This is a genomic window from Acidaminococcus sp. AM05-11, assembly GCF_003472805.1.
In the GTDB taxonomy this organism is placed as follows: Bacteria; Bacillota; Negativicutes; order Acidaminococcales; family Acidaminococcaceae; genus Acidaminococcus; species Acidaminococcus hominis.
Genome location: NZ_QRMX01000001.1, coordinates 115344 through 173014, shown reverse-complemented (window position 1 = coordinate 173014; position 57671 = coordinate 115344). Strand labels below are relative to the sequence as shown.

Annotated in this window: 52 protein-coding genes and 1 pseudogene (2 of these 53 cut by a window edge); 24 read left to right on the top strand and 29 right to left on the bottom strand. The window is 56.2% G+C overall.

Translation table 11 applies throughout. The features are described 5' to 3' along the window. The 4 genes from DW089_RS00795 to DW089_RS00780 all read right to left on the bottom strand — a co-directional run. Positions 1-77: the 5' portion of an ATP-grasp domain-containing protein gene (locus tag DW089_RS00795; protein WP_118286653.1), read on the bottom strand. 700 nt of this gene lie to the left of the window's left edge; only the first 77 of its 777 coding nucleotides appear in the window; it begins with the start codon at positions 75-77; its stop codon lies beyond the left edge, outside the window. Between the two features lie 78 nt (positions 78-155). Then, positions 156-554 carry a DUF190 domain-containing protein gene (locus DW089_RS00790; protein WP_118286652.1) on the bottom strand — a complete coding sequence of 133 codons (399 nt, stop codon included), beginning with the start codon at positions 552-554 and terminating at the stop codon, positions 156-158. Positions 555-705: 151 nt separating this feature from the next. Continuing rightward, a complete protein-coding gene (locus DW089_RS00785) occupies positions 706-1674 on the bottom strand; it encodes a hypothetical protein (protein WP_199614405.1) in 969 nt (322 codons plus the stop codon). Then, entirely contained in the window at positions 1671-3167 is a 1497-nt protein-coding gene (locus tag DW089_RS00780) for a class I adenylate-forming enzyme family protein (protein ID WP_105326749.1), read from the bottom strand. The genes DW089_RS00785 and DW089_RS00780 overlap by 4 nt, the downstream gene beginning before the upstream one ends. A 110-nt stretch (positions 3168-3277) precedes the next feature. Between DW089_RS00780 and DW089_RS00775 the strand changes: the two genes are divergently transcribed. Beyond that, on the top strand, positions 3278-3673 hold the full coding sequence (locus DW089_RS00775) for a thioesterase family protein (protein WP_105326748.1): 396 nt from the start codon (positions 3278-3280) through the stop codon (positions 3671-3673). Positions 3674-3677: 4 nt separating this feature from the next. Here the strand turns inward: DW089_RS00775 and DW089_RS00770 are convergent, their stop codons facing one another. From DW089_RS00770 to DW089_RS00740, 7 genes are all read right to left on the bottom strand, one after another. Continuing rightward, positions 3678-4499, bottom strand: coding sequence for a bifunctional 5,10-methylenetetrahydrofolate dehydrogenase/5,10-methenyltetrahydrofolate cyclohydrolase (locus DW089_RS00770; protein WP_105326747.1), 822 nt, complete (start codon positions 4497-4499; stop codon positions 3678-3680). Between the two features lie 216 nt (positions 4500-4715). Next, on the bottom strand, positions 4716-6836 hold the full coding sequence (locus DW089_RS00765) for a penicillin-binding transpeptidase domain-containing protein (protein WP_105326746.1): 2121 nt from the start codon (positions 6834-6836) through the stop codon (positions 4716-4718). Next, positions 6833-8038, bottom strand: coding sequence for an FtsW/RodA/SpoVE family cell cycle protein (locus tag DW089_RS00760; protein WP_118286651.1), 1206 nt, complete (start codon positions 8036-8038; stop codon positions 6833-6835). Before DW089_RS00760 ends, DW089_RS00765 begins: the two co-directional genes overlap by 4 nt. 15 nt (positions 8039-8053) lie before the next feature. Then, entirely contained in the window at positions 8054-8692 is a 639-nt protein-coding gene (trmB, locus tag DW089_RS00755; protein ID WP_105326744.1) for a tRNA (guanosine(46)-N7)-methyltransferase TrmB, read from the bottom strand. Between the two features lie 117 nt (positions 8693-8809). Continuing rightward, positions 8810-10690 (bottom strand): sigma-54-dependent Fis family transcriptional regulator, encoded by a 1881-nt coding sequence (locus tag DW089_RS00750; RefSeq protein WP_105326743.1) that lies wholly within the window; start codon positions 10688-10690, stop codon positions 8810-8812. A 22-nt stretch (positions 10691-10712) separates the two neighbouring features. Then, complete coding sequence (locus DW089_RS00745; RefSeq protein ID WP_231085765.1) at positions 10713-11417, bottom strand: C40 family peptidase; 705 nt, start codon at positions 11415-11417, stop codon at positions 10713-10715. A gap of 40 nt (positions 11418-11457) precedes the next feature. Further along, positions 11458-12366: a radical SAM protein gene (locus DW089_RS00740; RefSeq protein WP_199614403.1), complete on the bottom strand. Its 909-nt coding sequence runs from the start codon at positions 12364-12366 to the stop codon at positions 11458-11460. Positions 12367-12648: 282 nt separating this feature from the next. Between DW089_RS00740 and rsxC the strand changes: the two genes are divergently transcribed. From rsxC to DW089_RS00655, 17 genes are all read left to right on the top strand, one after another. Then, positions 12649-14013 (top strand): electron transport complex subunit RsxC, encoded by a 1365-nt coding sequence (gene rsxC / locus DW089_RS00735; protein WP_199614401.1) that lies wholly within the window; start codon positions 12649-12651, stop codon positions 14011-14013. A gap of 25 nt (positions 14014-14038) precedes the next feature. Beyond that, positions 14039-15073 carry an RnfABCDGE type electron transport complex subunit D gene (locus DW089_RS00730; RefSeq protein WP_105326741.1) on the top strand — a complete coding sequence of 345 codons (1035 nt, stop codon included), beginning with the start codon at positions 14039-14041 and terminating at the stop codon, positions 15071-15073. Then, on the top strand, positions 15070-15639 hold the full coding sequence (locus DW089_RS00725; RefSeq protein ID WP_105326740.1) for an RnfABCDGE type electron transport complex subunit G: 570 nt from the start codon (positions 15070-15072) through the stop codon (positions 15637-15639). Before DW089_RS00730 ends, DW089_RS00725 begins: the two co-directional genes overlap by 4 nt. Before the next feature lie 5 nt (positions 15640-15644). Further along, on the top strand, positions 15645-16244 hold the full coding sequence (locus DW089_RS00720) for an RnfABCDGE type electron transport complex subunit E (RefSeq protein WP_105326739.1): 600 nt from the start codon (positions 15645-15647) through the stop codon (positions 16242-16244). Continuing rightward, positions 16237-16812, top strand: a complete 576-nt coding sequence (locus tag DW089_RS00715; RefSeq protein WP_105326738.1) for an electron transport complex protein RnfA — start codon at positions 16237-16239, stop codon at positions 16810-16812. The genes DW089_RS00720 and DW089_RS00715 overlap by 8 nt, the downstream gene beginning before the upstream one ends. A gap of 18 nt (positions 16813-16830) precedes the next feature. Continuing rightward, positions 16831-17751, top strand: a complete 921-nt coding sequence (locus DW089_RS00710) for an RnfABCDGE type electron transport complex subunit B (RefSeq protein WP_105326737.1) — start codon at positions 16831-16833, stop codon at positions 17749-17751. 89 nt (positions 17752-17840) lie between these two features. Next, the gene (locus DW089_RS00705) at positions 17841-18749 is read left to right on the top strand and encodes an FAD:protein FMN transferase (protein ID WP_231085761.1); all 909 of its coding nucleotides are present in this window, start codon (positions 17841-17843) and stop codon (positions 18747-18749) included. A gap of 9 nt (positions 18750-18758) precedes the next feature. After that, the gene (locus DW089_RS00700) at positions 18759-19136 is read left to right on the top strand and encodes a NusG domain II-containing protein (protein WP_105326735.1); all 378 of its coding nucleotides are present in this window, start codon (positions 18759-18761) and stop codon (positions 19134-19136) included. Further along, positions 19117-19641, top strand: a complete 525-nt coding sequence (locus DW089_RS00695; protein ID WP_105326734.1) for a Gx transporter family protein — start codon at positions 19117-19119, stop codon at positions 19639-19641. Before DW089_RS00700 ends, DW089_RS00695 begins: the two co-directional genes overlap by 20 nt. A gap of 17 nt (positions 19642-19658) precedes the next feature. Beyond that, positions 19659-20306 carry a uracil-DNA glycosylase family protein gene (locus tag DW089_RS00690; RefSeq protein WP_105326733.1) on the top strand — a complete coding sequence of 216 codons (648 nt, stop codon included), beginning with the start codon at positions 19659-19661 and terminating at the stop codon, positions 20304-20306. A 368-nt stretch (positions 20307-20674) separates the two neighbouring features. After that, positions 20675-22072, top strand: a complete 1398-nt coding sequence (gene amrA / locus DW089_RS00685; RefSeq protein WP_105326732.1) for an AmmeMemoRadiSam system protein A — start codon at positions 20675-20677, stop codon at positions 22070-22072. Then, positions 22069-22911, top strand: coding sequence for an AmmeMemoRadiSam system radical SAM enzyme (gene amrS / locus DW089_RS00680; protein ID WP_105326731.1), 843 nt, complete (start codon positions 22069-22071; stop codon positions 22909-22911). Before amrA ends, amrS begins: the two co-directional genes overlap by 4 nt. Before the next feature lie 576 nt (positions 22912-23487). Further along, positions 23488-24162: a response regulator transcription factor gene (locus tag DW089_RS00675; RefSeq protein ID WP_105326730.1), complete on the top strand. Its 675-nt coding sequence runs from the start codon at positions 23488-23490 to the stop codon at positions 24160-24162. Then, on the top strand, positions 24146-25534 hold the full coding sequence (locus tag DW089_RS00670; protein WP_231085757.1) for a HAMP domain-containing sensor histidine kinase: 1389 nt from the start codon (positions 24146-24148) through the stop codon (positions 25532-25534). Before DW089_RS00675 ends, DW089_RS00670 begins: the two co-directional genes overlap by 17 nt. 100 nt (positions 25535-25634) lie before the next feature. After that, entirely contained in the window at positions 25635-26369 is a 735-nt protein-coding gene (locus tag DW089_RS00665; RefSeq protein WP_147351149.1) for a hypothetical protein, read from the top strand. Between the two features lie 91 nt (positions 26370-26460). Next, on the top strand, positions 26461-26943 hold the full coding sequence (locus tag DW089_RS00660) for a hypothetical protein (protein WP_118286649.1): 483 nt from the start codon (positions 26461-26463) through the stop codon (positions 26941-26943). A gap of 144 nt (positions 26944-27087) precedes the next feature. After that, positions 27088-27477 (top strand): hypothetical protein, encoded by a 390-nt coding sequence (locus tag DW089_RS00655; RefSeq protein WP_105326727.1) that lies wholly within the window; start codon positions 27088-27090, stop codon positions 27475-27477. A 65-nt stretch (positions 27478-27542) separates the two neighbouring features. On the opposite strand, the gene DW089_RS00650 is transcribed toward DW089_RS00655, so the two are convergent. From DW089_RS00650 to DW089_RS00640, 3 genes are all read right to left on the bottom strand, one after another. Continuing rightward, a complete protein-coding gene (locus DW089_RS00650; protein WP_118286648.1) occupies positions 27543-28403 on the bottom strand; it encodes a DUF6282 family protein in 861 nt (286 codons plus the stop codon). A gap of 114 nt (positions 28404-28517) precedes the next feature. Continuing rightward, positions 28518-29456 (bottom strand): LysR family transcriptional regulator, encoded by a 939-nt coding sequence (locus DW089_RS00645; RefSeq protein WP_105326725.1) that lies wholly within the window; start codon positions 29454-29456, stop codon positions 28518-28520. A gap of 49 nt (positions 29457-29505) precedes the next feature. Next, complete coding sequence (locus tag DW089_RS00640) at positions 29506-30903, bottom strand: MmgE/PrpD family protein (RefSeq protein ID WP_105326724.1); 1398 nt, start codon at positions 30901-30903, stop codon at positions 29506-29508. A 266-nt stretch (positions 30904-31169) separates the two neighbouring features. Between DW089_RS00640 and DW089_RS00635 the strand changes: the two genes are divergently transcribed. Further along, positions 31170-32450, top strand: a complete 1281-nt coding sequence (locus tag DW089_RS00635) for an SLC13 family permease (RefSeq protein ID WP_158572290.1) — start codon at positions 31170-31172, stop codon at positions 32448-32450. 124 nt (positions 32451-32574) lie between these two features. Here DW089_RS00635 and DW089_RS00630 read toward each other — a convergent pair whose 3' ends face one another. Then, a complete protein-coding gene (locus DW089_RS00630; protein WP_105326722.1) occupies positions 32575-34860 on the bottom strand; it encodes a hydratase in 2286 nt (761 codons plus the stop codon). A gap of 163 nt (positions 34861-35023) precedes the next feature. On the opposite strand from DW089_RS00630, the gene DW089_RS00625 reads away from it, so the two are divergent. Further along, on the top strand, positions 35024-35899 hold the full coding sequence (locus DW089_RS00625) for a LysR family transcriptional regulator (protein ID WP_105326721.1): 876 nt from the start codon (positions 35024-35026) through the stop codon (positions 35897-35899). Positions 35900-35986: 87 nt separating this feature from the next. On the opposite strand, the gene DW089_RS00620 is transcribed toward DW089_RS00625, so the two are convergent. Then, on the bottom strand, positions 35987-37300 hold the full coding sequence (locus tag DW089_RS00620; RefSeq protein ID WP_105326720.1) for an SLC13 family permease: 1314 nt from the start codon (positions 37298-37300) through the stop codon (positions 35987-35989). Between the two features lie 64 nt (positions 37301-37364). Further along, positions 37365-38255 (bottom strand): DUF6282 family protein, encoded by an 891-nt coding sequence (locus tag DW089_RS00615; protein WP_105326719.1) that lies wholly within the window; start codon positions 38253-38255, stop codon positions 37365-37367. 212 nt (positions 38256-38467) lie between these two features. Between DW089_RS00615 and DW089_RS00610 the strand changes: the two are divergent. Then, positions 38468-39364, top strand: a pseudogene (locus DW089_RS00610) (LysR family transcriptional regulator); the annotation flags it as partial. A 136-nt stretch (positions 39365-39500) separates the two neighbouring features. On the opposite strand, the gene DW089_RS11540 reads toward DW089_RS00610, so the two are convergent. The 3 genes from DW089_RS11540 to DW089_RS00595 are packed head-to-tail and all read right to left on the bottom strand — an operon-like array spanning position 39501 to position 44384. Then, the gene (locus tag DW089_RS11540) at positions 39501-40913 is read right to left on the bottom strand and encodes an MmgE/PrpD family protein (protein ID WP_105326717.1); all 1413 of its coding nucleotides are present in this window, start codon (positions 40911-40913) and stop codon (positions 39501-39503) included. A gap of 8 nt (positions 40914-40921) precedes the next feature. Next, positions 40922-43222 carry a hydratase gene (locus DW089_RS00600; protein WP_105326716.1) on the bottom strand — a complete coding sequence of 767 codons (2301 nt, stop codon included), beginning with the start codon at positions 43220-43222 and terminating at the stop codon, positions 40922-40924. Between the two features lie 37 nt (positions 43223-43259). Then, complete coding sequence (locus DW089_RS00595) at positions 43260-44384, bottom strand: 2-methylaconitate cis-trans isomerase PrpF family protein (RefSeq protein WP_105326715.1); 1125 nt, start codon at positions 44382-44384, stop codon at positions 43260-43262. Positions 44385-44522: 138 nt separating this feature from the next. Between DW089_RS00595 and DW089_RS00590 the strand changes: the two genes are divergently transcribed. Beyond that, entirely contained in the window at positions 44523-45380 is an 858-nt protein-coding gene (locus DW089_RS00590) for a LysR family transcriptional regulator (RefSeq protein ID WP_105326714.1), read from the top strand. Between the two features lie 366 nt (positions 45381-45746). On the opposite strand, the gene DW089_RS00585 is transcribed toward DW089_RS00590, so the two are convergent. From DW089_RS00585 to DW089_RS00575, 3 genes are read right to left on the bottom strand one after another with little or no spacing between them, the layout of a single operon-like run. Continuing rightward, positions 45747-47006, bottom strand: coding sequence for an SLC13 family permease (locus DW089_RS00585; RefSeq protein WP_105326713.1), 1260 nt, complete (start codon positions 47004-47006; stop codon positions 45747-45749). A gap of 12 nt (positions 47007-47018) precedes the next feature. Beyond that, positions 47019-48083, bottom strand: a complete 1065-nt coding sequence (locus tag DW089_RS00580) for a lactonase family protein (RefSeq protein ID WP_105326712.1) — start codon at positions 48081-48083, stop codon at positions 47019-47021. Between the two features lie 18 nt (positions 48084-48101). Then, on the bottom strand, positions 48102-50051 hold the full coding sequence (locus DW089_RS00575; RefSeq protein ID WP_105326711.1) for an aconitate hydratase: 1950 nt from the start codon (positions 50049-50051) through the stop codon (positions 48102-48104). Positions 50052-50203: 152 nt separating this feature from the next. Between DW089_RS00575 and DW089_RS00570 the strand changes: the two genes are divergently transcribed. Then, positions 50204-51154: a LysR family transcriptional regulator gene (locus DW089_RS00570; protein WP_105326710.1), complete on the top strand. Its 951-nt coding sequence runs from the start codon at positions 50204-50206 to the stop codon at positions 51152-51154. 45 nt (positions 51155-51199) lie between these two features. Here DW089_RS00570 and DW089_RS00565 read toward each other — a convergent pair whose 3' ends face one another. After that, positions 51200-52426, bottom strand: a complete 1227-nt coding sequence (locus tag DW089_RS00565; RefSeq protein WP_158572288.1) for an MFS transporter — start codon at positions 52424-52426, stop codon at positions 51200-51202. Positions 52427-52569: 143 nt separating this feature from the next. Between DW089_RS00565 and DW089_RS00560 the strand changes: the two genes are divergently transcribed. Beyond that, positions 52570-52908, top strand: coding sequence for a helix-turn-helix domain-containing protein (locus DW089_RS00560; protein ID WP_105326708.1), 339 nt, complete (start codon positions 52570-52572; stop codon positions 52906-52908). A gap of 55 nt (positions 52909-52963) precedes the next feature. Here the strand turns inward: DW089_RS00560 and DW089_RS00555 are convergent, their stop codons facing one another. The 5 genes from DW089_RS00555 to DW089_RS00535 all read right to left on the bottom strand — a co-directional run. Next, positions 52964-53503: a nitroreductase family protein gene (locus tag DW089_RS00555; RefSeq protein ID WP_105326707.1), complete on the bottom strand. Its 540-nt coding sequence runs from the start codon at positions 53501-53503 to the stop codon at positions 52964-52966. A gap of 10 nt (positions 53504-53513) precedes the next feature. Continuing rightward, the gene (locus DW089_RS00550; RefSeq protein ID WP_118286646.1) at positions 53514-54650 is read right to left on the bottom strand and encodes a cell wall metabolism sensor histidine kinase WalK; all 1137 of its coding nucleotides are present in this window, start codon (positions 54648-54650) and stop codon (positions 53514-53516) included. Then, positions 54643-55383, bottom strand: a complete 741-nt coding sequence (locus DW089_RS00545; RefSeq protein WP_105326705.1) for a response regulator transcription factor — start codon at positions 55381-55383, stop codon at positions 54643-54645. The genes DW089_RS00550 and DW089_RS00545 overlap by 8 nt, the downstream gene beginning before the upstream one ends. 390 nt (positions 55384-55773) lie before the next feature. Further along, complete coding sequence (locus DW089_RS11405; protein ID WP_199614397.1) at positions 55774-56562, bottom strand: DUF6803 family protein; 789 nt, start codon at positions 56560-56562, stop codon at positions 55774-55776. 127 nt (positions 56563-56689) lie between these two features. Further along, positions 56690-57671: the 3' portion of a Zn-dependent hydrolase gene (locus tag DW089_RS00535; RefSeq protein ID WP_105326704.1), read on the bottom strand. Its footprint extends 215 nt past the window's final position; 982 of the gene's 1197 nt are visible here — the last part of the coding sequence; the start codon falls outside the window, past its right edge; its stop codon occupies positions 56690-56692.

The window sequence follows — 57671 nt, the reverse complement described above, 5'->3', positions numbered from 1 at the left end:
TTGGCAAAATTCCAGCTGTGAGGGAGCTCAATTCCCATACCCCGGTCAAATTTCATCTTGCAAAATACTCTCCCCATGGTATGCTTCCTTTCTGCCACAACAAAGGGCATAGCCCCAAACGGCTATGCCCGGCGAATTTCTTTTGTTTTTCTGTATTACCCTTGGGGAGCGGGATTCGGCCGCTTGGCAATGGACTTTTCGTATTCGTTCTTCACAAAGTCCGTCATCAGCATATCCACTTCTTCCACCGTTGCCACACCATGGGTCAGGTTTTCCTTCAGGAACGGGAAGAGCCGTTCAATTTGTTCCTTGGTATCAATCATGGTAATGATCACCGGCAGGTTGATGGCTTCGGAAACACTGATAAACAGCCGCCGTTCCTTGCCCCGGATGCGGCTGCCGTAGCCCTGGGTTCCCCGGTACACAGTACAGCCGGCAATTTTGTATTGATTGGCTATATCAAATATTGCTTTATAAAAGGGTCTGTCTTTGTAAAAGAAATCCTCGCCAACATAGATGTTCAATTTGGTCAGTCTCAAAAAATCGTCTGCCATACAATTCCCTCCCATTCTAGCTCTATTTTTATTGTAACATAAATTCAAGCTTGGTGTAATAGTAAAACTTGCTTGAAGTACAAAAAATTGACTGATTGGTCAAAAAGCCTGGAGAAAAAACCGTTTCCCAAAAGGGAAACGGAAATTTTCTTTAGGATTTCTCCGGATGCTCCGGCTTGTCCTCCGTTGGGGACGTCTCTGGGGTTTCTTCTTCAGGCACCGCCTTGGCCTTCAGTTCCTGTTCCAGCTTCTTGTCAGGAGCGGAGGTCTGAACCTGATCTTCCGGCAGGGGGATGATCCTGGCGCTGGCTTCCTGCCGGGCCGTCCATTCCCGCATGGCCTTCTGCCGGCGGATTTTCCGCACGTAGGCTAAGGCTACGCCGCCTAACACAATAATCACCATAACCCAGCCCGCAGCCTTCACCGGGTTCAGGTAGGTAACAGAAGCATCCAGGGGCACTTCTTCCCCCAAAGGAAGCTTCCAGGTAAGCACCCGTTTGTCGTCGCTGACCTGGGGTGCGTTGGTGCTGTCCACGCCGGTGGGCAGAATCAGGGTAAACTGGAGGTCAATCTGCTTCATGACATTTTCCAGTACCGCCTGAGCGTCCTTGTTTTTCAGTTTTTCATTGGTGCCCATGTTTACGCCGGTGTGGACGCTGATGGTATCAAACAGCAGTCCGCCCTTCAAGGTCACAATGGGCTTTTTCTCCGCTTTGTCCGGTGCCGGGGCTGCCGGGGCAGCCGGCGTGCTGCCAGCCTGTTTTTGGGCGTCGGGCTTTTGGCCATTTTGGTCCACCGCCGTTTGGGCCGCGTTTTCCCAGGTCTTGAAGTCAAAGGTCTTCAGTACCTTGGAGTCCTTGATGTCCTTCAGCTGGTTATAGTGCTTTTGGGCCGTGAACCCGCTGTAGTCCCCTTCCTTGACCGTTTCAATATGATAGCCGTCCTTTTGGAAATCCTCCTGGAAGGAATCCACGGTGGGTTTCAGCATGGGCACTGCCGTCAGCTTGCAGGTCAGATCTGCGGCTCCCAGCCGGGTTACCTGGAGGGTAATATGACCCTTGGCACAGCCCCCCAGCAGAAAGGTCAGCAGAATGCAGAGCCCAATCAGGATTTTTCTCATAAAGACCTCCCGGACATGCGCCGCTGCTGAAGAATTTCTTCTGCCTGCTGGCGCAGAATATTTTTCCGCACTTTGCCCAAACTGGTTTTGGGCAATTCCTGGATGATAAAGTATTCCCGGGGCACCTTATAGGGGGCAATCCGCCCCAACAGGTACCGGCGCAGCTCCTTGGGATTGCACTGGGCCCCTTCCTGGAGCACCAAAAAGGCCGTAATGGCCTGGCCCCGAAGCCGGTCGGCTACGCCTACCACGGAGGCTTCCCGAATACCGGGATATTGGGTAATGGCTTCTTCCACTTCCCGGGGGTAGACATTTTCCCCGCTAGAAATAATCATATCCTTTAGGCGGTCCACCAGGAAAATAAACCCGTCTTCATCGGCATAGCCCACATCTCCTGTGTGGAGCCAGCCTCCCGCCAGGGTTTCCTTGGTGGCTTCCAGCCGGTTCAGGTACCCCAGCATCACGTTGGGACCCCGGACCACCACTTCGCCGGCTTCGCCCTGGGGCACTTCCCGGCCCTGGGGATTCAAGATGCGGACTTCTTCTTCCACCAGGGGCAGGCCAATGGAGCCAAACTTCACGTTCCCCGGCCGGTTTACGGACACCACAGGCGCCGCTTCGGACAGGCCGTAGCCTTCCAGCACCGGATGGCCAAACTTATCCGCAAACTTCTGCCCCAATACCTTGCCCAGGGAAGCTCCGCCGCAAATAAATTCCCGTACCGTGGAAAGCTCGGAGGGCTCGGCCCCTTCCAGCAGCAGCTCCATCACCGCAGGCACCCCGGTAAACAGGGTAACCCCATGGCGCTGTACCAGCCGGATGGCAGTCTTGAAATTGTAGTTGGCCTGGATCACCAGCTGGGCCCCCAAAAGCAAGCTCAGGCTGACGCAGACGCTCCAGGCGTAGCAGTGGTACATGGGCAGCAGGCAGAGGATAACATCTTCCGGCCGGGCATGGATGGCGTCCTGGAAATCCCAGGCGTTGGCTACCAGATTCTTATGGCTGAGCATAGCCCCTTTGGGCCGGCCCGTAGTTCCGGAGGTATAAATGATGGTGCAGTTGTCGTCCTCCGTCCGGGGGACCTCCTGCAAACTGCCGCTTACCGGAGCGTCCAGTTCCCCAAAGGTCAGCTGCCGCACCGGGGCGCAGCCCAGCTCTGCCAGCGGCCCGTCCAGTTCCAATTTGGCCTGGGTCAGGAACAGATGAATCTCCGCATCCTTGATCATGTAGGCCACTTCCCGGGGCACCAGCTGGAAATTAATGGGAACAATCACGCCCCCAGCCCGGATTACCGCCATATAGGCCGCTACGTATTCCGCACAGTTCCGGGAAAACAGGCCCACCCGTTCCCCCTTTTTCAGTCCGGCTTCCTGTAAAAAGGCGGCCCACCGGTCCACCTGCTCCCGCAGCTCACCATAGGTAATGACCCGGTCCTGGTCAAGCAAAGCCGGCCGATCCGCAGGATGGCTGGCAATCAACTGATAATAAAACATGCGTCCTCCTCCAATTGCAAATATAACAGTCTGCCTTCTGCCCTTGCCTTTCCGGCAGAAAGCGAGTAAGATGAATTCGTTCAACAATAATTCCAGAAAGAAGTGAGAGTATGAAAGAATTTCGCATTGGTTCTGTAGGCGAAGCCTCCGAAACCGTTCTTCACACCAACACGGCTAAAGCCATGGGCAGCGGGTCCCTGGATGTTTATGCCACCCCGGCCATGCTGGCCCTGATGGAAAAAGCCGCCTGTGAAATCGTCAATCCCTGCCTGGACGACGCTACCACCAGCGTGGGCATCAGCGTGAACCTGTCCCACGATGCCGCTACCCTGGTAGGCAAAACCGTCAACGCCAAAGCCGTTCTGGTGGGCGTAGATGGCCGCAAGCTGACCTTCAAGATTACGGTCTCCGATGATTACGGCACCATCGGCCAAGGCACCCACGAACGCTTCCTGGTCAACAAGGAAAAATTCCTGGGCAAACTGGCCGCCAAGGATCAAAAATAAAAACTTACAAATTGCGGGTCAAGGTTTCCATTACCATCAGGTTGCTGACCACGCCCACCCCTCCGGGGACCGGCGTGTAGGCGGAAGCCTTGGCCTTTTTTACGTCTTCCGGCACATCTCCCACCAGTTTCCCCTCCAGGGAATTGATGCCGATGTCCACAATCACAGCGCCGTCCTTGACCATGTCTTCGGTGATCAGGTTGGGTTTGCCCACGGCGCAGAGAATCACGTCTGCCTGCCGGGTAATGGCCGGCAGATTTTTGGTAGTGGAGCGGCAGACGGTTACCGTAGCCCGCTCTCCCAAAAGCATCAGGGTAAGCGGCCGGCCCACTACACTGCCGTAGCCCACCATAACCACATTTTTCCCTACCAGGGGCACCTGGTAATAGTCCAAAATGGCCATGCAGGCTCGGGGCGTACAAGGAGCCCAAGGACTGGTGCCCACATAAAAATTGCCGCTGTTCAGCGGATGGATGCAGTCCATATCCTTATCCGGATCCATATGGGCCAAAAGGGCAATCCGGTCAATCTGATGGGGCAGAGGAACCAGCAGCAGGATTCCCGTAACGGAAGGGTCCGCACTCAGCTGGTCCATGGCCCGGTTGGCCTCTTCCTGGGTGGTTTCCTGGGGAAGCACCACCTCCCGGGTTTGGATGCCCAGGCTGGCGGCGGTTTTCAGCAGGCTGCGCTTATAAACCTGGGCCGCCGCATCATTGCCCACCAGAAAGGTGGCCAGGGTCACCTTCCGGCCCTGGAACTTTTCCTGGAGTTCCCGGCGGATTTTGGCAGCCACTGGCTGGCCGGCCATGATGATAGGTTCACTCATACAAATTTCTCCTTATTCCATAGAAAGAGGGCGTGTACTGGTTACACGCCCTCTGTTTTGCTGCAAGACCGGAAAGCCCCGTTCGGCGACCTATCCTGACGGCAAGCGTCAGCGCAGGCTGCCTTAATCTGGAACTTCCAGCAATACCGCCCCAAGGCGGTACTGGCATGATAAAGCTATTTTACACCATGCCAGGCCTTGTGACAAATCATTCTTTTAGTGAAAATAGACTGTTACGGTATTTCCCGGCTGAAGTACCGTTCCCGGAGCCGGATCCTGCTTCCAGCTGGTGCCGCTGCCAATGGGAATCAGGGACAGATTGCCCCCTTCCAGGGCGGCAGCCACTTCCCGCATGGAATAACCCGCCAGATTGGTGAGCTTCACGGAGCCGTCCTCCTGGGGTACCAGGGGGGCCAGTTCCTTCTGCTCTCCGCCGCCGGAAATCAGGGATTCCACCGTAGGCAGACCTTCGGAGTCGCTGGGCTGAATGCCCTTGGCTACCAGGATCTGCTGCAGGGTATCCCGGAAAATAGGCGCGGACACCTGGGAGCCGTAGAAGGCGCCCTTGGGAGAGTCCAGCATGATGATCATGGCGTACTTGGGCTTGTCACTGGGCACAAAGCCCACGAAGGAAGCAATATACACCCCGGGAATGTAGCCGCCCTTGGGGGAGAGTTTTTCAGCAGTACCGGTCTTGCCGGCAATCTTGTAGCCCTTGATCTGTGCCGTCTTGCCGCCGCCTTCGGAAACCACTTTCTCCATCATGCCCCGCATTTCCTCAGCCACTTCCGGGGTAATTACCTGGCGTACCACTTCCCGCTTGCCCTCTCGCAGCACCTTGCCGTCGGGAGCAATGACCCGTTTCACAATATAGGGTTTCAGCAGCGTACCTCCGTTGGCAATGGCGCAGATGCCCCGCAGCATCTGCAGGGGCGTTACCGCAATCCCCTGGCCGATGGCCATGGTAGCCACATCGGAGGGAACCATGTTTTCCGGATTGTACAGGATGCCCGCTTCTTCCCCGGGCACATCACTGCCGGTTACGGAACCAAAGCCAAAGAGCTTGGCGTATTCCGTTTCCTTCTCGCCTCCCAGCTTCAGGCCCAGGTCGGCCATGCCGGTGTTCAGGGAGAATTTGATGATGTCCGTAAAGGTCACGTGCCCCATCCCCTTGCCGTCCCAGTTCCGGATCCGCCGGCCCCCTACATCAATGGAACCCTGGTCGTTAAAGGGCGTATTGGGGGTAATGATGCCTTCCATCAGACCGGCAGAGCCGATAATGGGCTTAAAGACAGAGCCGGGCTCGTACACAATGCCCACGCCCCGGTTCATATACTCTTGCTGGGTGCCCTTGTAGAACACGTTGGGATCAAAGGTGGGCCGGCTGGCCATACCCAGGATTTCCCCGGTATTGGGATCCATCAGAATGGCTGCAGCGCTGGCCGCATGGGTTTTGGCAATGGCCTCGTCCAGGCTTTTTTCCAAGATGAACTGCATCTGGGCATCAATGGTCAGCTCCACCGTATTCATCCGGCGGGCCTGGGTCTGAAGCTGGGAACCCTGCTGGGCCACCCGGTTGCCGTGGGCGTCAAAGTAGCTGCTGCGCTTTTCATCCACGCTTTTCAGCTCCTTGTTCATGGAGGCTTCGATACCCTCCAGGCCCACATCATCGGTGCCCACAAAACCCAGCACCTGGGCTGCCAGTTTGTTTTTCGTGTAAAAGCGCTTGCTTTCTTCCTGGAAATGGAAACCCGGCAGCTTCTGGTCCTTGAGAATTGCTTCCACCTTGTCCGTCACATGGGGGTCCAGGGTCCGTTTGACCCAAATAAACTGCTTATCGGTATCGGAGAACTCCTGGTACAGGTCGTCCGCATTGAGTCCCAGTACAGGGGCCAGCTGGTCCGCTGCCACCCGGCGGGGATCCCGCTGGGGCATCTTTCCCGCCGGCCACCGGGCCGGGTCATCCTTCATTTCCTGGGGATTCACGTACAGGGATTTGCTGATAACGCTGACCGCCAGCTCTTCCCCGTTCCGGTCCACAATACTGCCCCGGGGCGTAACTTCCGTATGTTCCCCGGTAATCTGGTCCATGGCGTTCCGGGCATTTTGGGCCCCATCCACCAGCTGCAGATAGCCAATCCGGACGATAATCAATACCACCATAATGCCTACCAGGCGGCCTATCCACACGGCCCGGGTTTTGCCCTGCTTCAAGATGCTCTGCTTGTCCGCATCCAGATGGAGCACCCGTTCCCTATGGGGAGGGATGGGGAACCTGGTTTTCCGCTCTTCCGGCTGACTGCGGCGGGAAGGCTTGGGAATCTTAGGAAACTTCATGGCCGCCACCTCCTAGCCCCAGGCCGAGTGCCAAAACGGGGTCTTTGGGTACTCCGGGGCATATCCGGAGCCAGTTTTCCCCGCTCCCGCTGGACTTCCGCCCGGTACACACTGAGCACCAGACCAATGCCCATCAGACTGGCAACCAGGCTGGTGCCCCCGTAGCTGATAAAGGTCAGGGGAACGCCAATAACCGGCAAAAGGCCGCAGACCATGGCCATATTGGCAAAGGCCTGGCCCACCACCAGGAAGTTCACCCCAGTGACCAGCAGAAAACCGGCCCGGTCCTGGGTATGCTGGCCCACCCGGTACAGGGCAAACGCCAGCAGGATAAAGATGAAAATCAGGAACAGTGCCCCCAAAAAGCCCCATTCCTGACAGAAAATGGCAAAGGCAAAGTCCGTATGGGCTTCCGGCAGATAGAAGAACTTGCCAAAGCCCATGCCAAAATGGCTGCCAATGAGCCGGCCGCTGCCAATGGCCACAAAAGACTGTACAGCCTGGTAGCCGTTGCCCTGGGGGTCCAGATAGGGATCAATCCAGAGCCGCACCCGGTTCATCCGGTAGGGTGCCTGGAGAATGGCGGCAATGGATACGACCAGTCCTGCGCCGCCCAAAATCCCGATTTCCCGCAGGTCCAGCCCTGCCACAATATACAAAACAGTAATCAGGGCCATAATAATGGCCGCCGTACCCATATCCGGCTGCAGCAGCACCAAAGCGGCCAAAACCGCCGTAGCCCAAAAAGCCAGGTTGCTGCCCAAATCCATCAGACGGGGCTTTTTCCCCTTGACCATCAAATGGCCCAAATAGCCGGCTCCCATAATAATCACCGCCAGCTTGACAAATTCCGAAGGCTGGAAGGAAATGGACCCCATAGTGACCCAGCGCTGGGCCCCCTTGGTGGTCTTCCCAAAAACATCCACCCCAATCAGAATGGCCAAAAAGATGGCATAGATCTGGGAATTGTAGTTAAAGAAATTATGATAGTCGGTTTTCCAGCCCAGCCAATACATGAAGGCCAGTCCCACCGCCCCGTAGGCAGCGTACCGGATCAGGTAGTGATAGCCGTTGCCAAACATATCGGCCGCTGTCACAAAGCTGGCACTGAATACATTGACGCAGCCCAGCAGCATGAGAAACAGTACCAGGGAAACAATGGCGTCCCTGGGATTTTCCCAAATCAAAAACCGTTTTTGCATAACCCTCCTGCTCCTTTAGAAAACCACTTCACAGAAATTGATGTTTTTCCCTTTCCCGCTGAATTTTTCCTCATATTCGGTCTGGGCCTCATTGAGAATATCCGTATGGTGCAGGTCATGGCTCAGTTCCAGGATGGTCAGGCCAAAGGCCTGAAATTCTTCCACGGAAAAGGCAAACAGGTCATCATTGTCCGTTTTGAAGCGGAGATGGCCCCCGGGTTTCAGAATGGTCTTGTAGGTGGCCAAAAAGCCCCGGTAGGTCAGCCGCCGTTTGGCGTGCCGGGCCTTGGGCCAGGGATCGCTGAAGTTAAGATACAGCTGCTCCACTTCCCCCGGCGCAAACCAATCCAGCAGGTGCTCCGCATTGGCCCGGAGAATCCGTTCGTTGGGAAGCTCCAGTTCCCGGATTTTCTTCACGGCATGGTAGCAGATGTCCCGCTGGGTTTCCATGCCCAAATACCCGATTTCCGGATGCAGCTGACTCATTTCTGCCAGGAACTTTCCTTTGCCGCAGCCGATTTCCATATGGACCGGCCGGTCTCCCAGCAGCTTGGACCAATTGCCCCGGTATTCTTCCAAATGATCTTCCAGCAGTTCTTTTCCCGTATAGTCTTCCAAGGCCCTGGCAATCCAAGGTTTCTTTCGTAAACGCATTCTGCGACCTCCACAAAAAAAATCAGGGTGATGGATAAGTTTTCAGCACCTATGCACCACCCCTTGATGCAATTTCTCCGGGATTTTTCCCAAAGGAGTCATTGTTTTGGCCCAGGCTTATTTGCTTGGCCCCAAATCATATTTCTTCAAATACCGGTACAGCGTTACCCGGCTTACATCCAGCATGAGAGCCAGCTTGCTGATATTGCCGCCGGCCTGTTTCCAGGCTGCCACAAAGGCATCCTTGTCGTGCTTCCAGGACTTTTCAATCCGATGTTCTCCCGGCAGCTTGATATGGGACGCTTCAATGACGCTGCCGGCCGTATGGAAGAAAGCCTGCTCAATCACGCCCTGGAGCTGTTTGATATTCCCCGGCCACTGACAGCTGTTAAGCATATGCAGGGCTTCCTTGGAGAGGGTCTTGCTGGGCATATTGTGCCGGGCAGCCATTTCCGTCAGAATGTGGTTGGCAATAACTTCCACATCCTCCACCCGTTCCCGCAGGGGCGGAACCCGGATGACGGTGCCAATCACCAGTTCGTACAGGCTTCTGGAAAACAGTCCCTTGTCCGTCAGCCGCTTCAGGTTGGAATCGCAGGCGGCAATCACCCGGACATTGAATTTCCGGCGGGTGCCGGTTTCCCGGTTCAGCACCCCGTTGCGCAGGGCATCGGCCAGCACATCTTCCAGCCGGACAGGGAATTTCTCAATCTCGTCCAGGAACAACGTGCCGCCGTTGGCCAGTTCCAGGCTGCCTGCGCTGACATGGCCGGCCCCGTCGTCGGAGCCAAAGAACTCGGCTTCCAGCTGGCTTTCCGGACCTTCGTGGCCCCGTACCGTAATCAGCGGTGCCGCCGCCCGGGGACTGGCCTGATGAATACCATGAGCCAGGCGCTGTTTGCCCGTACCCGGTTCCCCCTGGAGCAGCAGATTGTTGTCGCCCCGGGCAACCCGGGCAGCCTTGTGCTGCAGCGCCAGGAATTCGTTGGAATTGCCCACCATGCTGTACAGGCTGTAGCGGGAGCTGTAGCCGGTAGCATGGGCAATGGTGGTTTTCAGATCTTCAATGGCCATGGAGATGATGATGACACTTTCCACCCGGCCGGCAAGCTTCACCGGCAGGACGCTGGTCACATCTTCGTAGGTCCGGTCCTGGGTAATCCAGGTAATTTCCTTGCGGATGGTGCTCTTGCCCCCTAGACCTTTCTGGATGGGAATATGCTCGTAGTTCAGGAAGACCTGATCCAGGCGGTCCTTCCCTTCCAGCCGCTTTCTCCCGTTGCTGTTGGCAAAACGCAGGGACCCGTCCTTATTGACCCAGTATACAGAAGCAGGGATTTCTTCCGAAATCAGCCCGCAAGCCTGCCAGAATTCCTGCATATCCAGGAATTTTTCCAAAGAATACCGCATGGTCATCAAAAGGCTCAGCAGAATATCGTAGGGCAGGTCGTTCTGGTCCAGGGAGAAAATGGCCATGATGTACCGGCTTTGCCCGGCTACAATCACAGGCGTGGAGCAGGCGTCCCCGGAATGGCTTTCCCGAATCCACATTTCCGGCCCAAACATCAAAAACGGCGCATTATGGCTGCGGGCCACAGAAATACTGGACGTACCCACGTCCTCCTCCAGCACCCGCATGCCCTGGATATCTTCAATGCTTCTCTGGAAGAAAGGCATGGCGTAGTTTTTCAGTACGTAGCCGTCTTTATCCACCAGCAGCATACTCAGATTATGGCTGTTGAAATATTGCTGGTTCTGTTCAAACAAGCCGTCCACATACTCGATTACATCCTTCTGCAGCTCCAGCTGGTGCTGCAGCTCGCTGGGAGACAGGCGCACCCCATCCACCGGCATGGTTTCATGGTTCAGTTTCCGGGCTTCGCACCGGCGCCAGGATTCGGCCACCCAGGGATGCACGTTGGGATCCAGAATCCCTTCGTTGATAAATTTGTTGTAGTAGCTGGTCAGCTTATCTTTATTGCGTCTTTCTCTAATCATCTAGTCATAACCCCCCGATTGATCAGCGGTACGAGCGCTGCCCGGAATCCGGTACCAGAACTCGCTTGGCGCCATAATACCGCGTACGCCAATAATTTTCACGCAAACTGCATAAACGCACCCCGCCGGAAGACGTGGCACTCCAGAACATTCCCTGGCCGGCATAAATGCCTACATGGGAAGCCCCCGGTTCATAGGTGGTAAAGAAAACCAGGTCCCCCGGCAGCAGCTGCCGCTGGGTAACAAACATGCCCTTTTCATACTGGAGATCCGCCGTTCTGGGCAGCGCTGCCTTGTGCTGCCGGAAGACGTACTGGACATACCCGGAGCAGTCAAAAGCCCGGGGTGTCGTTCCCCCAAAGCTGTAGGGAACCCCCTTGTAGCGGGAAGCGGTACGGACAATGTCCCGGCCGCTGACCCCGTGGATACCCTCTTTCTCAAAGGCAGATTCGGTAATCCGGTAATAGGTATTGTCATCCACCTGGCCGGTGACCTTCAGCCGGTTTTTCCGCTGAAAATCCCGTACCTGTTCTGCCAGGTCCTTGGTATATTTCCCGGTTTCCGGCGTCTTTACCCCAATGGCATTGAGTTTCATCTGAACGGATTTGACCTTCCAGCCCTTATCCCCTACGGTCAAGGGAGCGGCCTTTTTTGCAGCTGCACCTGCAGGCAGGGGCAGTACCAGCATGGAAAGCAGCAATGCTGCAAGAAGTTTATGCAGTCTCATAATGGGTGCCTCTTTTCCTTATATTTCAAATGATACAACCTTAATACTCCATATTAGTATAAACTTCCCAATCCGTCAATTTGGAAAGCTTCGTCATGGACTCTTCCAGTTCCCGGAGCAGCCGCTCCTTATCCTGGGGCAGGGTGCCCTTCAGCATAATGTAATTGGAAATATGGTTGCTGCGGAACAGCGTATGGCGCTCTGGACTGATAAAGGTGTGCTCCAGCATGGTGTGCACCTCCTGGGCCAGGCCCGCCGGGGAGAGCAGCTCAAATTCCCCGTTCTGGAACTGCTCCAGCATTTCAGTTCCTTTATATAGCCGCAGGGTCAGTACGCTGAGCATATTGGGCTCAATGGCCGAAATGGCTTTGCCTGTTTCTATGGCGTGCCGCTCACTGCCCTCCTTGCCGCCCAGCCCTGCAATCACCATCATGGACAGCTTCATGCCGCTGCGGATGACCTTTTGCCCGGCAGCAATGGCCTCTTCCGCCGTAACGCCCTTCTTGATCCGCCGGAGGAGCTCCGTATCCCCGGTTTCCAGGCCCAGATACAGCATCTTGAGCCCCGCTTCCCGGAGCTGGGCCATTTCCTCGTCGCTTTTGCGCAGGATGTCCCGGGGCCCTGCATAGGAGGTTACCCGCTGCAGGTTGGGGAAGGTTTCATACAGCACATGTAAAATTTTGATCAGCTTGGCGGTGGGCAGCACCAAAGCGTCCCCGTCCGCCAGGAAAATCCGCTTCACCTGGTCCTTGGCATACTTGGCAGCCATGCCGATCTGCTTGGCAATCTCCTCATCGCTGCAGACGCAGAACTGCACCTCCTTGTACATGGCGCAGAACGTACAGGCATTGTGGGCACAGCCCCGGGTTACGCGCAGGATAAAGCTGAACGCTTCACTGGGGGGCCGGAACACCGGCGTTTCATAATCATCAAAATACAAACCAAACATCCCATCAGCCTCCGTAAGTACTCTTTCTTCCTATATATAGACAGTTTTTTCATAAGATTCTACAAATTCACATATTATACACAACTGCACCTGTCGTGTTAATTATTATAAACTATTTTACAGTTTTTTACATTATCTTTTGTAAACTTTTTGAAAAGAAATAAAAACCTCGTTTTTATTTTGCCCATTCTCAGCTCATTTTCCTCTCCCCTTGTTTTTTGCCATTTGACAATATATAATTTTTAGTTGAAGTTGACACATGAAAGGTTAGAGGTGAACTGAATGTCTGCACAAGAAGCAAGTTTCATGGGTGGTGTCGCTGTACCCCCCAGCAAGTCCTTGACCGACAAATTGGCCATCGAAAGATGCCCGGCCCCGGACATGGTGTACATTCCTCTTTCCCAGCACATTGGTGCTCCGGCAAAACCGGTGGTTAAACCAGGGGATAAAGTCACGATCGGACAAGTGATCGGTGAAGCAGGAGGCTTTGTAAGCACAAATGTCCATGCCAGCGTCAGCGGTACCGTCATCAAGATTGAAAGCCGCTACATGGTCCATGGGATGCTTGCCCAATGCATCGTTATCAAAAACGATGGGCAGGATACCCTCTGCGAGGATATCAAACCCCGCAGCGAAGAAGAGATCACGCCGGAACTGATCCGTCAGGTACTGCGTGATAAAGGCATCGCCGGTATGGGCGGCGCCATGTTCCCCACCGCAGTGAAGTATGCTCCCCCCAAAGAAGGAGCCCGTCCCATCGATACCATCGTCCTGAACGGCATCGAATGCGAACCCTTCATTACGGCCGACCATCGGACCCTGCTGGAATGCTCCGATGAAATCATCCAAGGTTTGAAGTATTTCCTCATGGCTTCCGGTGCCTCCCAAGGCATCATCGGCATTGAAGACAACAAACCCGATGCCATTGCCCTGATGGAAAAGAAAGTTGCTTCCGAACCGAATATCCGGGTTCAGGTCTGCGCTGAAAAGTACCCCCAGGGTTCTGAAAAGCATCTGATCTACGCTACCACGGGCCGTACGGTTCCTGACCGGGGTCTGCCTGCTGATGTGGGCGTTATCGTGGATAACGTGGGCACTGCAGTAGCTGCCTGCCGGGCTATCAAAAACAACATTCCTCTGTACGAGAGAGTGGTTACGGTCAGCGGCGACGGCGTCAAGAAACCGGGCAACTACATCCTGCGCCTGGGCACCCTGTTCACCGATGCAGTAAAAGCTGCCGGCGGCCTGGAAGGGGATCCCGGCAAGATCGTAGCCGGCGGTATGATGATGGGCTTTGCCGTAAACTCCCTGGATTACCCCATTATCAAAGGGTCCACCGGTGTGCTGGTCTTCAATTCCAAATCTCCTTTCGCCCAATATGTTGAACCCAGTCCTTGCGTACATTGCGGCCGCTGCGTCGATGTATGCCCCATGAAGCTGGAACCCACCGAGATTGTTCAAGCCGTAAAACGGCAGAACTGGGAAGCAGCAGAAAAATTCTACTGCCACGCCTGCATCGAATGCGGTTCCTGTGCCTTCGTCTGCCCCGCTTATATTCCTTTGGTCCAATACATCCGTATGGGCAAGCAGTTCATCAAAGGGAACAGCAGCGGCGGCCACAACCCCTTCTACAAATTAAATAAATAACTCGTGAAAGGACTGGATATTGATTATGGAACCTATTAAAGAACCTAAGCCTTTGGTTCTCCTTTCCTCTTCTCCCCATATGCACTGTGATCTGACGATCAGCAAGTCCATGAGGGAAGTAATGCTGGCCCTGGTGCCTGCCGTACTGGCTTCTGTGTATTATTTCCGCGTGGATGCCGTCATCGTCATCGCCTGCACCATGATTTCTGCCGTCATTTTTGAAATGCTCAGCAACAAGGTGATGGGAAAGAAGAACACCACCAGCGACGGCTCCGCCGCCCTGACCGGTCTTTTGTTGGCCCTGTGCCTGCCCGCCAGCCTGCCGCCTTACATGGCAGTCCTGGGCGGTATGTTCGCCATTGTTGTAGGCAAAGCCGTATTCGGCGGTCTGGGCCGCAACATCTTTAACCCGGCCCATATCGGCCGTGCCATCCTCTTGGCATCCTTCCCCCAGCAGATGACCACCTGGGTCATTCCTGCCACCAAAGCCATGGCTACCACCGCTGCTACCGCTTCCGCTGATGCCATGACCGCTGCCACTCCCCTGGCTGTCATGAGAGCCACGGAAAAAATCTGGCAGGCTGGCGGCGCTGCTGCTGCAGCCCAGCTGCCTCCCCTGTCCGACCTGTTCATCGGCAATGTGGGCGGTTCCCTGGGTGAAACCTGTGTACCGGCCCTGGTTCTGGGCGGCCTGTACCTGATCTACAAGAAGCTGATTGACTGGCGGATTCCCGTTTTCTATCTGCTGACCGTAGCCATCGTAACCGGCATTTATGGCACAGTTATGGGCTACCCTGCAGCTTTTCCCCTGTACCATCTGTTTGCCGGCGGCCTGATGATCGGTGCTTTCTTCATGGCCACTGACTGGGTAACTTCTCCTATCACCAAAAAAGGCCGGATCATTTACGCCATTGGCCTGGGGCTTCTGACCTCCCTGATCCGTCTGCGGGGCAGCTACACCGAAGGCGTCTGCTACTCCATCCTGATGATGAACATGGTAGTTCCCATGATTGACCGCTTCGTCCGGAACGTATCCTTTGGAGGAGGCCTGAAGAAATGAAAAACATCTTTGTGAAATTTACAGGAATCCTGGCTCTCACCTGCGGCATTTCCGTTGCCTTTGTGGCGGGCGCCAACGAAGTTACCAAGGGCATCATTGCTGCCAAACAGGAAGCTGATGTAAAAGCAGCCTATCGGGACGTTCTGCCCCAGCTGGGCGACCTGACCAAGGAAAAGTCTCCTGGCGGCCTGATTGCCGATATTGAGCAGTCCAAAAAGGACGGCAAAGTCAACGGCTACATCTACACCGTAGAACCCACCGGGTACGGCGGCAAGGTCACCTTCATGGTGGGCTTCTCCACCCCGGACAACAAGATTACCGGCATCAAAGTCCTGAGCCACAGCGAAACCCCCGGTCTGGGCGCCAGAAGCACCGAACCGGAATGGCAGCAGCAATTCAAGGGCAAACCTCTGAAAGACGCCCTGGTTGTTACGAAACAGACTCCCAGCAAAGACAATGAAATCCGTGCCATCACCGCAGCTACCATCACTTCCAGAGCGGTAGTCACCGGGATCAACGAAGCACGGGAGCACTACATGAAAAATTATGCTAACGGAAAGGACTGATTCGTATGCTGCATGAGCTGACTAAAGGCATCATCAAGGAAAACCCCTTGTTCGTCCAGTTGTTGGGTGTTTGTCCTTCTCTGGCCACCAGTAACTCCCTGGACAACGCCATCGGTATGGGCTGTGCCTTCACCTTCGTTTTGTTTTTCTCCAACATCATCATTTCCGCCATCCGGAAATTGATTCCTGATCAGATTCATATCCCCTGCTACATCGTCGTTATCGCTTCCCTGGTAACCCTGCTGCAGATGCTGATGCAGGCTTATGTACCTGCCCTGTACGCATCCCTGGGCGTATTCGTTCCTCTGATCGTAGTAAACTGCATCGTACTGGGCCGTGCTGAAGCCTTTGCCTGCGACCACGGCATCATCGATTCCGCCCTGGACGCCATCGGCATGGGCATTGGCTACACTTTCGCCCTGTTCCTGATTGCCACCTTCCGTGAACTGATCGGTTCCGGCAAACTGTTTGGCCATCTGGTGCTGGGAACCGCTTACCAGCCTGTGCTGATCTTCATCCTGCCGGCCGGCGCCTTCCTGACCATGGGCTTTGTCTTTGCTGCTGTAAACTACTTCAGAGAGAGAGGAGTGGCTCATAATGGGTAGTACATTCGGCATTATCTTTGGTGCCATTTTCGTTTCCAACATCATTTTGTCCCAGTTCCTGGGCATGTGCTCCTTCTTGGGGGTATCCAAGAACTTCAACAACTCTGTAGGTATGAGTGCTGCCGTATCCTTCGTAATGCTGCTGGCCACTATCCTTTCCTACGGGATTTATTACCTGCTGCTGGTTCCCTACCATCTGGAATACCTGAACACCCTGGTGTTCATTCTGGCCATTGCCACCCTGGTACAGCTGGTTGAAATGTTCATGAAAAAGGCTATGCCCGCCCTGCACAAGGCCATGGGTATCTACCTGCCTCTGATCACCACCAACTGCGCCATCCTGGGTATTGCTTTGATCAACGTAACGAAGAACTACGACTTCATCGATTCCGTAGCCAACTCCATCGGTACCTCCCTGGGCTACACCATGGCCATCCTGCTGTTCTCCTGCATTCGGGAACGTTTGGATGAAGATGCCCTGCCCAAATGCCTGCGGAGCCTGCCCATTGCTTTGATCACTGCCAGCTGTATGTCCATTTCCATGATGGGAATGAGCGGCATCCATTAAGTTAGGAGCTGAACAATTATGACAACTGCTATAATTCTGGTTGCGGTCTTGGGCGGCATTTTCGGTCTTGTCCTGGCAACTGCCGGCAAGAAGTTTGCCGTTGAAGAAGATCCGCGCATCAACGAAGTCACCAACCTGCTGCCCGGCGCCAACTGCGGCGGCTGCGGCTACGCAGGCTGCGCTGCCCTGGCCAACGCCATTGTAGCCGGAGAGGCTGACGCCAACAAATGCGTTGTAGCCAACTCCGACAGCAAAAAAGCCATCGGCGCTGTGATGGGTGTGGAAGACACCGGCGATGACGAGAACGCCATCCGCTACATTCCCCGCCTGCACTGCAACGGCTGCACTGCCAACCGGACCCGTATTTCCAACTACGAAGGTGTCCACAACTGCTACCTGAGAGCCCAGCAGACCGGCGGCCCCGGCCAATGCAACTACGGCTGCTTCGGAGACGGCGCCTGCGTGGACGCCTGCAACTTCGGTGCCCTGAAAATCGGTGCCAACGGCCTGCCCGAATTCGACTACAACAAATGTGTCGGCTGCGAAGCCTGCGCCAAAGCCTGCCCGCAGCTGCTGATTGAAATGATTGATGCTTCCAAGAACGTCCTGGTGGAATGCAACAATCGTGAAAAAGGCAAAGCTGCCATGACTGACTGCAAGGTATCCTGCATCAGCTGCGGCATGTGCGCCAAGAACTGCCCGCAGCACTGCATCACCATGGAAGACGGTGTCAACGGCAGCATTCCTGTAATCGACTACACCAAGTGCGATGGCTGCGGCATCTGCGTAGAAAAATGCCCCCGGAAGTGCCTGGTTTACGTTACGCCGGTTACCGGCTCCCCTGAAGCCCCTGCCAAAGAACAACCTACCGGCTGCGCCTGCTGCGCCATGGCCGCCAATTGTCCTTCTGCTCAGGCTCAGGCCCAAGCCAGAAAATGAAAAAACTTCTTGCGTTAACTTTGTTTTTCAGCAGCCTGATTTTATCGGGCTGCTTTTTTCAACCGGCAAAACATGAGGATACCCGGTTTATGATGGATACCATTGTCACCATTACCACCACCGGTGACAGCAAAACGCAGCTTCAGGACGCTACCGCCAGGGCCTTTACCCTGTTCCAAACCATTGCCAACGAAACAGACCCCTACACGGCCCAGGGGCCCCAGGACCTGTACGCCATCAACCAGGCAGCGGGCAAGGGACCCCAAAAGGCTTCCCCCTACCTGCTGGATATCCTCCAGCAGATTGCCCCTCTGCATAACGCTCCTTTGGACGTAACCCTGGGGCCCGTCATCCAGGTCTGGAACCAGCACCGGGACAGCAAAACCGTGCCCACCGCAGAAGAAATTCATCAGGCTCTGGCCAAATGCGGTCCGGACAAGTATACTGTATCCCAGGAGAACGGTACCATCACTTTGGCAAATGGTGCCCAGCTGGATCTGGGAGCGGTAGCCAAAGGCTACGCCGTTGAGCAGACCGCCAACCAGCTGGCCAAGGAGCCAGGCATCCAAACGGCCCTGGTAAACGCTGGGGGCAACATCAAGATTATCGGCAATAAGCCCGACGGAAAGCCTTGGAAAATCGGCATCCAGGATCCCCGGAACGCCCAAAAGGTGCTGGGTACCTTGCTGGTGCCCGCCGGCACAGCCATTGCCACCAGCGGGGACTACCAGCGCTACTACGAAGTGGACGGGGTCCGCTATCACCACATTCTGGACCCGGGCACCGGCTGGCCTTCCCGCTTCTGCCGCTCCGTAACGGTGGTTACCCATTCCGCCTTCTGGGCGGACTACTACTCCACCCTGCTCTTTGGGCTGCCCTGGCAGCAGGCCCTGGACCTGGTAGAAAAGGATCCGGAACTGGAAATGGTCTACGTGGATAGTGAAGGTACCCTTCATGTATCCTCGGGCCTTGCCAAAATATTTACCCCTGGAAAGTAAGGAGACGTTATGCGTAAAAATGATTTTTGGCTGATTTTGGTGCTGGCCCTGGCCGGCCTAGTCAGCTACTTCCTGTTTCGGGCGGATCCCTCCGCCCAGAATAAAGTTTTGGTGGTGCGCCGGGACCAGCAGGTCCTCCAGCGGATCGAACTGAAAAATGTCACTTCAGAAACCAAACTGATCGTCCCGGTCCAAGACGGTGAAATGGTCATCGCCTACGACAAGGACGGCGGAAGGGTCATTTCGTCCCCCTGCCCGGACAAGGTCTGCGTCCACCAGGGCAAAATCACCCAATCCGGCCAGACCGTGGCCTGCGTGCCGGAAAAGGTACTGGTCACCCTGACCACTGCTGCAAAGGAGAATGATCATGACGCCATCCTCCGGTAAACTGACCACCCGTGACCTGACCCAGCTGGGTATCCTCTTGGCCGCCGCCATTGCCCTGCGCCTGGCGGAAACCAGCGTAGCCTACCTGCTGCCCCTGCCCGGCGCCCATTTGGGCCTGGGCAACAGTGTCACCATGATTGTGCTGTACCTGTACGGAACCACCAAAGGCGCCCTGTTCCTCACCACCCGGCTGCTTTTAACGGGGCTGCTTTTCACCGGCCTTTTCACCCCGGGCTTCATGATTGGGCTGGGAGGCGCCGTACTCAGCTTTCTCTGCATGGCCCTGGCCGTAAAAAAACAATGGTTCTCCCCTGTCGGGGTGGGCCTTTTGGGGGCCTTTTGCCACAACTGCGGCCAGATTTTTGCGGCCGTTCTCTTGATGCAGACCACGGCCCTGTTTTCCTATCTGCCCGTCCTGATTGCCATTGGCATTCCCACCGGTCTCTTTACCGGTTTTTTGGCCGGCTTTTTCCTGGACCGGGTGGAAAAACAACTGCACCTGTAAGGGAGGAAACGTAAAGCATGGAAGAAGAATCGGCCTGGCGCCAATTGGAAAATGAACTGGAAGACTGCTCCGCCTGCCCCCTGCGCGGGGACTGCAAAGCCCCTGTGGGCTGGTTTGGCGACCCGAAAAGCCCCCTGCTGCTGGTAGGGGAAGGCCCTGGGGGCGTGGAGGATGAGTACGGCTGTCCCCTGATTGGTCCCAGCGGCCAGCTGCTGGACAAGGCCCTGTGGTCTGTAAAAATCACCCGGGACCACGTGCTTACCACCAACGTCATCAAATGCCGGCCCAAAGGCAACCGGACCCCCACCCCGGAAGAAGGCAGCTTCTGCGGTAAACGTTTCCTAGAGCGCGAAATTTCCCTTCTCAAGCCCCGAGTCATTGTGGCCCTAGGCAGTGTAGCCCTGCGCTATTTTAAGGGACCACAGGCCAGAATTACCCGGGAAAGGGGCACCTTCTTTAGAACCTCCCAAGGCATCGACTGCATTGCCACCTTCCATCCGTCCTACCTGCTCCGGCTTACGGGAAAGGCCCAGATTGCCGCCAAATGGGATGTGTTCCACGATTTGGAAGCCGCCCGGGCAAAGGCGCTGGAGGCGGACCCCCAGTACCCCCTGTGCAGCGTGCGCCCCATAAACCTGTTTTCCCTTTTCACCAAACGTTCCTGATACCGCTTTGCGTACGGCCTGTGTTGTTCCTCTTTTGAGAAATAGCGCAGGCCGTTTTTGCGGCCAGCACTTTTTGGAGCGCTAAATTGCCTTTCTCAAGTCCCGGGGCATTGCAGTCTTACCCAGTGTAGCCCCTGGCTATTTTAAGGGTTCACAGGGCAAAATCAGGCCAGCTGAAGGCATTTTCGTTAGGAGCTGCTCTCTGCTTCACTCCCTTGCCGCATTTTTTCCTGCCGCCCTTGACTTACGGCACCTTTTCCAAATTTTAGTTTACGGCCTGCCCGTTCTTTCGCAAGAATTGGGCGGGCCGTTTCTGCGTTCTGCCCCGGCATATGGTACAATAGAGGCAGTAAAGCGAGGTGTTTTTTATGCCCATCTTGGCTGCGTTCGCAGTACCCCATCCGCCCATTATCCTGCCGGAAGTGGGCCGGGGAGAAGAAAAGAAAATCCAAAAGACCATTGATGCCTATGAAACCGTCATGGCCCAGGCTGCCCAGCTCCAGCCGGACACCCTGATTATCACCAGTCCCCATGCGGAGCTCTACCTGGATTATTTCCACATCACCCCGGACGCCACAGGCTCCGGCAATTTTGCGGCCTTCCGGGCCCCGCAGGTGACGGTGCAGGTAACCTATGACCAGCAGCTTGCCAAGGAAATCGGCCGGCAGGCAGAAGCCCGGGGCGTCCCCGCAGGACCCCTGGGGGCCCGTCAGGCGGAACTGGACCACGGCACCCTGATTCCCCTGTACTTTTACCGCCAGCACGGCTCCCTGGACCAGGTAAAAATTGTCCGGATTGGTCTGTCCGGTCTGCCAGCCAAGGCCCACTATGCCCTGGGCCAGGCCATTGCAGCCGCCGTCAACCACCTGGGCCGCCGGGCCGTATACATTGCCAGCGGCGACCTGTCCCACAAGCTTTTGGCCGAAGGCCCCTACGGCTTTGCCCAGGAAGGCCCCGTTTTTGACCAAAGCTGTACGGAAGCCCTGGGCAAGGGAGATTTCCTTACCCTATTGAGCCTAGACCACCACCTTTGTGAGCGGGCAGCAGAATGCGGCCTCCGTTCCTTCTGGATCATGGCCGGGGCCCTGGACGGCCTGGCGGTAAAAAGCCAGCTGCTGTCCCACGAGGGTCCCTTTGGGGTGGGCTACGGGGTAGCCTCCTTCTTCCCTCAGGGAAAGGACAAAAGCCGGGAATTTCTACCCCAGCTGCTCCAGGAAGAAGCGGCGGCCCGGCTGCTCCGCCAGTCCCAGGAAGACCCCTACGTGAAACTGGCCCGGCGCAGCGTAGAAACCTTTGTGAAGGAGCACCAGCCGGCTTCCCTGCCGGAGGGACTGCCTCCGGAAATGCTGAACCAACGGGCCGGGGTCTTCGTCACCCTCCACAAGGACAATCAGCTCCGAGGCTGCATCGGCACCATTTCCCCGGTCCAGGAAAATATTGCCCGGGAAATCCTCTCCAACGGCATTTCCGCCGCCAGCCGGGATCCCCGTTTCACCCCGGTCCGGCCCGAGGAACTGCCGGATCTGGAGTACAGTGTGGACGTCCTGGGGGAAAAAGAGCCCATCCCGGATACGTCCTATTTGGACCCCAGCACCTACGGGGTCATTGTGGGCAGCGCCCTGGATGAACGCCGAGGGCTGCTGTTGCCGGATCTGGACGGCGTGGATACCCCGGAAAAACAGGTAGCCATTGCCCGGCAAAAAGGACAGATTGGTGCCAGCGAGCCCATTAAGCTCTGGCGCTTCAAGGTGGTGAGACATTTATGAAGCGCCACCCTGGAAACGTCCTGTGTACCCTGTGCCCCCGGCGCTGCACCCTGCCCCCGGACGTAACCGGCTTCTGCCGGGCCCGGATCAACCTGGATGGACACCTGCTTTCCAAAAGCTACGGCAAGCTCACGTCCATTGCCCTGGATCCCATTGAAAAGAAACCCCTGGCCCAGTTCTACCCTGGTTCCTTAATCCTGTCCGTGGGCACCTTTGGCTGCAACCTGCGCTGCCCCTTCTGCCAGAACGCCTCCATTTCCCAGGCCGGGGAAGAAGCCGCCCGAATGACCCTGTCCCCGGCAGAGCTGGTCCAAATGGCCCTGGACTACCAGGAACGGGCCGGCAATATTGGCGTGGCCTTTACCTACAACGAACCCCTAGTGGGCTACGAATACGTCCGGGACTGTGCCAAATTGCTAAAAGAAAAGAACCTGAAAACGGTCCTGGTAACTAACGGCTATATTTCTCCCGGTCCCTGGAAAGCCCTGCTGCCGCTGATTGACGCAGCCAATATCGACCTGAAGGGCTTTACCCCAGAATACTACGCCTGGCTGGGCGGAGATCTGGAAGTGGTCAAGGAAAATATCCGCACCGCCCACCTCCTGGGCTGCCACGTGGAAATCACCACCCTGCTGATACCGGGAAAAAACGACCAGGAAGACGTCCTGGAACAGGAAGTGGCCTGGCTGGCCAGCCTTTCTCCGGAAATTCCCCTCCACCTGACCCGGTACTTCCCCCGCTGGCAGTGCAACATTCCTGCCACGGACCCGGAACAGGTCAGGAAACTGGCGGAACTAGCCCGGAAATCCCTGCACCACGTCTATACCGGCAACTGTTAGCCGGAAATACAAAAACAGCGGCAGAGTTGCGCTCTCTGCCGCTGTTTTTGTTTGAAGGTTGACAACAATTGGTTAGGGAGAAACAGGAGGAGTTCTGTTTCCATATGATAAGCATTCGCCAGTACACAGTTCTCACGAGGAAGGCAGATTGTGTTGGTGCCCTAAGGGCATCTGCTTTCCAGCTGCCTCCTGGCAGCTTGTCCGGCACAGCAGGGGCACACAACCCGCCGCCGGTCAAACTAAAGGCTAATAAACAAGGGGAGTGGTGAGGTTAGTTTTCGCTAACCTCACCTGAAAAAAATAAAGACAATGCGGTTAGTCTTTACTTACAGGAATGATTCTAGCATACAAGCCGCATTTAGGCAATACCCTTTTAGAAAAAATTTTATATTTTTTTCAGCAGGTCGTTTTTTTGTTTCCCTATTTCTGCTGCAAAGCCAGTTAATATCAGGCTTTACGGGATTTTTTAAGATTTTTTGGCATATTAGTCTTTGCTAACCTTAAAGTTTTCATTTTCGCTTCACATTCTGGCAGTATCCTGTACAATAAGGAAAGAAGTATCCGGAGGTGGAAAGCATGAAAATACTCATTGTGGAAGACGAACCTTCCCTGAACAAAATAATCGCCAAACGGCTGAAAATCGAAGCCTACTCCGTAGACTCCGCCTTTAACGGCAAGGAGGCCCTGGCCTACCTGGACGCCGCCGACTATGACCTTTTGATTGTGGACATCATGATGCCGGAAATGGACGGGCTGACCCTGGTCAAAACCCTGCGCAGCCGGGGCAGTCAGGTGCCGGTGCTGTTTCTTACCGCCCGGGACAGTCTCCAGGACAAGGTGTCCGGGCTGGACTGCGGCGGGGACGACTACCTGGTAAAACCCTTCGAGTTTGAAGAACTGCTGGCCCGGATCCGTTCCCTGCTGCGCCGGAGCAACCCCCAGCAGACCGCCAGCCCCCAGCTGGTTTTGGCGGATCTGGTACTGGACACCCGGACCCACCAGGTCACCCGGGGCGGCACCGAAATCAGCCTGACCCCCAAGGAATTTGCCATTTTGGACTACCTGCTGCGGAACCAGGGCACAGTCCTGTCCCGGGAGCAGATTCTGGAGCACGCCTGGGATTTTTCCTACGAAGGGGCCTCCAATATGGTGGACGTGTACATCAAAACCCTGCGGAAGAAAATCGACAAGGATTTTGAGCCCAAGCTGCTCCACACCGTGAGAGGTACCGGCTATGTCCTTAAAGAATAGGCTTTCCTTACTTTGGCATAAACTGGTGCATTTTTTCACCAAGCTCCCGGTTTCCATCCGGGTAACCCTGTGGTACACCCTATTTCTGGCACTGGTGCTGGCCGTCTTTACCGGGGCCGTGCTGGAAATGGCCGAGGACCACGAGCGCCGGGACGCCGGCAAGGACCTGATCAAGGCCGTGGATAAGGCCTCCCAGGACCCGGAGCATTTCCGGCCCTACGACAAGAATGTCTATCTGTCCCTCCGGGACCCCCAGGGAAAGCTGCTCTCCGGCATGGAACCGGAAGGGATGCCCGCCCTGCCGCCCCGTTTCAACCGGGGGCCCCAGAAAATCGTGATTGACGGCCAAAGCTACCACTACGTGGATCAGCCCATCCGCCCTGCCCTCCGGCAGCCGGGAACCGTCCTCTCCCCACAGCCCCTGCCCTGGATCCGGGGCATTCTTCCCGATGAAATCTACGCCCGGCGCTACCAGGTAATCCTGCTTACGGCGCTCATCAGCCTGCCCCTGTTTCTCCTTCTCATTGCCCTGGGCGGCTACCGGATTATCCGGCACAGCTTTGCCCCCGTCCAGGCCATCAGTGAAGCAGCCCGGGCCATTGGGGAAACCGGGGACCTGTCCCAGCGGATTCCCCTGGGGGACGGCAAGGACGAAATCCACCAGATGGGCCATACCTTCAACTGGATGCTGGCCCAACTGGAAGAACAGCTGGAACGGGAAAAGCATTTTACTTCCGATGTCTCCCATGAGCTGCGCACCCCCACGGCCGTCATCATGGCTGAAAGTGAATACGGCAAGGACTATACGGAAACCGTGGCCGAGGCCAAGGAAGAATTTCAGCATATCTTTCAGCAGTCCCGGCGCATGAGCCGCCTGATCAACCAGCTGCTGGAGCTGTCCCGGCTGGACAGCCGGAAAGACCTGGTACTGGGACCGGTCAAGCTGTCCCAGCTGGTCACGGAAACCCTGGAAGATTACCAGAAGCTGCCGGCCGCCCAGAACTTCGCCTGGAAGCTCCAGGTAAAACCGGACCTTACCGTTACCGGAAACGACCAGCTGCTTGCCCGGATTCTGGGCAACTACCTGGATAACGCCCTGAAATTTGCCAAGCATACCATCCAGGTTTCCCTGTGCCAGGAAAAGGGCCGGGTGGTGCTGGCCGTTTCTGATGACGGGCCGGGCATTCCCCCCGAAGACCTGCCCCGGATCTGGAACCGGCTCTACCAGGCAGATCCCTCCCGGAACAAGAAGCAGAACCTGGGACTGGGCCTGGGGCTGTCCTTTGTGGCAGCTGCCGCCAAACTGCAAAAGGCCCAGGCCGGCGTCACCAGTACCCTGGGAAAGGGCAGTACGTTTACCCTGAAATTCTAAAAAAATATTGGCATTCATTTCCCTTTCATGTTCCGGCCCTACACTGTAGCCAATACAACAAAGGCAGACCCCTTGAGGAACTGCCCAAAGGGAGGAATCCATGATGGACACCAATAAAACTGAACAACAAGCAAAAGAAGTACTGCAAAAAACCGCTTCCTGGGGCAGAAAAACCTTTACTGCCCGCCGGCTGAAAAAAGGTGCCGGCTGCGTCCTGGCCCTGGCCGTGCTGTGCGGGGCAGGCAAAATCGCCGCCCATAAGGCACGGGCCAACGCCCGGCTCCAGGAAGGGGAAGCCGTTGCCAACACCCTGGGGACGGATCCTTCTTCCGTTACCTTCCGAAGCGTCCAGCTGGAAGACAAGCTGCCCAACCCGGACGGCCGCTTCCAAAAAGACAAGAAGCAAGCCAAGGACAGTAAGCACGACAAACGGGACCAGAAGGAAAAGCAGCAGGGAGAAAAATTCCAGCGGGGACCCCAGGAAGGCCAGCCCTTCGCCGGGAAAGCACCCCAAGGCCCCAAAGCCCCGGAAAAAGCGCCGGGCACCCAACCCCAGGCACCGGTGCCGAATACTGAGCAGCAGCTTCCTGAAAGCACAGACGCCCAAGCCCAAAACCAGACGGCTTCCCCTGCCGCAAAGGCTCCTGCAGCCCCTCAGCCGGGCATGCCCAGCGGCGTAAGACCCCAAGGGACCTTCAAAGGAATGCCCCTGTTCTACCTGGCGGACTGCGAAAAGGATGGCATGGATTACCACTTCATCGTCAACGCCCAAAACGGCCAGGTAATCCGGGCTCAGGTCCACAAGACCAACCCGCTGCTGGACCTGCTGCACTAACGCAAAAAACACAAAGTTGTCAAGCTCCATTCATGTTCTTTTCATAATCCGCAGGTAGAATAGGGCCAGAAAAACAAGGGAGGTCATTTTTATGACACAAGTAAAAGCAAGTGAAAAATCCTATACAGAAACGGCCCTGCTCAGCCGAATGGAGAGCAGCAGCTGGAAAGAAATAAAGAAAAGTGCCGGTCGGTTCTTGGTAGCGGCTGCCCTGGTCTGCGGCTTCAGCAGTGCCGCTGCTGGCAATGTGGCCCACGCCGCTGCCCCGGAAGCAGGAAACCGCTCCCAGTACATTCTGGTGAGAGGAGAAAATGGCCTCCAGTCCCAGGCTTCCCTGAAAGACCAAAAGAACAAGCCTGAACAAAGAGAAGACAAGACCTCCCAAAAAGACCGGAAAGAAAACACCAAAGAGCAGCAAAAGGAACAAAAGCAAGAAAAGAAGCAGCTGAAAAAAGACCAAAAGCAGCAAAAGAAATTTACCAAGGAACAAAAACAGCAGCAAAAAGAGCAGAAACAGCGCCCGGAACTCCAAAACCGCCAGACTCCCGCTCCTGAAGGAACGTATCGGAAATAAAATACAAAAAAGGAAGTGCCCCGGCACTTCCTTTTTTGCGTCTTCCCCACTTTGCCCATTTGCTTATTTTCTGCCCAGGATTTTCATAGTTCTTTCATGTTTCTGCCCTATACTAAGACCATCAAGAAAAGGGAGGTCCTTCTCATGACTTTGCAAAAACAGATCCTGCAAAAAAACGCTGTAGGTACGGCCGCTCTGGCCTGCCCCAGCCCCTATAAAACAGCCTGGCAGCGGCTGAAAAAACAGCTGACCGTGCCCCTGCTGGCCGCCCTTCTGGTCTGCGGCTACAATCTCCTGCTAGGCACCCCCAAGGCCCAGGCCGCAGAGCACAAAGAGCCCCTCAGCCAGATTGTGGTGGTGCTGGGGGATTCCCACCCGGCACCCCTGTCCCACTGGGATGACCAGAAGGATCATCCGGAATGGAGAAACCGGAAGCCGCCCAAAAGAGCACCCCAAAGAGCCCACAACAGAGCGCACCAGCCGGCCCCCCAGAGCCAGCATCGGAACGACTTCCCGCCCCAGGGCAACAACTAAATAGCGTACAGCACCTCTCAAAAAGGCCGCAGCCAGATACCCTGGCTGCGGCCTTTTCCGTTCATTCATTCAATTCCCAGCATTTCCTCCGGCACCTGGGTCACCATGGTCCGGATGGCAGCTTGGGAAATCCCCTCATCCAGCAGACTTTGGATAAATTGGAGCATCCCCTCCACCGGGGTTTCCCGGCCGTTCTGCCCCCGGTCCGTGGTCAAAAAGCAGTGCTCCGGCCCTATGAGCCGGATATGTTCCGCCATTTCCGCCGGAGTGCATTCCCCTTCTGCCACATTGTACCAGCATTTCTCAATGTAGACCCCGCTTTGGGCCAGTTCAGCCTGGTCCTGGGGCCGGATCCGGGTATGGGCCCATTCCGGGTGGGTCAGGACCATTCTTACCCCTTCTTTTCTGCCTTCTCGGCACAGGAGCAGGGCTTCTTCCGGGCTGATATGGCCGGTGGCCAAAAGCGCCCCCTTAACCTTCACCACCTGGAAAATGGCACGAACTTCCTGCCGCAGATTCCCGTCAGGATCCGTAATCCGGATGCCCGGCCGGGGCAGTACGTCCCCGGGCAGATTGCGCAGGGGGAAATTGGCCGCATCCACCGTGGGCATAAAGATGATGCGTGCCCCCAGGGCCAGAGCCGTTTGCACCGCCAGGGGATTGAGGCCCCCCAGGGACCAGTTCAGCACCGCCGCCCCGTAGGCCTTTACCTTTGCCAGGGGCAGGTACCGGTTCAGCAGCCAGGCCCGGCTGCCCGTAGGCTCTCCGTGGTTCTTCAACAAGATGCCGGCCATTTCCGCCCGGTCCGCTTCCTTGAACACCTGGATATCGTCCAGTTGCCGATCCAAAGCGGAGGGCAGGGAATGAATATGGAGGTCATACCCGCCCTTTAGCAGCCCGTAGGCGGCCAGTGAAATGGATTCCATAACGCTTCCCCCTCTATTTTTGCAAAATGCCTATCTATCTGTACGATAGCCTCCAAAAACAAGTTTGTCAACAAAAAACACCGGCCTTGGCAGCCGGTGTTTTTTTGCGTTATTTTAGGCCAGATAGCTGGGGAAGGTGCACCCCTCCTGGCAGATCAGCTTGTACAGTTCCCGGGAAGGCCGGGTCAAATGCCCCAGCTCCCCGTTGTAGATGACCGCCCATTCCCAATAGGGCTCATATTTTTCTTCAATTTGGTAATAGTTGATGTTATCCCCGGTCACGTAGCTTTTGGTGTAGATGGAAGGCACCAGGGAAATCCCCATGCCCCCTGCCACCAGCCGGATGACCGTTTCGATGTTCTGCGACTCCATAAAAATCTTCACGTCTTTGGCAAAGGGCTTCAGAATCCGGTCCGCCGCCACCCGGGTTTTCTTGAAGGGCTTGGTCAGGATAAATTCCTGGTCCAGGACGTCCTCCAGGTGGATATAGGGCATCTTTTCCCCTTCCTGGTAATAGGCAAACCGGTTGGCCGGGCTGCTTTTAGGCAGGGCCAGGAACAACGGTCCCCGGTAGAACACCTTATAGCTGAGATTCTCATTGCGCAGAGGCAGGCAGACAATGGCCAAATCCAAAGCCCCCATCAGCACCTGTTCCTCCAGCAGCACGCTATTTTCTTCCACAATGTCGATTTTGATATTGGGATATCGCTCGCTGAAGGATTTCAGCAGATTGGGCAGCAGCAGGGCGCCAATCCGTTCCGCAGAGCCCAGTTTCAGCAGGCCCTTCTGCATCTGGTTCAGTTCGCAGAATTCCACCCGGGTATCCTCGTACAGCTTGAGAATCTGGTAGGCCTTGGTCACCAGGTATTTTCCCGCTTCCGTAGGAATCAGCCCATTGCTGCTCCGGGTAAACAGGACCTCCCCCAGTTCTGCTTCCACCTTGGCCAGGCTTTTGCTCAGGGCCGGCTGGGTGATAAACAATTTTTGGGCCGCTTTGGCCATACTGCCTTCTTCGGCAATGGTCACAATTTTCGTCAAGTCGTTTTCCGTCATGGTGTATCCCTGCTTTCTGACCGCCCCTTCAGAATCCCCGCAAGCGGTCCTACTCTTTAGTATATACCAGGGAGGGAAGCTTGCTCAAGGTTTCCAACTGCAAAAGGTCTCCCATAAGCTGTTCCAGCCACGGGCCCTGGTATTTTTGGCAGCAGGCCCGGACTTTGTCCTGAAGCTGGGCATCGGTGAGAGGAGAACCTACGCTGCCGGAAGCATCCTTCACCACGGTTTCCACTTGTGTTCCGTTTTGCAGGGTGATGGTGACCTTGCAGCCCCAATGCTCCGGGTACCGGGCGGTAAATTCCGGGTCTTCCGCCACGGTTACTTTCCGCAGCAAAGCCTGCACCTGGGGCCGAAGAATCTGGTCCGGGGCAAAATCCTGAAGCTCTACACGGCCCTGAAGCAGGGCACAGGCTGCCACATAGGGCGTGGAAAATTTGGCCTGGGTGGGCAGCTGGGGCACCTTACAGGTATCCGTCAGGCCGCACTGCTTCAGCCCTACCAGATAGGTTCCCACCTGAATGGAGACCACGTCTTCTGCCTGGAGCTGGTACTGCCGGCGCAAGTTCAGCACCCCATCAATAACGCAGTGGGTACTCCGGCAGCAGGGGTAGGGCTTCTTGTCCACCTGGAGAATTTCGTATACCTTGCCCAGATCCTTGTCCACCAGGGAATAGTCATAGGCGTCACTCATCATGGGGAAAATGCCCCCATCCTTGGCATCCAGGATATGGGCGGAGCCGCGCATCCCGCCCAGTACCAAAAGGCAGGCCTCCAAGCCGCTGGCTGCTGCTCGGGCCGGATGCAGTACCTTATTGGTGGCCCCGTCCGACAAGAATGCCCAGGTGCCGCAGGATTGGGTGCCTGCCAGGCCCAGGGCTGCCAGGACCTGCTCCGGGGTAAAGTCCAACAGTTTGGCACAGGCCGCAGCTGCCCCAAAGGTGCCCGCCGTGCTGGTTACATGCCAACCCTTGTTCCGGTGGCTGGAAACCCCAAAGCCCATGCCAATCCGGCTCATCACCTCGTAGCCGCAGATTACTGCCTCCAGCAGTTTATCCCCGGACTTGTGAAGCACTTCTGCCAGGCCCCAGGCCGCAGGCACTACCACTGTGCCAATATGGGTTTTGGAACGGATATGCACATCATCCAGTTCCAGGGTATGCCCCTGCATGGCGTTAAAGAATACGGCGGTGCGCAGGTTGGTCCGTTCCGGGCTGCCCCAAATGGATGCCAGCTGGGCGCTGCTGCCTTCCTGCACCAAGGCCTGTTGGTTGTCCGCCTGCAAATACACCTTTTTGATCTGTTGGAACATGGGGTTATCAGAAGCCCCCATGGCCAGCCCCACCACATCTAAAATACACTTTTTGGCACTTGCTTTTACATTCTCATCTGCTTTTTCTAGAGAGAAAGCTGCTACAAATTCAGAAACTCTTTTTAACTCATCCATTTTTTTACCTCCGACGGCTGAATTGGAATTGAGTTTATTATATTTTCAGAGTTTTGATTTGCCCAATGATAAATAGTTCTTGTATCAATAACCAAAAATTCATTAACCAAAAGGTTATTTCTCCAACAACTTAATACCATTGGTTTTTTCAGAATATTTGATGTACTGTATGGGCATAGTGAAATACATTATTGCAGTCGGCTTCCCCGGATTCTGGTGCGCACCCCCAGGAAGTTTCTGCCACGGAGGAGAACATTATGTTTGGTTTGAGCGTTGCAACATTGGTTATTGGCATTATCCTGATTGCCTTTATCCTATTTATGACGGAATTGATTCCCCTGGCCGCCACGGCCATAAGCGTTGCCGTCGGCTTCTATCTCATTGGCGCCATTGACGCCAACACCGCCCTGAAATCCTTTTCCAGTCCCACCACCATGATCATTGCGTCCATGGCCGTTATTGGGGAAGCCGTGTTTAAAACCGGCGGGGCAGAAAAAATCGGTCATATACTCACCCGCTTTTCCAAAAGCGAACGGCAGTTGGTTTTCGCCACGGTTCTGCTTTCCGGCATTATGAGCGGCTTTTTGTCCAATACCGGTGCTGCCGCCCTGCTGATTGCCCTGATTTTAGGCGTCAGCAATTCCACCGGCATGAAGCGTTCCAAATTGATTTACCCGGTTATCGTAGGCTGCTGCTTTGGCGGTGGCATCACCATCGTAGGCACCACCTCCGGTCCCTTCCTGAAAGAAACCCTGGAAGGCCTGGGCATTGGCCAAACCATGGGCTTCTTCGAATTTGCCCCTCTGTCCCTGCTGCTCTTAGTGATTTCCGCTTTCTATATGGCCACCATTGGCTATAACCTGCTGCCGGACGAACCCCAAAACCAGGACGATGATTATTCTGCTGCCTCCCTGACGGTAGATTATTCCAAGGTTCCCGCCTGGAAACGGATTCTCTCCCTGGCCGTGATGGTAGGCGCTTTCCTGGGCATGATTTTCTCTGATGAAGTAGGTATTCCCCTGCACTTTATCGGCCTGATTGGGGCCATTCTGGTGGTGGCCTTCCGCTGCATCAGCATGAAGGAGGCCTCCCGTTCCGTACCCATCAGCGGCATCATCATTTACGCCGCCATGGTGCCTGTGGCCGCTGCCATGAAGAATTCCGGCGCCGCCCAGATGATTGCCGACGGTACCCTGAATTTCCTGGGCAGCATCAGCAGCCCCATGATCATCCTGTTCTGCATTTTCCTGATCATTACCCCCATTACCAACTTTATGTCCAACGCAGCCACCATTATCCTGTTCACCCCCATCGCCCTGGTTATTGCCAGCACCCTGGGAATTGGCCCCAAAGCCATGCTGGTGGCCGTCCGGTTCGCTGCTTCCATTGCCATTGCCACCCCTGTAGCCATGCCCGCCAACTCCATGGCCGTAGAACCCGGGGGCTACCGGTTCATCGATTTCGTAAAGCCGGGCCTGCCCCTGACCTTTATCAGTGTCATTGTTTCCCTGGTGTATGTGGCCCTGTTCTATCCCCTGTCCTACTAAAACTCCCTGCAAAAAAGCCTGGCCAAAGGTTTCTGCCTTTGGCCAGGCTTTTTTTATGCGCCCTAACAAGAAGGTAAAAAATTACCGAACACCCGACGGTGTTCGGTAATTTTTTGCTGCTATATTATTTTCTTTGCTGTGCGTAGTAGTTGATCAGGCAGCCGGCTGCCAGGATCTGCTTCTGGGCCGGTTCCACGTCCCCCAGGTGCAGGGAAAGGGGCACCGCCTTGCCGTCCTGGAACACGTAGGCGGTATAGGCGTCTGTATCGCCCAGCAGGGTTTCCCGGACCTTGGGCAGGTAGATCCAGGCTCCCAGGGCCAATTTGGTCTTCTCCTCCGGGTCCATAAGGAAGGGCAGCATCCCCCAGTTCATCACATTGCTCCGGTAGCGCTTGGTAGCGTATTCCAGGGCCAGGTTGGCAGCGCCCCCCAGCACCCGCTGGCAGGAAGCCGCCTGTTCCCGGGCAGAGCCGTCCCCGGGCTTGTTGGCGTAGATGACGCTGCCCAGGGAAGTATCCTTGGCCAGTGCTTCCACACTTTCTGTCAGCTTCAGGGTTTCCTTTAAGGCTGCATACACCGCCGTCAGTTCCGGGGTCAGCTGGCCTGCTTGTCTTGCCTTTTCCAGGGCCTGGACGGCTTTGGCCCGGCCCACATATTCCGGAGCTTTTTGGCTCAGGGCAAATTCCGCCAGGGCATAGGGGTCCGACCGGTGGGAAGACGTTTCGCCGCCGGAGGGAATCAAATCGTCCGTAGAGGTTACCGGGTCATCCAGGTAGGCAGCCACCTGCACCAGCAGGTTCTGGTTCAGGGGCTGGATGGACGGCCAGGGCTTAATGGCCGGGCCATAAACCAGGGAAACCTCCGGCTGGCCCTTTTGGTAGCAGTCCACCACCTTATGGTCATAGGGCAGGGAATCAAAATGGTAGGCCGGCACCTGGTCATCGTACTCCACTTCCGTAGCCGGGGTCAGGGCGCCGCCCTGGGCAGCGGTGGCCGCAATGCTCCGGGCGTCCATGAGGGCCACCGAAGCCAATTGGCCGCTGCCGGGCTTGGAGCCTTCCCGGGTGGGGAAGTTCCGGGTGGTGTGCCGGATACTGAAGCCGTGGTTGTTGGGGGTATCGCAGGCCCCAAAGCAGGGTCCGCAGAAGGCGGAGCGGACAATGGTCCCTGCGTCCATCAAATCCAGCAGGGCTCCCTTGCGCATCAGGTCCACGTAAATAGGCTGGCTGGAGGGATAGACGGAGAAGGTAAACCGTTCCGGTCCAATATTTTTGCCCTTGAGAATCCGGGCAGCCGCCATAATATTCTCATACAGGCCGCCGGAGCAGCCGGCAATCACCCCGGTATCGCAGTGCATTTTCCCGTCGTAGTACTGGTCCGCCAGGTGCAGGGACAAATCCTTCCGTTCCAGGCTCTTTAAGGCTTCCTGCTCAATTTCCTGGAGCAGTTCCCGGCCTCCGGCGTTTAATTCCTTGAGGGTATAGACATGGCTGGGATGGAAGGGCATGGCGATCATGGACTCCACCTGGCCCAGGTCTACCACAACGGCCCCATCGTAATAGGCCATATCCCCAGGGTTCATTTCCTTATAGGCTTCCGGCCGCTGATGCTCCGTCAGGTACTGGCGCACCACCCCATCCGTACACCAGATGGTGCTCAGGCAGGTGGTTTCCGTGGTCATTACGTCGATGCCATTGCGAAAATCCATGGAAAGCCCGGTAATCCCCGGTCCCACAAATTCCAGTACCTTGTTTTTCACAAAGCCTTTTTTGTAAACGGCTTTTTCAATGGCAAGGGCCACGTCCTGGGGACCGATGCCGTGCCGGGGTGCTCCCTTTAGGTACACGGCCACCACCTGGGGCAGCGGGATATCGTAGGTGTGGCCCAGGAGCTGCTTTACCAGTTCCGGACCCCCTTCCCCTACGCCCATGGTGCCAAAGGCTCCGTAGCGGGTGTGGCTGTCAGAGCCCAAAATCATCCGGCCGCCGCCCGTCATGCGCTCCCGCATATATTGGTGGATGACCGCCATATGGGGCGGCACGTAGATGCCCCCAAACTTTTTGGCAGCGGACAGGCCAAAGACATGGTCGTCCTCGTTGACCGTGCCCCCTACGGCCGCCAGAGTATTATGACAATTTGTCATCACATAAGGCAGGGGAAAATGGTCCAGGCCGCTGGCTACCGCCGTTTGGACAATGCCCATGTACCCAATGTCCGGAGAAGTCAGGGAATCAAAATGGATATGGAGCCCCCCGTCCTGCCCGTCACTATGCTGGGTCAGTACCTGATAGGCCAGGGTCTTTTTCCGCCCTTCTGCAGCCTGGGGCTTCCACCCCCGGGCGGCTGCTTCCCCTTCCTGCCAAAGCTTGCCTTCATGCCAATATACGCCTTCCGAAATCAACTGTACCACTTGCTTCACGCTCCTTTGTGGGACTTGCATTTTATACTGCTTTTATGATACCCTGTTTATAATCATAGAACAAATATATCTTTCTTTCCGCTTCCCATCACATATATTTATTTCTATTTGTACTTTTCTTGCCGTTTGTCCTTTCGCCAAAGGAGATGTTCCTATGAACAGCAGTGATATCGATCTGTTCAAGACACTGTATGAAGAAAAGAATATTACCCATACCGCCAAGCGCCTGTTTATTTCCCAGCCGGCCCTGAGCCACCGGCTGCGCAACCTGGAAAAGGAATTTGACTGCACCCTGGTGCTCCGCCAGCCCCGGGGCATTACCTTCACCCCGGAAGGCGAGCGGCTCTACGCCTACTGCCTCCAGCAGGAAAAGGACTACCAGGCCATCCGGGCGGAGCTTTCCTCCTTCCAGTCCCGGCCGGCAGGCTCCATATCCATCGCCTGCTCCAACGTATTCAGCAAATACCATATGCCCAAGCTGCTGAGCCAGTTCAAGGCCGTCTATCCCCAGGTGGAAATTCACCTGCGCAGCGGCTTCAGCCAGCACCTGTACCGGGATTTTCGGGAAGGGAAATTCCAACTGTGCATCGTCCGGGGGGACCGGAACTGGGAAGAAGAAAAACGCTTTTTGTGGCAGGACCCCATCTGTGCCTTCAGCAAGGGACCCCTGGACCTGACAAAGCTGCCCAGTTTCCCCTACATCCACTACACCACGGACCCAGCCATGCAGGACCTTTTGGACGACTGGTGGTACGCCCATTTTTCCCAGCCCCCGATGACCACCATCGAGACCGATGCCATGGATACCAGCCTGAAAATGGTCCAGCAGGGCCTGGGCTTTACCTTCCTGACCCAAAGCTGCGGCCAGGATACTCCGGGCCTCCAGGCCCAAATTCTCACCGATTCCAAGGGCAATCCCCTGATCCGGGAAACCTGGCTGTACTACCGGAAGGACTACACCAAACTCTCCGGGCTGAAAGCCTTTATCGATTTTATTACCCAGGCCTATCCCCTGGCGGAAGACAAGTAAGCCCCCAAACAAAATAGACACAAAAAACGGTATTTCTGCATCCAACAGAAATACCGTTTTTTTATGGAATTACAGGAAAATCGATTCTTACAGCATCAGGGCTACCACAAAGTTGTAGGCAGCGCAGACTACAATGCTGACGGGCACGGCCACCAGCAGCAGCCGGCTGAACAGGGTATTCCGCTCTTCTTCCTTAGGAGCAGAACCCAGAATCAGGGAACCGCCGGAGGAAAAGGGGCTGATGGCACTGGACTGGGCCCCCAGCACCGTGCAGGCAAACAGCACCGGTGCGGAAATGCTGGCCGTATCGGCCAGTTCCGGAATCAGCGGGAACAGGGCCGGGGTAACCACGCCCGTGGTGGAGCTGAAGAAGCTCATGATGGCGGCAATGATGGAGAAGGCAATGGGAATCAGCGGTTTTGGTACATTGCTGCCCACCCAGGTGCTAAGCATCTTGATGGTACCTGCGTGTACGGCAACGGCAATGAGCATGCCTGCCCCGGCAATCATGATGATAGTATTCCAGGGAATCTTGGCAATGGCTTCCTTCTGGGGAGCCAGGCCCATCAGGAGACCGATGACGGCAAAGATAATGGCCACCAGACCTACGTCAACCAGGTTGGCAAAGTATTTGATGGTAGGATCCGTGGGCAGGAAAATCTTCAGCAGCGGGAAAATCAGTACCACCACCATCATGACCACCATTAAGGTCAGGGTGGATTTCTGTTTGCCGGTAAAGGGTTCCGGCTTCTTAAATGTCACACCTTGGCCGATATTCCGGTTGGCTTTCAGGCCATAGCGGAACAGGGCAATCAAGATAATGGAAAAGACCACGGAGAACAGGAAAATCTGCATTTCCAGGTTGAAGGAATCCGGACCCACCAGGCCCGGGCTGTTTTCATAAGCCGTATCCGCCAGGCCCCGGAAGATAACCCCCAGGTTGGAGGTAGGAAAGTCCCCGCCGCACAGGGCGCCGCAGTTGATGGCCACAGCCCCGGTCAGCTTGTCCATCCGGGATTCATCGCAGATGACCAGCGTAATGGGTGCCAGGAAAGCCAGTACCGTGAAATAGGTGGCGCCCATCACGGACAGGATAACGGCTACGGCAAACAGGGCAAACGGCAGCATTCCCGGGAACTTCCGGCAGGCATACAGCAGGGACCCAGACATTTTTTCCAGGGTTCCATTAATGGCAGCAATGTTATAAAACAGGGATACGGACAGAATTACGAACATGGTGCTGATGGGCCAGAAGGCGATGACGTTTTTCGGCTTCAGCCCCATAACCAGACAGCCAATGATATAGGCAAAGACAATACAAAAGAGACCGGTGTTCAGCTGGGTTTTGTACCCCAGGTAAATGGCCACAGCAATGGATAAGATAATAAAAGCACTCAGCATGATGATTTTTCTCCTTTTCAGCTAGTCTGCTTCAGAAGCCCCCGCTCCCTGAAGCTTGGGAAAATCAATCTTGGGCGGCTCCCACCGGTTCGTCGGTGATGCCCAGCAGGCGGTAAGGGATGGTCTTGGTCATGTAGTAGATCTGTTCTTCAGGAATCCCGTATTCCACAAGGTAGTGCATATACTCGTAGATTTCGGTTTCCCAATCCGGGTTTTCCACCTGACCCCCGTCCGTATCCACCATCACGTGCTGATAGCCAACGGTTTGGATCAGTTCCGCATTTTCTTTCAGGTTCAAATGGTACTTTTTACCCTTGCCCATATTTTGGGCGTAGCACCGTTCCAAAATCACATCGTAATCCTTGACCAAACGGATCTGGTCTTCCAGGCTGTAGTCGCAGACCCACCATTCCGGATGGGTGATGACGATTTTCTCCACCCCGGCCTTCCGGGCAGCTTCCACCACCACAAAGGCTTCTTCCGGGGATACATGGGCCGTGGCCAGCACCGCCTTGTAGTCCCGGACCAGGCCAAACACCGTTTCCAGTTCCGGAATCACCTTGCCGTCCCGGACCAGCTCAATGCCCAAAGCAGGGTCCTGCCCCAGCTTTTCCATATGGCGCTTGGCGGACTGGGTGGGCAGCCAAATCACCTTGGCCCCCAGTTTCAGGCCTTTTTCCACGGCTTCCGGGTTTACCCCGCCGATGATCTTGTTCATGACCACCCCGCCGTACATGGTAAAGCCCGTGTTCTTGCCGTACACCTTTTCTACATAGGCGTTGGCAATGGCCGCCCGGTTTACCGTAAAGCCCAGATGGGATTTGATCACAATGGCTCTGGCCCCCACCCGTACGGCGGCGTCCGCCAACTGCAAATCGTTGTAGGCCCGCAGCCGCAGATCCGGATTGGTGTGGACGTGCATGTCACAAATGCCCTGTAAGGATACTCTGCTCATTTCTGTCTCCCCTTTTCTAAAATTCTGAATTACCGAATTTCTCGTTCTTTGTTCATAATAGTATGAAAACGATTGGGAAAGAATGCAAAAATTTGATATACTTGATATCGGAAAAACCGATGGATTAACTAAAAATAAGAGGCCTATACAATTGACGCAGGGCTCTCTCGCCAAAACATCCTCGGAAAATAGTAGTATAGAAAGGAAGCACCATGGAAATACGAGATTTGGAATATTTTATTGCCATTGCAGAAGAAAAAAGCATCTCCAAGGCCGCCGGCCGGCTGTACATGGCCCAGTCCAGCCTGTCCCAGTTTCTCAGCTCCTATGAGGCCAACCTGGGCTACCCCCTGTTCATTCGTACCGCCAGCGGGGTACGGCTTACGGAAGCCGGGAAATTGCTGCTGGACTTTGCCTACCAGTCGGCCGCAGCCTACCACCGGGTCCAGGACCAAATGCAGGATATTGCCAACCTAAAGGGCGGCCACGTGATCCTGGGCATCAGTTCCTTCCGGGGGTCCTACCTGCTGCCCCCGGTACTGAAGGTATTCCGGAGCAAATACCCGGACATCCACGTGCGCATCGAGGAGCAGAACTCCCTGGCCCTGGAGCAGATGCTGCTCACCGGGGAGATTGACGTGGCACTGCTGGCCATGCCGGAAAAGCACAGCCGGATTAAGGCCCAATTCCTTATGGAAGACGAAATCTGCCTGATTGCCCACCCTCAGCATCCCCTGGTCCAGCTGGCCAAAACCGGCCAAAGCGCCGGCCGGAAATCCCCTATTCCCCGCTATATCGATATCCATGATGCGGCCCAGTTTGAGTTCCTGCTCAGCAGCTACGACACCATTTTGGGCCGGGAAGCCCGGCGGATTTTCCAGAACACCAAGCTTACGCCAAGAACCTACAACGAAAACCTGTCCGCCATGTTTGCTGCCTCCCTGGCAGCCTCTGGACAGGGACTGGCTTTTACCTATTACAGCTCCCGGCACTATTTCCAGCCGGCTGTTTTCCTGTCCCTGGGGCAGGACGGCTTTACCATGGAGCTGGCCACCGCCATGTCCCCGGACCGGTACCATTCCCGGGCAGCCTTGGCCCTGAATCAGGTCATCCAGGACGTTCTGGGCAGCCCGGCTTCCCCAACCAACAACAAACCACAAAAAACAGCGAACCGTTCTCCTGCGGTTCGCTGTTTTTTGTGGTTTGTTGTTGGTTGTTGGTTTTGTATAAAAAAGGAGGATTACGCTAAATTCTGGGCAGCTGCTGGGCCTGGGCCAGGTCCAGCAGGCTTTGGGCCAGGGCCCGGGTCCCGTGGGGATACTTGTGGGCCAGCAGGCTTTCTGCCTTGTCCAGGGCAGCCTGGGGCGAAAGGGGCCGGCGGTAGGAACCGGTAGGGTCCTCCACCCAGGCTGTCACTTCCTGGCCATTTTTCAGCCGCAGGGTGGTCCGGCAGCTCCAGTGGTCCGGATAGGCGGCGGTAAGCTCCGGATCCTCCGTGACGGTAATCCGGGGCAGCAGGGCCTGAAGCCGGGGATCCTGCACCGCCTCCGGGGTAAAGCTGCTGCCATCCACCCGGCAGTACAAAAGGCTATGGGCAAGGGCATAGGGCAGGGAAAACTTGGCTTCGCCCGGGGTCTTGGGGTGAAGGCAGCCTGCACTGACGGCGCACTGCTGGTAGCCAATTTTGTAGGTGGCCGCCGTGAGGGACTCCGTCCGTTCCAAAACGGCCTGGGCTTCTGCGTCCCGGCCCTGTTCCCGGCCGGTGAGCAGGCATTGACGGAGCTGCAGGGCCCCGTCAATGCCCCCGTGGGCAGACCGGCAGCAGGGATAGGGCTTCATGTCCATACGCAGGATTTCCCAGGTCTCGCCCAAGCCGGCGCAAACCTTTTCCACCTGGCCGCCGTCACTCATGGCGCCCAAAAGGCCCCCGTCCTGGGCTTCCAGGATGTGGACAGGCCCTGTCAGACCGTATTTGGCCAGGTAGGCGCTGCGCAGGCCGCAGGCCGCTGCATGGGCTGGATTCAGCACCTTGGAATTGGTGCCGTCCCCCAAAAAGGCCCAAACCCCGGTGCTTTGGGACCCGGCCAGTCCCAGGGCGCTGGCCGTCTGTTCCGGGGTCAGCCGGAGCAGCTGGGCACAGGCCGCTGCTGCCCCAAAAATCCCGCAGGTAGCCGTCGCGTGCCAGCCCCGTTTCCGGTGGGCTGCCACCCCAAAAGCCATGCCAATGCGGAAGGCCGTTTCGTAGCCCGCCACCACCGCCGTCAGCAGCTGGGGCCCGGTCACCTGCAAAAATTGCCCCAGGCTCCAGGCTGCGGGAATCAGGCAGGCGGACGCATGATTTTTGGAAGCCGGATGCACGTCATCCAGTTCCAGGGTATGGGCCAGCATGGCGTTCAAAAAGGCTGCATTTTCGGGACTCCACTGGCTCCCCGGTTCTCCAAACAGGGCAGCCCCCCGCTGGGGCACCTCCGGATTCAGCTCCCGGAGGGCCTTCTTCATCTGTTCCACCAGCGGATCCCCAGAAGCGCCCACACTGACGCTGACCAGATCCAGCACCCGAAAGGCTGCCGCTTCCTGAACCTCTGGAGGTAAAGTTTCCCAAGAAAGGCCGGCCGTAAAAGCGGCCAGCCTTCCTAAAGGTGCTTGCGCATATTGCATATTCTGCCTCACTTTCCGGCAGCTTCTTCTTTGAATACGTTAATCATGGAGCCTGCCAAAAGGGTCTTCCGTTCCCCGGCGGTCAGGTCCTTCAGGTCCAGGTGCAGGGGGCGGATGCTGCCGTCCTGGGCAATCACCGTTGCGTCAAGGGCATTTCCCCCTTCGGCCACTACTTTCCGGATGCCCGGCAGCCAGATCACGTCACCGGGGGTCAGGTTGATTTCCTGGTCCGGATTGGTAAAGGGCAGCATACCCCAGTTCACGCAGTTGCTGCGGTACCGTTTGGTAGCATATTCGATGCAGATATTGGCCAGGCCTCCCAGGACTTTCTGGCAGGAGGCTGCATATTCTCTGGCAGAACCGTCCCCAGGCCGTTTGGCGTAGAGCACGCTGCCAATGCCAGTGGTCTTCAGCAGGCTGTCCAGCTCCTGTTCCACCGGTACGCCCACTTTTTCCAGTACGGCGTAGAATTTTGCCGCAGTGGCCTTATCTCCCGAGAGGCGTGCCTTTTCGTACTGCTGTACGGCCTTGGCCTTGCCCACATAGCTGGGATCCTTCCGCAGCAGGGTGAACTCGGAGATTTTATAGGGATTGGACCTGTAGGAAGCCGTTTCCCCAGAGGGAATCAGTTCGTCCGTGGTGGTCACTTCGTCCCGGATCACCGAGGCCACTTCCAGGAGCAGGTTATCCGTCAGGGCTTCCATCTTAGGCCAATCCTTGATGGAGGGTCCGTAGATGATTTCCGTTTCCGGCTGGGCCTTGCCAAAGCCGTTGTACACCACATGGTCGTAGATGGCCTTGTTGAAGTGGAATTCCGGCAGGGTACCCGTAGTAAAGGCGTCTTTCATTTCTTCAGCAGAGGTCAATTGCCCACCGTTAAAGACCGTAGCAGCAATGGACTTGGAATCCATCAGGGCAGCAGAAGCCACCTGCCCCATGTTCGGCTTGGAGCCTTCCCGGTTGGGGAAGTTCCGGGTAGAATGCCGCAGCACAAAGGCGTTGTTTTCCGGGCAGTCGGAAGCCCCAAAGCAGGGCCCGCAGAAAGCGGTTTTCAGGCGCACGCCGTAGGTCATTAGGTCGTTGGCAATACCCGTCCGGTTCAGTTCCGTCAAAATGGGCTGGGAAGCCGGGTAGATGTTCAGGGGGAACATGCCCAGGCCCTTTTGGGTATAGCGGGCTACCTGGTCCACCGCAAAGATATTTTCAAAGGAACCTGCGGCGCAGCCGGCAATGGCTGCCTGGTCCACCAGGATCCGGCCGTTCTTTTGGATTTTGCCCACCATATCGGGGTGGATATCCGGGGTATTTTCAAAGACGGACTTGGCGTTTTCTTCCACCATTTTCATGTATTTTTCCGGCTGGGCAATGACTTCCTTCAAGGGGAAGGCATTGGAAGGATGGTAGGGAATGGCAATCATGGGTTCCACCGTGGACAGGTCCAGGTAAATGAAGCTGTCGTACAGGGCCTTGTCCTGGGGTGCCAGTTTCTTGTAGTCCTGCTCCCGGTCATGGACCTTGAAATCTTCCCGGACCACGTCATCGGTTTCCCAGACGGAGGTCAGGCAGGCAGATTCCGTGGTCATGGTATCGATGCCGTTCCGGAAGTCCATGGACAGGGAAGCCACCCCGGGGCCCACAAATTCCAGCACCTTATTTTTTACAAAGCCGTTTTTGAACACGGCCCCAATCAGGGTCAGGGCTACGTCCATGGGGCCAACCCAGGCCTTGGGCGCCCCGTCCAGGTACACCCCTACCACTTTGGGGTAGCGCAGTTCGTAGGGTCTATTCAGCATGGCTTTGGCAATTTCCGGGCCCCCTTCCCCAATGGACAGGGAACCCTGGGTGCCGTAACGGGTATGGGAGTCGGACACAATGGCCATGCTGCCGCCTTTCACAATCATTTCCCGCATATACTGGTGGATTACGGCTTCATGGGGCGGTACGAAAATACCGCCATATTTTTTGCAGATGGATTCGGCGTATTTGTGCACGTCCGAGTTGATGGTGCCGCCAACGGCGCACAGGCAGTTGTGGCAGTTGGTGAAAACGGTGGGCACCGGAAATTTTTTCAAGCCGGAAGCACAGGCGGTCTGCATAATGCCCACATAGGTGTTGTCGTAAACGCCGATGGCGTCAAAATGCAGGCGGAGGTTTTCCTCACTGCCGCTGGTGTTGTGGGCACTGATAATCTGATGTGTAATGGTATTTTTATGGGCCGCCTGGGCATCCCATTCCGGATGCTGGTCAGCCGGGACATAGCCCTTGCCCCCGTCCGTTACGTAATAGGCTTTATCAAAACATTGAATCATGATGTTCTCCTTTGGTTTTTCTCGTATTTTTCCAGCGTTAACGGATATAAACCCAGCCATCCATAATCCGGCGGGCCGTTCTCACTACGCCGCCCTGGAGGACCTTTTCTCCGTCCATTTTCATGTTTACTTCCGTAACCCCGCTGGAGTGCCCCAGCCGGATACAGGACCCTGCAAAATTTCCCAGGCAGTCCGCCACAATGGTGCCGGGAAGCTTGGCCGCAGCACCGGTAGCTACAGCCACCGTCATGGGATAGGCCTTGTGGAGCATACCCACGGAAATGGCCCGGACGCACAGGTCCATAGTTTCCTTGGGCACCAGCTGGCCGTCCATGTTCTTATAGTCCTGGGGCCTACTGATAATGGCTACCTTGGGGGCAGAAGTGGATTCGGTGCGGGCTTTCATATAGTCCGTAATAAAGCCCATACGTACTGCCGCCAGGCCCCGGATGCGCTCAATATGTTCCATAACGTCCTTGTTCTGGTTGAGCTCCGTCAGTTCCGTCCCTTTGATGCCCAGGTCCTCGGCCTTGATGAACACTACCGGGTTGGAGCAGTCAATCAGGGTAACTTCACAGAAACCGTAGCCAGGTACGTCCAGCCTTTCTTTTTTCTGCCCTGTAGGGAACAGTTTGCCGGTTTTGGCGCCGGCAGGATCTTCAAAAAACAGGTCCACCCGGGAACCGGTGCCCGGCACCCCTTGGATTACCGTATCCCCGTTGACGCAGGCATGGCCGTTTTGGACCCGGACATGTTCCTCGATGACCTTTTTCGTATTCTCGTTGTACACCCGGACCACAGTAATGGGTTCCACAGCCGGCACCAGGCCCTCATCAATGGCGTAGGGTCCTACTGCCGAGGAAATATTCCCGCAGTTGGCGGAATCGTCCACCCGGGGAATCACAATATCCACCTGGAAGAAGTGGTAATCCACGTCCACGCCCGGGCGCTGGGACTTAGCAATCACGGCCACCTTGGAAGTGGAGCTCACCGTGCCGCCCATTCCGTCAATCTGCTTCACATCCGGCGTACCCATCACCTTCAAAAAGATTTCCGGCCATTCCCGTTCCTCCTGGGGCAGATCTTCCTTATGAAAAAATACGGCCTTGCTGGTACCGCCCCGCATATATACGCAGGGAAACTTTCTTTGTTCTTGATTCATCGTTTATACCCCCCTGAAATCCAGTTCTTACGAGCACGTTTTCTACAATTCCCATTATAGGGGCTTTCTTCCATCATGAAAAATGATATAATTTCCTTAATTTATATTCTAAGTTGGAATGTTTAGGAGGCAGCTTCCATGGATGAACGAGATATCCGGATTTTTCAGCAGCTGATGGAAAGCAAGAACATCACCAAAACCGCCCAGGACCTGTACATGACCCAATCCGCCGTAACCAAACGGCTGCACAAGCTGGAGGAGGAACTGGGGGCGCCCCTCTTTATCCGCACGGTGAAGGGGCTGATTCCCACCGCCTCGGCCGACAGCATTGCCCAGGAAATGGATAAACTTTCCGCTTCCCTCCTGCGGATCAAAAGCCTGTCCCAGTTTGCCCAGGGCCATATTGCCGGGCACCTGAAGGTGGGGGTCTCCGTAAATTTTGCCCGGTACACCCTGCCGCCCCTGCTCAAGCAGTACATGACCTACTACCCGGACGTGCAGATTGCCGTCACCACCGGCCAAAGCCTGGAGCTGTTCCAAAAGCTGCAAGCCGGCCAATTGTCCCTGGCCGTGCTCCGGGGGACCTTTGCCTGGTCCGGGGCCAGCCGGCTGCTGACCCGGGAAAAGGTTTACGCCGTAACCAGCAGGGAAAATGAGGGCAGGGACTTCTCCCACCTGCCCTACATCCACCGGACCTCGGACAAGCCCTTTACCGCCCGGATCCAGCGCTGGAAAACGGAACAGCATATCCAGGAGGACGCCTATTCCATCCAGGTCAACGACATCTCCGCCTGCCTGGCCATGATTGCGGCGGGGATTGGCTGGTCCATCCTGCCGGAGATCTGCCTGTCCCGGGAAGACGGGCTCTGGAAAATGCCCCTCCAGTTTAACGACGGTACCCCCTTTACCCGGACCACCACCGTGTACTACCAGGAAGACTACGCCCTGCTCCCCCAGGTAAAGCTTTTCCTGGACCGGCTGGAGAGCCCTGCCTAAGTTTTAAAAACACAAAAAAAGGGGTGTGAAATAATGAAACTTCTATCGTCGCCTGCGGCGCCACTTCCTTCACGCTTGAAGGAAGCATTCCAGACCTCTACTGGTCAAGTGACACAAAAGGGGTAGTACTAGTATTTACATACCGTGACTTCATCTCAAAATCCGTTTAGCACACGACCAGTATAGGCCTAAGACTGGCCCATCCAAGCGTGGAGGGGCTGTCAGTCCGCAGGACTGACTGAGGAAGTTTTGAGGTTTGGATACGGCATAACGAACAAAAAAACGGTTTGCGAACTCTTTTGAGCTCGCAAGCCGTTTTTTCTTTCGGGGGTAAGTATTATTTCACAGCCCCTTTTTTCTTATAGGTTAGAAAATCAGGTTGTAGAAACCGATGCCGGATACCACCGTCAGCACCACCAGGATGCCCAGGGCCCAGAAGGTCAGTTCCATAAACAGCTTCATTTCTTCGTCCCGCTTGTCACTGCTGTCTTCCGCCATCAGGGTGGCCATAATCAGGCCGCCGGTGGTAGAAATGGGGCTGATGCCGGTAATGGTACCGCCAATAACCACCATGGAAGCCAGCTCCAGAGGGTTTACCCCAACGGTCTGGCCAATGCCCACCACCGTAGGCAAAAGGGTGGGGAACACCACGCCCAGGCCGGAGGAAAACAGGCTCATAATGCCCGCCGTTGCCGCCATCACAGCCGGGGCAATGTGGGGATTCATCAGCTGGGACAGGGCCTTGGTCAGGGTGGTAATGCCGCCGGTCAGGATAACGATGTTCATCAGGGCACTAACCCCGGAAACCATAATCAGCACGCCCCAGGGAATGGCCCGGAGGCACTGCTTTTCGTTGGCCACATGGCACACCAGCAGGAAACCGCTGATGGCAAAACAGGTAAGGCCCACATTGAACTTGAAGGCAATAACCAGCACCGCCATGACAATCAGGCCCAAAAGGGACAGCCACTGGCCGGGGGTAAAGCTTTCCTTCAGGGCAGCTTCCCCTTCTGCCGGCGGATTGGTCTTATAGCCCTTGTAGTACACAAAGGCGGCAATGGCCATAATCACGCCGGTAATGGTCTGGGCCGTATAGATGGGCTGTACAGCAGCCGCCGCATCCAGGCCCCCCGCAGTCAGAAAATCATAGGTCAGGATACCTTCCGGGGTAATGGGGGACATCCGGCCCCCAAAACAGCCGAAGCAGCCAATCATGGCCAGCATCAGCGGGTTGTACCCGTGCACCTTGGCAATGGGAATGGCAAAGGCCGGCATAATGGCCAGAATGGGAATGGACCCCGGGCCAATGGTGGTCAGGCCAAAGCCAATCAGGAAAATGGCAATGGGAATCAGGAAATTGTTCTTGCCGGCCAGGGCCACAATCTTCTTGGCCAGCAGCTCGATGGTGCCATTGTTGTTCAGGATGCTGAACAGCAGGGTAACCCCCATCAGGGTAATAAACAGATTAGGCTTAAAGCCGTTTAGGATCACGCTGTCCTTCAGGCCGGCAAAACGCCCCAAAAGCATGGCCAGGGTCAGAGAAACCAGGCCCACATTGACCTTCCGGAAAAAACCGATAACAATGGCCACTACCAGCAAAACCAGGGATAAGATACCTAAATCCATGCTGCATCCTCCTTACCGGGAACAGAAAATGACACAGGTGGGGCTTTCCGTGGGTACGGTAACCCCGGTATAGTCCAATAGTCCCGTATCCGGGTCGATGGCGAAGAATTTCAGCGTATCGCTGTCTTCATTGGCCACCACCAGCTGCCGGTTATCCGGGCTGAAGGTCATAAAGCGGGGCGTCAGGCCCTGACAAGACACAAAGCCCGTAGGGTGCAGATAGCCCGTAGCTTCATCCACCCGGTAGGAAGCCAGGCTTTCGTGGATCCGGTTGGAGGCGTACACAAAGGGGCCTTCCGGGTACACCAGCACAGCGCTGGCCTGGCCCTGGCCGGTATACGTATCCGGCAGAGTGGTTTTGATCTGCCGAGGCGTCAGGACGCCGGCTGCATCGTCAAAGTCGTAGAAGGTAACGGCGTTGCCCTTTTCGTTGACCAGATAGGCCCGCTTGTTGTCCTCAGTCAGGGCAATATGCCGGGGTTCTGCGTAGGTCCGGGCTTCCACCCAGCTGGCCCGGGACAGTTTTCCCGTAGCCTGGTCCACCTTCAGCACCCAAACCCGTTCGTAGCCCACTTTCCGGCCCTGGGTGGGCACCAAGAGGAAGTTCCCCGTATGGTCCAGAAGGCACTGGTGGGCGTGGGAAACGCCCCCTTCCACGCAGCCTTCCAGGTGTTCCACCCAAACCGGGTCACCCAGGGTACCGTCTTCCCGCCGGGGCAGGGAAGCCACGCAGCCGCCCTGGAGGGAGGCTACAAACAGGAACCGGTTGTCCAGGGAGGGCACCAGATGCACCGGGTTCTGGCCGATGCCGTGCAGGGTCTGGAGGAAGGTCAGATTGCCGTTTTCCTCAATGCGGAAAGCGCTGACTTCGTGAAAATCCCCGTGGACGGTGTACAGGAACTGTTCCGTCCGGTCAAAGGCCAGATAGGACGGGTTATCCATGGTTTTGGTAATATTTTTAAGCTTCCAGACTCCCCGTTCGTCAATGGTATAACAGGAGATGCCCTTACCCCGGGCATTTCTCTTTTCCGTAGTGCGGCAGCCAATATAGGCGTAAGTTACTTTTTTATTTTCCATGATTTCTTCCCCTTTAGCTTAGGCGTGGCCGTGGAGCTTGGCTTTGTAGAAGCGCAGTTTGCCGCCGGCCAGCAGGATTTCTACTTCCTGGTCGGACACTTCCAGACGAACCTGGAATTGGGTGCCATTGGTGATATTTTTTACGGTAATCAATTTCTGTTTCATCTGCTCCCGCAGGTTGTCGATATGGAAGGTGTCGTCCAGGTCAATGCCGTCGTAGGCCGCCGGGTCCACAAAGACCACCGGGGTAACCCCATGGTTGATCAGGTTCTGCTTATGGATCCGGGCAAAGCTCTTGGCAATCACCATTTTGACGCCCAGGTACATGGGGGTAATGGCGGCGTGTTCCCGGGAGGAACCTTGGCCGTAGTTTTCCCCGCCTACAATAAAGCTCTTGCCGTCTGCCTGGGCCCGTTTGGAAAAGTCAGGGTCGTAGCGGCAGAACGCATATTGGGCCATGGCCGGCATATTGGACCGCATGGAAGAAAATTGGGCGCTGGCCGGGGTAATATCGTCGGTGGACACATTGTCCCGGGCTTTCAGGCTGACCTTGGCTTCCAGGGTTTCTTCCGGCGGTTCGGCTACCGGCAGGGGTTTGATGTTGGGGCCCCGGACGATTTCCACCTTGCTGCCATCTTCCGGCGGCAGCAGGAACAGGTTGTCGTTGATGGGATAGCTGTCCGGTTCCTGAACCTGGGCCAGTACGGATACATCGTCCATCACGTCCTGGGGCAGGGCCAGTTCCCCTTTAATGGCCGTAGCTGCAGCCACTTCAGGGCTTACCAGGTACAGGCTGGCATCCGCCGTGCTGCTCCGGCCCTTGAAGTTCCGGTTGGAGGTCCGGACTGCAATGCCTTTGCTGGGGGGCGCAATGCCGATGCCGCAGCAGGGTCCGCAGGCCAGTTCCGTCAGCCGGCAGCCGGCATTGAGCAGCTCTGCCAGGACGCCGTCCTGCATCAGCCGCAGGTAGATCTGCCGGGAGCTGATGCCCAGCACCAGGCTCACCGTGGGGCAGATTTTGTGGTCCTTGAGTACCAGCGCCACTTTCTTGAAGTCGCTGTAGGAACCGTTGGTGCAGCTGCCGATGAACACCTGCTGTACCGGCACCTTGGGCACGTCCGCCACTTTCATCACATTGTCCGGCATATGGGGACAAGCCACCAGGGGTTCCAGGGTATCCAGGTCGATTTCCATTTCTTCATCGTAGGAACAGCCTTCATCCGGTTCCCAAGGGGTGTAATCCTGTTCCCGGCCCTGGGCCTTCAGGAAGCGGTGCACCTGTTCATCCGCCGGGAAGACGGAAGTGGTAGCACCCAGTTCGGCCCCCATATTGGTGATGGTCACCCGTTCCGGAATGGACAGGGTTTTGGCCCCTTCTCCTACGTATTCATAAATTTTGCCAACCCCGCCCTTCACGGTGCAGCGGCGCAGCATTTCCAGAATGATATCCTTGGCCGCAGAACCGGGTTGGAGATGACCCTTCAGGTTCACCTTGACGATTTTCGGCATTTTCAGCACGTAGGGGAAACCTGCCAGGGCTACAGCAATATCCATGCCCCCTACCCCAATGGCCAGCATACCCAGGGCGCCGCAGCTGGGCGTATGGCTGTCGCCTCCCAGGAGCATGGCTCCCGGCTTGCCAAAACGGCTGTATTGCAGGGTATGGCAGATGCCGTTGCCGGCCTTGGACAGCACCAGGCCGTAACGCTGGGCGATGGATTGCAGGTAGATATGGTCGTCCGGGGTCTTGTTGTCGATCTGCAGCAGATTGTGGTCAATGTAGCTGACGGACAGCTTGGTGCGGATCCGGTCCAGGTCCAGGGCCTCAAAGGCCAGGTAGGACATGACCGCATTGATATCGTGGGTCAGGGTCTGATCCACCGTCAGTTCGATTTCATTACCCGGCACCAGTTCCGCCGGTTTGGCCAGATGGGCCTGCAATAATTTTTGCGTCAAATTTAAAGCCATGATACTCTCTCCTTTACCCCCATTGCGTTATGCAAACTATCACGCAATTCTCACTTTTCTTGCCTACACTTTACTATTTTCCCCAAGGGTTGTATAATACTATATTATAATCAGTCTATAATACAAAGTTATAAGCCAAAGAGGAGGTACCTATGGATAGCCGTGATTTGGAGTACGTGGCCGCCGTGGCCAAAACCAAAAGCTTTTCCCAGGCTGCCCAGCTGCTGTTCATCAGCCAGCCGGCCCTGAGCCAATATATCAAAAGGCTGGAAAAAAGCCTGAACGTGGCCCTGTTCTACCGGACCCGGACCCACGTGGAACTGACCCCTGCCGGCCAGTATTATATCCAGCAGGGCCAGGAAATCCTAAAGCAGATGCAGGGGCTGGAGCAGGCCATGCGCCACTGGTGCAACGATGAAAAGAAGCAGCTCAGCATCGGCGTATCCCAGTTCTACGGGAAGTGGTTCCTGACCCCCTTCCTCCAAAGCATCCGGAAATGCCTGCCCGCCTACCACATCCAGATTGTGGACGGGGAATCCCATTTTCTGGAAAGCCAGATGCTCCAGGGCAAACTGGACTTTGGGATTTTCCCGGCTCCTGTAACCCACAAGGAAGTTTCCTTTGTGAGCCTGGGAGAAGAAGAAATTCTCTTTGCCTTCAGCGAAGAAAACAAGGAAGCCCTGGACCTGCTTCCCACCGCCCTGAAGGACGGGAAAATCGACCTGTTGGCCTACCAGCATTTTCCTTTTGTGCTGCCCAAGGAAGGGCTCAAGATGCACAAGGCTGCCCTGAAAATCTGCCGGCACTTTGGCTTCATGCCCCAATCCGTCTATTCCTCGGAAAACCTGGATACGGTGTATTCCCTGGTAAACCATAATTACGGGGTGGGCTTCCTGCCCGGGGTTCTGGCCCAAAACTACAACCCCAAAACCAACCACGTCCGCTTTTTCTCTTTCCGCAGCCGGTACAACCATCGTTCCATCGGCCTGGCCTATGAGGAAAACAGTCCCCTGCGTTCCCTGGTGCCCCTTCTGGTGGAAGCCATCCAGGGCCGGCCGGAACAAACGGGCCAAAAAGCGGACAAGGCCCTGCCCCAAACGTAAGAAAAGCCATGGCACTCCCAAAAGGGAACGTCATGGCTTTCTGTTTTATTTTTCTAAAGCAGGAACCCTCCGGGAAATGGAATAGCTGGCCAGGGAAGCGATGGCGCACAGCACCGCATCCGCCAGCCAGATGGTCTGGTAGCTGCCGGTCTGGGTAAACAGGATACCCCCCAGCCAGGAACTGACAAAACCCCCAATCTGGTGACACACAAAGGTCAGCCCAAAAAGGAAACCCATGGAAGCCGGGCCAAACCGCCGGCTGATGATTTCCGAGGTAGGGGTCACCGTAGCATCTCCGGTAAAACCCAAAAGCAGGGTGAACAGACCCAGGCACAGGGTATTTTGGGGCAGCAGGAACATGAACAGCACCACCGTCACCACCCGGAGCCCGTACAAAGTCCCCAACACCCGGGGTTGGGGAAAGCGCAGGCAGAAAAAGCCGGACAGAATGGACCCCAGAAGGGTGGTGAGCCCAAAGCCGGTGTACAGCATGGCTGCCGTACTGCCCGGCACCCCCAGGGATTCCATTTGGGGCACCAGGTGGGTCTGGATAATGACCATATGGAACCCGCAGGTGCTGAACCCAATCAGGAGGGCCTTATAGGCCCAGGTGCCCCAGGCCCGGCGAAGAACACTGCCGATGGCCTCCTGGGACGCTTCTTCAGCAGCCTGGCTGCTGGGCTTTCCCGCTTGCTTCAGGCTGCACAGCCACAGGATTACCAGCACCATACAGGCCAGGGCCCCGCCCAGCACCCTGAGGCTGGTGCCAATTCCCCAGGCCGCATTCATGCCCTGAAGGGCCGGGGACAAAAAGGCGCTGCCAATGCCGGAAGCGGCATTCAGGATGCCGGACACGGCGGAGGCCCGCTGGGGTCCCAAAAGGGGCGACAGGGTGCCCATAATCAGGCCAAAGCACAGGGCGCCCGTCCCGGAAGCCAGGATAATCCCCAAATACAGGGTCAGCTCCCCGGTGCTCCGGGCCAGCGGCGTCAAAAATAAGCCGGCGGCCATCAGCACCGCCCCTGCCAAAAGCACCGGCCGGCTCCCCCGGCGCAGGGCCAGGGCGCCCCACAGGGGCTGGGTCAGCCCGTACAGCAGCTGGGCAATGCCAAAAGCAAAAGCTGCGTCCGCATAAGAAATTCCGGACAATACCGTCAGCGGACGGATCATAATCCCATACACCGCCCGGATACCGCCGCTCAGGGCGTAAAGCAGACAGGCGGCCACAATGGGCAGCAAATAGTTTCCCCAACCCCCGCTGTTTTTTTCCATAACTTTCCCCTCCCCTGGTCCAGAGCCTCTCCCGGCGCTCTGGGAACCCATTGACATCTTATGGTAATATTACCATAGGTCTTTTATTCTGCAAATACTGCCCAAAAAGGTATTTGCTACCTTTCAGAAACCAAGGAGGCATTATGAAACCACACGATCCCCAGGAAAAGCCCTTCCACTGCCCAGTGGAAGCTGCCCTTAGCCAAATTGGGGGCAAATACAAGGCCATCATCCTTTACCATATCATGACGGATTCCGTACTCCGTTTCCACCAGCTCCAGGCCTACATTCCCCAGGCTACGGCCAAAATGCTGACCCAGCAGCTCCGGGAACTGGAGGCGGACGGCCTGCTGCACCGGGAAGTCTACCCGGTGGTTCCTCCCAAAACCGAGTACTCCCTGACGGAACGGGGAGAAACCCTGCGGCCGGTGATTATGGCCATCTGCCACTGGGGGGAAACCTATATGCAGGGAACCTTCTAAAAGCGCCAATTGAAAAATCCCGTCTTTCCCTTACTGGGAAGGACGGGATTTTGCTTTAGAACCGCTCCTGATGGACCTTTTTCCAGTCCAATTCCTGCAACGTATGGGGCCGCAGGGGATGGGCAGCATGGCCCAGGGCCAAAATGGCTTCCACTTCATACCCTTCCGGAATGCCCAGTTTTTCTCTGAGGTAATCCGAAGACGTGAGAGGTTTCCCGTCCGCTCCCAGGGCTGCTGCGTGCATATGGCGCACCTGAACCCAGCAGCTGCCCAGGCCCAACTCTGTTGCCTGGAGCAGCATGGCCAAAAGGGTCAGGGAGGCATCCTCCACCCAGGCATGGGAAGAAGTGGCGCCCAGTACCACCACCGCACAGGCCGCTTCCCGGAGCATTTGGCCAAACTGGGGCTTACAGTCCGCTAGGGCGTGGACCTGCTCCGGGTCCGTAACCACCACCAGCTCGCTGCTGTGGAGGTTTTTGCTGCTGGGCACCGACAGCCCTGCCGCCAAAATTTTTTTCAGGTCAGCAGGGTCCACCGGTTCTGCTGTAAAATGCCGGACGCTCCGCCGGGCCAAAAGCAATTGTTCTAGTTCCATACTGCGCCTCCTATTTTTTCTGCTTCTCTATAGGGAAAGTCACCTGAAAAACAGCACCTTTGGGCTGGGTGTTAGCTACAGTCAAGGTGCCTCCCTGATTTTCCACGAAACTTTTGGCCAGGGACAGGCCTATGCCGCTGCCTCCGGTCCCCCGGTTCCGGGATTTGTCCCCCCGGTAAAAATGCTCAAAAATATGGGGCAGGTCTTCCGGAGCAATGCCCGGTCCTTGGTCCGCCACCAAAAGCTGCACCTGCCCGTTTTGCACCCGGCTGGTCAGGGTAATCACCGTTCCCGGGTCCGTATAACGGATGGCGTTCACCACCAGATTGTACACCACCTGGTTCAGCCGGTCCGGGTCCAGTTCCAAAAGGGGCAGCTGCTCTGCCAGGTCCACCTGGAACTGGAGATGCTTTTCCTCCAAAAGGGGCGTCAGCATGGCTGCAGCCCGCTGAAGCAGGCCGTTGAGATCCACCGGCTTTTTGTGCAGCTCCAGCTGGTGCACCTCCGCCAGGGACAAGTCCCTGAGGTCCGCCACCAGCCGGGTCAGCCGCATGACTTCTTCCTCCATGGAAAAGAGTTTTTCCGGGGCCGGCGGTTCCACGCCGTCCAGCAGACTTTCCAGCTGCCCCTGGAGTACGGCCAAAGGCGTCCGCAGCTCATGGGCAATGTTGGCCAAAAATTCCCGCCGGTTTTGTTCGTTCTCCGCCAGTTCCTCGGACATTTTGTTGAACAGGGTGGTCAGCTGCCCCACCTCATCACAGGTGGTCACCGGCACTTCCTGCTTCAGCTTGCCCTGGCGGATTTTTTCCGTAGCCTGGCAGAGCTGCCGCAGGGGCCTGGTAATGGAGCCAGCCAGAAAATAGCTGACCACCAGGCCCAGAAAAGCAAAAAACAGCCCCACCCACCAAAGGGACTGGTGGTAGGATTCCATAAAGGCCAGTTCCGAAGGGCCCATCATCCCCATACCGCCGCCCATCATGCCGCCGTGCATCATACCGCCGTGCATCGTGCCGGGCATGCTCAAATAGCGCAGGAACAGGTCTTCCATCTGCCGGCCGCACAGGTAGATGACCACCAGGCCGCAGAGCAGGATCAGCAGAAAGGTACTGACCATGAGCTTATCCCGAATGCTGTGAAATTTAGGCATGGGAGTCCCCTCCAAATTTATAGCCAATGCCGTACACCGTAAGGATATACCGGGGATGCCGGGTATCCGGCTCGATTTTCCGGCGCAGGTTCCGGATGTGGGCATCAATGGTCCGCTCGTAGCCTTCAAAGGCAAAGCCGTGGGTATTCTCCAGCAGCTGCAGCCGGTTGAAGACTTGCCGGGGATTCTTTAAAAACACCTCCAACAGGCTGAATTCAATGGGCGTCAGCTCGATTTCTTCCCACTCCGGCGCTGTCTGGGGGCTGCCCTCCTTTTGCCGCCAGAGCAGATGCTCCTTCAGGTCCAGTTTCAGCCCACCGGCTTCCAGCACCTCAGGCTCCTGGGCTTTTTTCTCCACATAGGCGCCGTAGGTGCGCCGCAGCAGGGCCCGGACCCGGGCCGTCAGTTCCCGGAGGCTGAACGGTTTGGTGATATAGTCGTCAGCCCCCAGTTCCAAGCCCATCAGCCGGTCAAATTCCGCATCCCGGGCGGTAAGCATAATAATAGGCACCGTGCTTTCCTGCCGGATCTGCCGGCACACATCCCGGCCATCCAATTTGGGCAGCATCAGGTCCAAAAGCACCAGCTGGGGCTGCTTTTCCCGGAAAACCTGCAGGGCCGCCTCCCCGTCTCTAGCCGTAACAACCACAAAATTTTCCTTCCGCAGATAATTGGTCACCAGTTCCAGAAGCTTGGCATCATCATCCACGGCAAGTACCGTATAGGTGTCCATCCGGCCACCTCCTTTTGTTTTTTATTATACCTTGTTTTGCCAAAAAGCGTCAGGCTCCCTGTACAAAAAGGGACTGTGAAAAAATGAAACTTCTATCGTCGCCTTCGGCGACACTTCCTACACGCTTGCAGGAAGCGTACCAGGCCTCTACTTGTCAAGTGACAAAGAAGGGTGGTGCAGGTATTTACGTACCTAAATTTTATCTCAAAACCCGTTTTGCACATGACCAGTATGGGCCTAAGACCGGCCCCTTCAAGCGTGAAGGGGCTGTCAGCACGTAGGGCTGACTGAGGAAGTTTTGAGGTGCAGATACGGCTATAACGAACGTTAAAAATAGCTTGCGAACTAGTTTGAATTCGCAAGCCATTTTTTCACAGTCCCTTTTTCGTATTAGAAGTTGTAGCCGGAAGCCGTCACGCTCCGGTTGTCCTGATTGGCATTGCCATTGCCGCCCCAGCAGGGAGGCGTCCAGTTTTGGCCGTTTCCGGGATTGGCATTTCCCCGGCCGTTCTGGTTGTAGCCCCAGCAGGGACCACCCTGCCAATTGCCATTGTTGTTATTGGCACCGCTGTTATCCAGGTTCTGGGCAGCGTAGGCGGTTTTGCCCTGGGCGCTGTAGGCAGCGGCCAAAACCCGGTTTCCTTTTTGGGGAACTGCCGACTGCTGCATGCCCGGCATGGCGCTGTGGTCCATGCCTTTTTGCATAGGCGCTCCTGCGGGCCGCCAGCCGCTCAGGGTCGGGTCCACCATGCCAAAGACCATGGCCACGTGGCTGACCACCAAAAAGCCAATCAGAAGGCCAAAATGCCGCATGGTCCGCTGGTGTTCCGTAGCGTGTTTGCCGATAATCCCCAGTTCCATCAGGGCAATGGCCCCCAGGGGAACAATCCCCAGCAGGTAGGCCCAAATGGCCAGTTCATCCGTCCAGCCCTTCCAGCTGAGTCCCGGTACCACATTGGTCATCAGGTAGAGGAAAACCAGGAGGAAATAGCCCCCGGCAGCAATGCCCAGCCGGTGGTTCCATTTTTTCCAGTTCCCCGCCCCTTCCTTCCGGTAGTAGGTCACATAAAATTCTGTGGCCACCAGGGATTCTGCCAGCACCACCGGCAGCACCATAAAGAGGATCAGATTCCAGGGCTGGTGCATAGCCAAAAGATCCATATAATTTGTCATTACCATCATGCATTCTCCTTTCGCTGCCAGCAGCTTCCAAAATTCACTGCCAGCTTCACTCCATTTGTTGCCTGTAGTATACGAAAGGAATATGCAGAACTGGGGCACAAAATATCAAGAAATTATGAAGATTTTATTCCGCCAGACCAGCTGCGTCCACCTTCAGCAGGGTCCGATACAGGATATCCCCGCCCTGCTCCACAGCCTGGGGCTCCGTCCATTCATCTCCGCTGTGGCTGATGCCCAAATGGCTGGGCACAAAAATCATCCCAATGGGCACCCGGTGGTCCAGGGAATCCGCATCGTGGCCGGCTCCGCTGGGCAGGGTCATGGCTGCAGCGCCTGCCTCGGCCGCTGCCTGCCGGATCATGTCCTGCAAGGCTGGAGCACAGTGGGCGCTGCTCTTGTAGATGACTTTTTCAATGGTAAAGTCAGCATCTGGAATCTCTTTGGCTTTTGCCTCAATGCGGCGCAGCAGTTCATCGGTCCTGGCTTTCTCCACATGGCGCATTTCAAAGGACGCCACCACTTTTCCCGGCACCACATTGGCCGCGCCCGGATACACCGTCACTTTTCCCGGGGTGAAGACCAGGGCGGGGTCAATTTCCCGGCACTGGGCATCGGCATACACAATCAGCATAGCCATGGCCACCATGGCGTCCCGGCGCAGGCGCATGGGGGTGGTGCCCCCGTGGTTGCTCTGGCCCAGGGCTGTTACCTGGTAGCGGCCAATGCCGGCAATGCCGCTGACCACTCCAATAGGAATCCCCTGTTGTTCCAGCACGCCGCCCTGCTCCACATGGGTTTCCAGATAACACAGTACATCTGAAAAATCCCGGGCACAGGCGAGAATTTCCTCCACGGTGTGGCCATAGGCTGCCAGGGCCTCTGCCAGGTGGAACTGCTGGGGATCCACCAGGCCCGCCAGGGCCCGGCTGCCGAAGGTACCGCCCAAGGGGCCCCCTTCTTCGGCGTTAAAGCCGTACACCTCTACGGTATGACGCAGCTTCCGGCCCTCCTGCTGCAGCCGTTCCACCGCTCCCAGGGCTGCGGCTACCCCGTAGGCGCCGTCAAAAAGGCCTCCGGAAGGCACCGTATCCAGGTGGGACCCCATG

Coding starts and splice junctions, on each gene's coding strand:
- DW089_RS00790 (WP_118286652.1), bottom strand. CDS start 554: ATGGCAGACGATTTTTTGAGACTGACCAAATTGAACATCTATGTTGGC.
- DW089_RS00785 (WP_199614405.1), bottom strand. CDS start 1,674: ATGAGAAAAATCCTGATTGGGCTCTGCATTCTGCTGACCTTTCTGCTG.
- DW089_RS00780 (WP_105326749.1), bottom strand. CDS start 3,167: ATGTTTTATTATCAGTTGATTGCCAGCCATCCTGCGGATCGGCCGGCT.
- DW089_RS00775 (WP_105326748.1), top strand. CDS start 3,278: ATGAAAGAATTTCGCATTGGTTCTGTAGGCGAAGCCTCCGAAACCGTT.
- DW089_RS00770 (WP_105326747.1), bottom strand. CDS start 4,499: ATGAGTGAACCTATCATCATGGCCGGCCAGCCAGTGGCTGCCAAAATC.
- DW089_RS00765 (WP_105326746.1), bottom strand. CDS start 6,836: ATGAAGTTTCCTAAGATTCCCAAGCCTTCCCGCCGCAGTCAGCCGGAA.
- DW089_RS00760 (WP_118286651.1), bottom strand. CDS start 8,038: ATGCAAAAACGGTTTTTGATTTGGGAAAATCCCAGGGACGCCATTGTT.
- trmB (WP_105326744.1), bottom strand. CDS start 8,692: ATGCGTTTACGAAAGAAACCTTGGATTGCCAGGGCCTTGGAAGACTAT.
- DW089_RS00750 (WP_105326743.1), bottom strand. CDS start 10,690: ATGATTAGAGAAAGACGCAATAAAGATAAGCTGACCAGCTACTACAAC.
- DW089_RS00745 (WP_231085765.1), bottom strand. CDS start 11,417: ATGAGACTGCATAAACTTCTTGCAGCATTGCTGCTTTCCATGCTGGTA.
- DW089_RS00740 (WP_199614403.1), bottom strand. CDS start 12,366: ATGTTTGGTTTGTATTTTGATGATTATGAAACGCCGGTGTTCCGGCCC.
- rsxC (WP_199614401.1), top strand. CDS start 12,649: ATGTCTGCACAAGAAGCAAGTTTCATGGGTGGTGTCGCTGTACCCCCC.
- DW089_RS00730 (WP_105326741.1), top strand. CDS start 14,039: ATGGAACCTATTAAAGAACCTAAGCCTTTGGTTCTCCTTTCCTCTTCT.
- DW089_RS00725 (WP_105326740.1), top strand. CDS start 15,070: ATGAAAAACATCTTTGTGAAATTTACAGGAATCCTGGCTCTCACCTGC.
- DW089_RS00720 (WP_105326739.1), top strand. CDS start 15,645: ATGCTGCATGAGCTGACTAAAGGCATCATCAAGGAAAACCCCTTGTTC.
- DW089_RS00715 (WP_105326738.1), top strand. CDS start 16,237: ATGGGTAGTACATTCGGCATTATCTTTGGTGCCATTTTCGTTTCCAAC.
- DW089_RS00710 (WP_105326737.1), top strand. CDS start 16,831: ATGACAACTGCTATAATTCTGGTTGCGGTCTTGGGCGGCATTTTCGGT.
- DW089_RS00705 (WP_231085761.1), top strand. CDS start 17,841: ATGATGGATACCATTGTCACCATTACCACCACCGGTGACAGCAAAACG.
- DW089_RS00700 (WP_105326735.1), top strand. CDS start 18,759: ATGCGTAAAAATGATTTTTGGCTGATTTTGGTGCTGGCCCTGGCCGGC.
- DW089_RS00695 (WP_105326734.1), top strand. CDS start 19,117: ATGACGCCATCCTCCGGTAAACTGACCACCCGTGACCTGACCCAGCTG.
- DW089_RS00690 (WP_105326733.1), top strand. CDS start 19,659: ATGGAAGAAGAATCGGCCTGGCGCCAATTGGAAAATGAACTGGAAGAC.
- amrA (WP_105326732.1), top strand. CDS start 20,675: ATGCCCATCTTGGCTGCGTTCGCAGTACCCCATCCGCCCATTATCCTG.
- amrS (WP_105326731.1), top strand. CDS start 22,069: ATGAAGCGCCACCCTGGAAACGTCCTGTGTACCCTGTGCCCCCGGCGC.
- DW089_RS00675 (WP_105326730.1), top strand. CDS start 23,488: ATGAAAATACTCATTGTGGAAGACGAACCTTCCCTGAACAAAATAATC.
- DW089_RS00670 (WP_231085757.1), top strand. CDS start 24,146: ATGTCCTTAAAGAATAGGCTTTCCTTACTTTGGCATAAACTGGTGCAT.
- DW089_RS00665 (WP_147351149.1), top strand. CDS start 25,635: ATGATGGACACCAATAAAACTGAACAACAAGCAAAAGAAGTACTGCAA.
- DW089_RS00660 (WP_118286649.1), top strand. CDS start 26,461: ATGACACAAGTAAAAGCAAGTGAAAAATCCTATACAGAAACGGCCCTG.
- DW089_RS00655 (WP_105326727.1), top strand. CDS start 27,088: ATGACTTTGCAAAAACAGATCCTGCAAAAAAACGCTGTAGGTACGGCC.
- DW089_RS00650 (WP_118286648.1), bottom strand. CDS start 28,403: ATGGAATCCATTTCACTGGCCGCCTACGGGCTGCTAAAGGGCGGGTAT.
- DW089_RS00645 (WP_105326725.1), bottom strand. CDS start 29,456: ATGACGGAAAACGACTTGACGAAAATTGTGACCATTGCCGAAGAAGGC.
- DW089_RS00640 (WP_105326724.1), bottom strand. CDS start 30,903: ATGGATGAGTTAAAAAGAGTTTCTGAATTTGTAGCAGCTTTCTCTCTA.
- DW089_RS00625 (WP_105326721.1), top strand. CDS start 35,024: ATGAACAGCAGTGATATCGATCTGTTCAAGACACTGTATGAAGAAAAG.
- DW089_RS00620 (WP_105326720.1), bottom strand. CDS start 37,300: ATGCTGAGTGCTTTTATTATCTTATCCATTGCTGTGGCCATTTACCTG.
- DW089_RS00615 (WP_105326719.1), bottom strand. CDS start 38,255: ATGAGCAGAGTATCCTTACAGGGCATTTGTGACATGCACGTCCACACC.
- DW089_RS11540 (WP_105326717.1), bottom strand. CDS start 40,913: ATGCAATATGCGCAAGCACCTTTAGGAAGGCTGGCCGCTTTTACGGCC.
- DW089_RS00600 (WP_105326716.1), bottom strand. CDS start 43,222: ATGATTCAATGTTTTGATAAAGCCTATTACGTAACGGACGGGGGCAAG.
- DW089_RS00595 (WP_105326715.1), bottom strand. CDS start 44,384: ATGAATCAAGAACAAAGAAAGTTTCCCTGCGTATATATGCGGGGCGGT.
- DW089_RS00590 (WP_105326714.1), top strand. CDS start 44,523: ATGGATGAACGAGATATCCGGATTTTTCAGCAGCTGATGGAAAGCAAG.
- DW089_RS00585 (WP_105326713.1), bottom strand. CDS start 47,006: ATGGATTTAGGTATCTTATCCCTGGTTTTGCTGGTAGTGGCCATTGTT.
- DW089_RS00580 (WP_105326712.1), bottom strand. CDS start 48,083: ATGGAAAATAAAAAAGTAACTTACGCCTATATTGGCTGCCGCACTACG.
- DW089_RS00575 (WP_105326711.1), bottom strand. CDS start 50,051: ATGGCTTTAAATTTGACGCAAAAATTATTGCAGGCCCATCTGGCCAAA.
- DW089_RS00570 (WP_105326710.1), top strand. CDS start 50,204: ATGGATAGCCGTGATTTGGAGTACGTGGCCGCCGTGGCCAAAACCAAA.
- DW089_RS00565 (WP_158572288.1), bottom strand. CDS start 52,426: ATGGAAAAAAACAGCGGGGGTTGGGGAAACTATTTGCTGCCCATTGTG.
- DW089_RS00560 (WP_105326708.1), top strand. CDS start 52,570: ATGAAACCACACGATCCCCAGGAAAAGCCCTTCCACTGCCCAGTGGAA.
- DW089_RS00555 (WP_105326707.1), bottom strand. CDS start 53,503: ATGGAACTAGAACAATTGCTTTTGGCCCGGCGGAGCGTCCGGCATTTT.
- DW089_RS00550 (WP_118286646.1), bottom strand. CDS start 54,650: ATGCCTAAATTTCACAGCATTCGGGATAAGCTCATGGTCAGTACCTTT.
- DW089_RS00545 (WP_105326705.1), bottom strand. CDS start 55,383: ATGGACACCTATACGGTACTTGCCGTGGATGATGATGCCAAGCTTCTG.
- DW089_RS11405 (WP_199614397.1), bottom strand. CDS start 56,562: ATGGTAATGACAAATTATATGGATCTTTTGGCTATGCACCAGCCCTGG.